Genomic DNA, 57,671 nt, shown 5'->3' with positions numbered 1-57,671 from the left:
GTTGCACCGTTAACACAGTCACGTGACTTATTTCGTTGGGACCAACCAAGTGAGCGGCGAACCTCGTTTCCTAACACACGCTGAAGACAGTCAGGTTTGGCAGAAACCACTAGGCCATACCAAGTTCATCACCGCCCTTTGGGGGATGTGCCTCTTTGAATTTGGTCTTCGGAATAGCGAGACCGTGTACTGGCATAGTGCGCCATTCCATATCAGGCACAAGGGCCACACGATACGACCACCGACCACCGCGCGATACGCGAATCGAGCGCCTCACAACATTGCACTGGCGCAGCAATCCGAGCGTATCTGGAGATCGCCTATGTTTCGGCGGCATTGCCTGCCCCTGATTGCTCCTGCCGATTATCGACTCTCAGCCCGAGCTGCCATCCCAGATATGCCCACGACAATGCACAGCATGCTCCGACAAGCGCGGACAGCCCGGCGCCCTGCGCTAGCATATCCAGCAGGCTTTTAGCCCAGCCGCTGACTGCATCACCGCCGCGATACACTACTGTGTCGATGAAGTTCTTGGCCTTGTACTTACTCTCAGCGTCCAGCGGTGCAAACAGCATTTCCCTTCCCGGCCGAACGAACGCGTACTCGCCGATGCGCCGCACGATCATCAACGTCGCGAGCAGAGCGAACCCGGGCGCCAGCGCAAGGCCGACAAAGCCAATGCACAGGAGTAAAGGCACCATCGCCAACAATCCTCGCACCCCTACCTTCGGCGCGATTCTTCCAGTAATGAACAGCTGCGATACCAGCGCACCCGCCTGCACGACGAAATCGATGGTGCCGAAAACGCGGACCTGCGCCTCGCGGTCAGGAAAGTGCTCAGCCACCAGACGAGCTTGTTCGAAGTAGAGAAAGGTGGTGACCGTTGCAAGTAGCACCACGAATCCGGCGATTCCTAATAGGTATGGAGATCTGAGTACCGCAGTCATGCCGCTGAAGGGATTCCCAGGCAGTGGGCGCCGGGGGCTTTCCGTCGGAGCCGAGCCGGGGCGGCCCGCCCCGCCCTCTTGGCGCCAGCGCATCAATGCTCGTTTCAATACCAGCGTGACACCTAGCAACAAGGCGGCCAGCAACATCAGCCCCGGCGCACCAATTGAGCCGATCAACACCGCACTCAGGGCCGGCCCGAGCAAGCCGCCAACGCTGGCGCCCGCCGCGATAAAGGCAAAAAGCCGTTTGGCTTGCTCGCTGTCAAACACGTCCGCCATCAGGCTCCATGCCACGGATACGACGAACAGGTTGTAGACCGATATCCAAACGTAGAAGACGCGGGCAAGCCACGTGCTATCTGGCATGAACTGGAACAGCTCAACAAATGCCAGCAGATTGATTCCGAAGAAGCCGTACACCCAGTCGATGAAGCGCAAGCGCGGTACCCGTGAACTCAGCCAGGCGAACAGCGGAACGGCCACCAGCATGGCCAGGAAGGTAAGAGTGAACAGCCATTGCAGATTCTCGACCCCCGCCGCGATGCCCATTGATTCGCGTATCGGCCGCAGCATGAAGTAGCCAGCAAAGAGACAGAGGAACAGCAGGAACCCGAATAGCGCCGGGCGCAGTTCATTATTACGGGCGTTGAGGATCTTGCCCCACCGGTGCGAATAAGAAAGGATGCTCATGGAAGCTCCAAGTAGACGGTAACCGCCCAAAAGCCAGGCGCGGACATGACTCCCGCGCCGCCAGGGGCATCAGGGATATCTCACACCGGTGAGCTGCTCAGAGAGGCCCCAAAGCCGTTCGGCATCTGCCTCGTTGGTTGCGGCGGGAGGCGTATCGGCAAAGCCCAACGGTCCGCGCTTCTGCTCCTCGCCAGTCGGGCCATAATAGGCGCCGCCCATAGCCTCTGGAGCAGTCGCAGCGTAGAGCGTGGACAAAGCCCCTTGCGCGGCAGAATGGTATTTGTCTCGATCCAGTGCCCATCGCTTTCCGAACTCGCTGTCAAGACCGGGACCGCGCGCGATCAGCTCGGTTACGGCTACGCCGGGATGTGCGGCGATGCTGCGAATCCCCCAGCCTGCTGCATCGCTGCGTTCTTGCAACGCAAACGCCCAATGCAGGATGGCAAGTTTTGATTGGGCGTACGCGCCGAACGGGTTGTACGCCTGCTCGCTCTGCAGGTCATCGAAATTCATAACCCCGCGCGCCGCGGCAATACTCGAGACGCTTACGACGCGGGCATCCTCACTCTCCCGCAACAAGGGCACCAGCAAGCCGGTCAACGCAAAATGCCCCAGGTAGTTGGTTGCCAACTGCAGCTCGAAGCCCTCGGACGATGTACCTCGCTCAGGAGGCGACATAATCGAAGCATTGTTGATCAGCACATCAAGGCGCGGCAGTCTCCGGTTAAGCCGCTCAGCCAGGCCGCGTACGGACGACAAATCGGCCAGATCAACCGGCTCGAATTGCACCTTGGCCGCGGGCACGGCTTTGTGTATACGCGCAACGGCCTCGGCACCACGCTCTGGGTTGCGTGCAGCGATGACCACCTCGGCACCGGCGCGCGCCAGCGCTAGTGCGTCCTCATAGCCCATGCCGCTGGTGCCGCCGGTTACCAGGGCGATGCGGCCGTGCTGCGAAGGCATGTCATCGGTCGACCAATCTGGTTTCGCTGCAACACGGTCGGCGGCGTGGATACTCGCTGCACTGAGCAACGCGATGCCAGCAGTTAAGGTCCGAGCCAGCTTCAAGATTCGGGTCATGCCACTGGCAACGTCAATTGCCGGTATTGCGGTGCTATGCCACATGGTTGTGCTCTCTATCGATGTGTACCGGCACGGCCGGCTATGGAACTGGTATCTGCAAAACAAGCTCGGAGGAGCACACGCAGTCATTGCCGCTAACAGGGCGCCATGCGCATACCCAGCCCACGGGGCCTCAGTCCCTGACGCCTCCGAATCCGGTGCGCCGAGACGAACGTCCGGTTCTCGGATAGGCATACCGGAGCTCCGTCTTGAAACACCGGTGGTAGCTGTCTTAGGTTCATTCGCGCGAGCACGCCTCGGCTTGCTTCAAAAAGCTGATCCGCTCGGTTACCCCCTGGGTGTTCACGAAGGTCATCTTTGCTCGCACGATCTCGCAGGTCAGCGGGGCCGGCTCTTCGATGCGGATGACCCTGGCGACATCCAGCTGCGTCCCATATCGGTAGGCAGGGACTTCAGCCTGCTCATCAGCGAGCAAGGGTGAAGCGCTCAGAGCGTTGATTGTCAACATGCTTACGATCGACAGGTTATGAACACGCATAGCATCTCCTCGATATTGATGCCGCTGCCTGGGCGGTCTGGTTGTAACTCCGAGTCGTAACCGCTCCGGAGCAGTGAATAGCGATCTCGACGCATGGGTCAGTTACCGCTCAAGGCAAGCGGCGTGGCAGGAAGGACGGGCGCGACGCCGATCGTCCGGTGCAGCTCGACCCAACGCAGCGATATGTCGGTACTCGCCTGCACCTGATTGCGCTGGATATCAAACAAGCTGCGTTCGGCATCCAGCACCTCCAGCAGCGACACAGTGCCGATCTGGTATTGATTACGCGCCAGCGCGACTGCACGTGTGGCGGAACTAGCAGCCAGATCGAGGCGCTGCTGGCGTTGCCAGCCCTGACCGTAGGCATGAATGGCGCTCTGGGTTTCCCGCATTGCATGGCGCAGCGACGCTTCGTAGGCCAGCAGCGCTTGGGCCTGGCGTGCATTGCTGGCCTCGATGCCAGCGCGAATGCGGCCGAAGTCGAACAGCGGCTGCAGCAGCCCTGCGGTCAGCGACCAGGCGGGGACGCTGGTGCCACGTTCGAATCCGCCCAAGGCACCCAGCGTCAATTGCGGATAGCGCGCGGCCCGGCTGGCAGCCAGCCCTGCTCCTGCCGCAGTGAGACGCTCACTGGCTGCGCGTACATCGGGGCGTTCACGCAGGATCTCCACCGGCACTTCGAGCAATGCCGCCAGCGCGTCCTCACTCGGCAGGCTCGTCGTTTCTGCCCCATCCGCAAGAATCGCGTCGACCTGTTGGTATTCGGTGGCCAGCAGATAGGCCAGCGCGTAGCGCGCATCGACTTGTTGCTGACGAGCAACGGGAATTTCCGCCTCGGTGATCTGCACCTGGGCTTCGATGCGCTCGAGATCCAGGCGGCTCACGGTCCCCTGGGAAAACCTTTCACGAGTCACTCGGGCGATTTCACGCTGCGTCTCGCCGGTGCGGGTGGCAATCGCCAGCTGCTGTTGCGCCAGGCGATAATTCAGGTAGGTGCTGGCGACCTCCGCCATCAATCCGATGCGCAAGCTCCGGTAATCCTCCCACGAGGCACGTAGCTCGGCGTCGCTGGCATTGCGCAGGGCACGCAAACGACCGGATACATCCAGCTCCCAGGTCAGATCCAATCCATGGAAATGGTCGCTCGTTCGGCCGTCCTGCGCGTTGCGAGCACGCCCGTATTGACCGCTTATGGCGATATCAGGACCAAAAGCAGCCGCAGCCAGACGTCGTTGCGCACGTTGTTCGCGTACCCGCTCATTTGCGCTCAACAGATCGAGGTTGTCGCGCAGCGCCAGGCGAATGAGACGCTCGAGCGCCAGATCCTCGAAGCTCTCCCACCAGCGCGGAGACAGAGCAGCCAGCGCTGACGGCAGAGAGGATGCTGGCTCCGCGAGCGGTTCGTCCCTGCCCGCCTGGCCCGCGCATCCAGCCAGGCCGAGCATGGCGACCAGCACCAGCAATGCTCGCGCGTTCATGCCATCTCTCCTGCCGGTTGAGCAGGGGCCGGTGTGCGACCGCGCCGGGACAAGCGATCCAGTGCCAGGTACACCACCGGGGTGGTGAGCAACGTCAGCACCTGACTGAGCATCAGCCCGCCGACGATCGCCACGCCCAGCGGCTCACGCAGCTCCGCCCCTGTCCCGAATGCCAGCATTAGCGGCACCGCCCCGAGCAGCGCGGCCAGGGTAGTCATCATGATCGGACGGAAGCGCGTCAGACAGGCCTGGTGGATCGCCTCGCGTGGTGACAACCCGCCTACCCGCTGGGCATGCAGAGCGAAGTCGATCAGCAGGATGCCGTTCTTCTTGACGATGCCGATCAGCAGAATCAGCCCGATCAGCGCCATGATCGAGAAATCCAGTTGCCAAGCCCACAGCAACAGAATGGCGCCAACGCCGGCCGACGGCAGCGTCGACAAGATGGTCAGGGGATGGACGAAGCTCTCGTAGAGCACGCCAAGGATGATGTAAACCGCCAGCAATGCAGTGAGGATCAGCAGCGGCTGACTTGCCAGCGAAGCCTGAAACGCTTCTGCGGCGCCCTGAAAGGTGCCGGTCACCGAAGCCGGCATGCCGATCTCCAGCTGCAGCGCATTGAGTTGCGCCACTGCGTCGCCCAAGGCGACACCGGCACGCAGGTTGAACGAGATATTAGCGGCCGGGAGCATGCCGTTGTGGGAGATTACCTGAGGGCCGCTTTCTTGATCTTCAAGGCGCGCGAAAGTACGCAGCGGCACCATCTCACCCGTGGTGGGAGAACGCAGGTGAAAGAAGGCCAGGCTCTCGGTGTTGCCCCGCTGCGCCGTGCTCAGCTCGAGCACAACCTGATACTGGTTGGTCTCGGTCTGGTACTCGTTGATCTGGCGCTGGCCGAAGGCATCATACAGGGCGTTATCGACGTCAACGGCGGCAAAACCGTAGCGGGCGGCCTCATCCCGGTCGATGGTAAGGCGGGTGACATTGGCGTCCAGTTGCAGGTCGTGGGACACGTCCAGGAACTCGGGCATCTGCCGCAGGCGCTCGGTCAACGTCCGAGTCCACTGCCCCAGCTCCGCAGTGCTCTGCGCGCGCAGGACATATTGGTACTGAGCACGGGGCACGCCGGCGCCTATGTTGATGTCCTGGGCCGCACGCAGAAAGACTTGAATCCCCGGCACTTGCGCCAGCTGTGGGCGGAGGCGATCGATGACTTCGCTGACGTTCTCGTCACGCTGCCCAGGGTCACTGAGCACCAGCCACATGCGGCCGTTACCTATCGAATCGCTGGCAACACCGCCGACCCCATGGTTGTAGCTGATGATGGCTGGATCCTGGCTGATGATCTCCTGCAGCTCCTGGTGCTTGGCGACCATCTCGTCGTAGGAGATGTCTGGTGCGGCTTGGGTGAAGCCGACGATGAAAGCTGTGTCCTGCAGCGGGAAGAAACCCTTGGGAATCATCATGAAACTCGCCACGCTCAGCATCACGCTCAACCCGAAGATGCCGAGCATGGTGCGCTGGTGGTCCAGTGCCCAACGCAATACCCGGTCATAGCCGCTGATCAGCCGCCCGGTCAAATCCGTCGCGCTGGACTGGCGGTGTTTCGGCGCCCGCATGAACAGCGCCGCCAGGGTCGGCACCAGGGTCAGACAGACCACCACCGAGATAAGGATCGCAGCCGTCGCGGTCAGGGCAAACTCACGGAACAGGCGGCCAATCACACCGCCCATGAACAACAGCGGGATGAACGCTGCGATCAGCGACACACTGATCGACATCACGGTGAAGCCGATTTCCTGGACGCCCTTGAGCGCCGCGTCATAGCGATTGTCGCCGGCCTCTAGATGCCGGTGGATGTTCTCGACCACCACAATGGCATCGTCAACGATGAACCCTACCGCTATCACGATAGCGACCAGGGTGAGATTGTTCAGGCTGAAGCCGGCCAGATACATCACCGCACAAGTCGCTACCAGCGAAACCCCCAGCACGATTGCGACGATCACAGTCGCCGACCACTGCCGCAGGAACAGCGCCATCACCCCTATGACCAGCACAATGGCAACGACTAGCGTCAGCATGACTTCATGCAGCGAGGAACGAATCGTGCGCGTACGATCGTTGAGCACTTCGACCTCCATTGCCGCCGGCAGCGCTTCGCGCAATGCCGGCAGGGCTGCCTGGATACGATCGGCAGTGGCGACGATATTGGCACCTGGTTGGCGCCGAATCACCAAAACCACGCCAGGCCGACCATTTGGCCAGTGCTGGGTATAGTCATTTTCCGCGCCGACCCGAACCGTCGCCAGGTCCTTGATCCGTACCGCAGCCCCATTGCGGTAGGTGACGATGACGTCCTCATATTCGTGCGCCTCGAATAGCTGGTCGTTGACCGCCAGCGTGGAGATGCGGTTGTTGCCAAACAGCGCCCCCTTCGGCAGGTTGACGCTGGAGCGCTGCACAGCTTCACGTATATCGCCCAGTGTCACCCCGGCGCCGGCAAGAACCTCCGGCTGGGCCTGAATACGGATGGCCGGCCGGTGCTGACCGACCACATCGATCAAGCCTACGCCTTGGATTTGGCTTAGCTGCCGCGCCAAGACGGTTTCAGCGTGGTCGCTAAGCTCGATCAAGGACAGGTGGTCGGAGTTGACACGCAAGATCAGGATCGGGCTGTCGGCCGGATTCACCTTGCGCCACGTCGGCAGGCTTGGCATGTCCTCAGGCAACCGCGCCGAGGCGGTATTGATCGCGGCCTGGACTTCTTGGGCGGCGCTGTCGATGTCTTTTTCCAGATTGAACTGCAGGTTGAGCGTGACCATGCCCAGGGAGCTGGACGAGGTCATCTCGGTGATGCCCGATATTGTGCTGAGTTGAACCTCCAGGGGTGTTGCCACCGACGAAGCCATGGTCTCGGCACTGGCTCCAGGCAGGCTGGCGGTTATCTGTAGAGTCGGAAAATCCGCCTCGGGTAACGGCGCGATTGATAAGCGCGGGAATGCCAGCGCGCCTAGCAGCACCAGGGCGACGGTCAGCAAAATCGTGCCGACCGGGTGATCCATGAACCAGGCGTAGAGGCTGAGGCTGCGCGCGGCCATCAGAATTCCCTCCGGGCGGCCATCGCGGGTTCCGGCTCCTGGGCGTCATCGAGAGTACGGACGACCGAACCCGGCCGCAGCCGCGAATGCCCGTCGACCACCACGATGTCTCCAGCGGCCAGGCCACTGACAACGGCAATCTCATTATCCCTATGAAGCACTTGTACCGCTTGCGGCGCGGCGCTGCCGTCCACGACACGCCAGACCAAAACCTGATTGACGCCCTGGCGCAGCGCCCGCTGCGGCACCACCAACGCGTCGGGTAAGGTCTGCACCGGAAGGCTCACCGTTACTGACTGATCCGGCCATAGGCGCCCGTCTGGGTTGGCGAAGTCGCCCTTGATTCTGATGGTTCCTGTCTGAGTCGACACTCGATTGTCGATCAGCCCTAGAAGCCCTTCGCCGAGCAGTAAACCGCCATCGCGCGAGTACGCCTGCAGCGTCACCGGATCGCTCTCGCTGCCTGGCTGCAGCGCCTGCAATTGCGGCAACAGCCCCTGAGGTAACGACACCTCGACACTGATCGGGTCCAGCTGCACCAAGGAGAACAGCCCCTGTGCATCGCTGGCCCTTAGAAAATTACCTTCATGGACGTTGTGAATCCCTACCCGACCATCGCTCGGCGCACGGATTTGGGTATGTGAGAGCTGTACCTGACTAGCCGCCACGCTGGCCTGATGTGTGCGCAGAGTAGCCTCCAGCTGGGCCACTAATGCACGTTGCTGGTCCAGCGTCTGGGTAGAAATGGCGTGGGTCTTGGCCAACGATTGATAACGGCGCAGATCCAGCCGGGCGGACACCAACTGGGCCTCTGTCACGGCTGCCTGTGCTTTGGCCTGCTCTACCGCAGCCACTATCGAGCGATCATCGATACGAGCGAGTAGGTCTCCACGCCTGACAAGCTGGCCTTCCTTGACCGACAACTCGACCAGCACACCGTCGACCTGCGTGCGGATCTCAACGCTGCGCTGGGAACGCACGTTGCCTAGGGCACGGAGGAGCACCGGTACCGGACGTTGCTCAACGGTGCCGACCCTGACAGGCACCGCCGGCGCTGTCGCAGCGACAGGGGCACTAGACGATGAACTTCCATAAAAGAAGGCAATGGCAACGGCCGCACAGCCTATGACCAAGACCGAATCCAGCGATTTCCTGAACGTAATGAGCGTCGCCACGACACTCTCCTTAACCCTAGAGGTGCTACGACTCTAGGGTGGGGAGACTGACGTCAAAGTGACTGGCGGCTAACAGGAAGATATCAATGGGTTACTTGGGCGAATGCGCGGGTAGGCTCTGGCGGATCGATCGCTCTCCGCGCCGCTTCGCTCGTTAGGGAAAAGCCGAATGTATTGACCCCATCCTCGCTCTTTGCGAACACCTCACCCCCATGCATGGACGCGACCGCCCGCACGATGGATAGCCCTAAGCCGTGATGCGCGTCACTGCGCGCCCTGGCCTCATCGGCGCGATAAAAGCGCTCGAAGAGGTGTTGCAAATGTTCGCTATCAATGGGCTCGCCAGCATTGGAAACACTCACCACGGCCTGTAACCCGGCATCAACCAGGCTCACTGTGATCGTGCTTGCCGGTGACGCGTACCGCACCGCGTTCTGCAGCAGGTTCGCCAGTGAGCGATGAAAGAGGCGCCGGTCGATTCTTACCCGCATGTCCCCCTTTATACTCACGCTTAAATGCTTGCCGATTAAGGACGGCTCGAGGTATTCCACTGTCTTCAACGCTTCCTCGTAGAGCGAGACATCACTAAGCTCAGTGGCGCGCTGCCCTCGCTCGGCACCGGCCAAGAACAGCATATCGTTGACGATCGCGCCCATGCGCTCCAGCTCTTCCAGATTTGATTGCAGCAGGTCCTGCAGCTCCCCGGTGTCACGCTCATGGGCCAACGCCACTTGGGTTTGTCCGATCAAATTCGTTAAAGGTGTTCGCAGCTCATGTGCAACATTCGCGTTGAATCCTTCGAGCTGACACCAAGCAGCCTCCTGGCGGGCCAAGGCTCCGTTGAACGACACCGCCAATTCTTGCAGTTCGCTCGGCAGCTCCCCGGTGTCGAGTCGCTGCTTTGAGTCACCCGGCGGCAGGCTGTTGGCCTGCCTGCTGAGCCGCCTCACTGGCCCTAGCCCAAAACGCGCAATCCAGTAACCGAGCAACGCGACCAGAACCATCCCAACAGCCGAAATCAAAATCAACGTTTCGGTAAAGTTGTCCAAGATTTCGGTGAATGGAGTCGAATCAAGCCCTACGATAAAGCGCAGCTCCGGACGACTGCCCAGAGCGGGAATAATCTTGAGCAGCACCACCATGGGTCGATCACGGCCCTGTATCTTTATATTGTCGAAGCCATCCGACCGCTCCGACCAATCCCGGCCATCCGGCATCGGTCCGCCATAGCTGTAGGCCGGGTTGTCCACAACGATCCAATAGCGCACCCGCTCATCCGAAGGTGTCAGACCATCCAGCTTCTGAAGCAAGACGCTCCAGAACTCAGGTGAATCGTACTTCGAAAGTACGGGATCAAGTACGGAATGGCGCAGGACCAATTCGTTATGCATCTGCCCAACGAGAGTCCGCTTCAAGGAACAGCGCAGCGTCACCGCGCTGATCGAGGTGATCAGAACGACAGCCAGTGCAAACATAACGCCTAGCCGCTTGGCTATCGATCCTTTCACCGGGTACCACCATGCTTGCCATGATCTGCACGACTTTCCAGCACATATCCCATGCCCCGGACGGTGTGTAGCAATTTGCGCGAATAGGGCGCATCGACCTTCGCACGGACACGCATGATCGCGACCTCAACCACATTGGCATCACTGTCGAAATTCATGTCCCACACCTGCTCGGCAATCATTAACTTGGAAAGAATCTCTCCTTGGTGCCGCGCCAAGAGGCTCAACAGGCAGAACTCCTTTGCGGTTAGATCCAGCCGTATCCCGGCTCTTGTGACCTTACGCGCTTGCAAATCTACTTCTAGGTCGTCGATACGCAAATGAGTCAGATCAGCTGCGTCATCGGAGCGGCGGCGTATCAACGCCTGGATACGCGCGACCAACTCGGCAAACGAGAAGGGTTTACCTAGGTAGTCATCCGCGCCCTCTCTAAGACCTCGCACACGATCATCTACCGTGCCTCTTGCAGACAGCATGATGACAGGTGTCTTCTTTTTGAGGCGCAATCCTTGCAAAACGCCGTAGCCATCTTTACCGGGCAACATCACGTCGAGGATCACCACGTCGTAATCCATCTCTAGCGCGTAATGCAAGCCATCAATGCCGTTGTTGGCGACATCAACGATGTAGCCAAGCTCGCTCAATCCACGATGCACATATGTAGAGGTTTTTTCTTCGTCCTCGACGATGAGCAAACGCATTCGGTACCCCCCAGGAAGGCAGACTTAGCGAGCATGGCATGGCCGAAGTATGCCAAGCAGGAACTAGCTCGCTCGCAATGCAAGCACGATCGTGCTGCTCTTAGCTGTAATAATTGTGCTGATTTGCCAGCGTCGCATCAGGAGCGGTAAACGGGTCTCCCACTCGCCAGTGTATAAAGTCAAAATGTCTGGAAGCTGACGCCTTGCTGACATTCTGTTAGATACACCTGCGTGAGCACCGACCTAAGGTGCATTTGCAACCGCGTATAAACTACGCCGGCTGCCGCAGCCCCAGCCGCCTCTCCGGCGTGTCTTCCTGTGCCCTGTCCGCCATTTCGATGCGGGTAGAACCGCTCGAGTACGACTCTAGCCCTTACCGCTGGCATCAGCCAGGCAGCGCGGTTAGCTGCCGTGTCAGCTTTTCTTAGGCTTGCATCACCGGCATCCGGCTCTCCAACCGCGGCCCCGCCCATTCCACGAATGCCCTCACCCGCGGCGAAAGCTGCAACGAATGCGGATAGACCAGCTGGATCGGCAGGTCCGCCGGCTCGAACTCCCTGAGTATCCTGACCAGGCGACCGTCGGCCAGCTCGCCCGCCACCTGGTAGTGCATCAAGCGCGTAATGCCCAGGCCTTGCACGCAGGCCAGGCTGGCAGCGCGGATCTGGTTGCATACGAGTCTCGGCGCGATGGGTTCGGCGACTTCCTTGCCGTCGTGGCGGTAGTACCAGTGCCGGCCTTGGGAGGCGAGCGTAATGCAGGCGTGGTCGCGCAGCGCCGCCGGGCTGTCGATGGCCGGGGCGGTGCGTAGGTAGTCGGGGCTTGCGCAGGTCACCAGCCGGGTGGCGCCGACCTGGCGCGCCACCATGGCCGAGTCGGGAAGGTGACCGATGCGCAGGGCGAGGTCCAGGCGTTCATCAAGGAGCGGCAGCAGCTGGTCGTTCAGGCTCAGCTCGATCCGCAGTTCGGGATGTTCCTTCAGGAAGGCGTTCACCAGCGGTGCGACGTAACGCTGGCCGAACTCGACGGGCGCGGTCACGCGGAGCAGGCCGCGAACGACGCCGTCGCGCGCGGCCAGGCGCTGCTCCATGTCGTCGAAGTCCGCGAGCATGCGGCGGCTCCAGGCCAGGTACTCCTGGCCCTCGTCGGTCAGAGCCATGCGCCGTGTACTGCGGTTCAGCAATCGAACCCCCAGATGACGCTCCAGCGCCGCCAGCGAGCGAACGAGCGACGCCACGGACTGCCCCGTCGCCTCGGCGGCCGAGCTCAGGCTGCCGTTTTCGACGATCCGGACGAAATTGGCCATTGCCTTGAGCCTGTCCATTGCCACCTTCGATCTGTGCGTTCAGTGCATAAGTATTGTCAGGTTCGAGCCATAGGTGAAACGGCCAGACCGGCAGACACTTCGGCTACCGACTTCTACCGGAGCGACTGCCATGACCGAACGACCCAGCCCTGCGCGCATTCTTTCCTACGACCATATCGGCATCCGTGTCAGCGACAAGCCACGGGCGATGGCCTTCTACCAGGCGCTCGGATTCGTGGAGACCGCGAGCTTTCCGCTATTCGAGGCCAACGAGATGGTGAGTGCCGATGGGGTGCGTATCAACCTGATCTTCAACGGTACCCGCGTACCCGGTGCCCATAACGTCCTGTTGGATGCGCCGGTCAAGCTGCCGGGCATGACCCACCCGGCCTTCATCGTTGATGACCTCGAGGTGCTTCAGGGCTGGCTGGGCGAACAGGGGATCGTCATCACCGAGGGGCCGCACCCCATCGGCCCCAGAAGGGTCGCGCTGTTCATCCGCGACCCCGACGGCAACGTCCTTGAATTCAATCAACTCGTCGAAGGAGATGCGCAATGAAACTCTACGATCTGGACGCGTCCGGCAACTGCTACAAGGTCAGGCTCTTCGTGTCTCTGGCCCATATCGAGCTTGAACTGATTCCGGTGGATATTCCGGGCGGCGAGCACAAGCGGCCCCCGCTTTCGGAGCTGAATCCGCTGGGGCAGCTGCCGATTCTGCAAGACGGCGCCCATGTCGTCCGGGATTCGCAGGCGATTCTGGTTTATCTCGCGGGCAAGTACGGCGGGCTAGCGTGGTGGCCGGCCCACCCGCTGGGGCAAGCGGACATCGTCCAGTGGCTGTCGTTTGCCGCCAACGAGGTTCAGCACAGCCTCTGCGCCGCGCGGCTGGTGGAGAAGTTCGGGTACGCACTGGACAAGGACGCGGCGCTGGCGAAGTCGCCCGCCGTACTCTCGATCCTCGACCAGCACCTTGAGCGCCATGACTGGCTGGCGATGGGTCGGCCCACAATCGCCGATTGCGCGGTCTATCCCTACGTCGCGCTGGCCCCGGAAGGTAGCGTGGATCTGGAACCCTACGGGCACGTCGCAGGCTGGATGAAGCGGATGGAAGAACTGCCCGGGTATCTGCCCAAGCCTTGAGCGAGGCTCTCGGCTGAACAGTCCAGGGTGTATTTCTCTGCATCCGCCACCGAGGCACCCTGGAAGCCCGATAGCGCCAGCCTACTGGAACTGGCCGAAAGACGCGGCCTTACGCCCGCGTTCAGCCGTGGTGGCCGTGCGGGACGTGCGACGCACCCGCGCGGCATCTTCGGCTCACCGTGGCAGACCTTTCAATTCCGCCCTGAGCCACAAAGGTGCGCCAGCGATTTCCGGCCCGCGGCCTGTCGTCCGACCGCTGCGCACGCCCCTGCTAGATGCATCGAACAACCCGATGACAACCTTTTGCTTAAGTTGAATAGTTCTCACTATCATGCGTAGACTCCTCTCAACTAACCACGACTCGTTCATTGCCCATGCCCCAGCATTGCCGCGATCTTCCCGAGTTGCTGCGTATTGCGACCCAGGCATTGCCTGGGCTGAACGGCGAAGTCGGTCCGGCCGAAAGGCACCAGCTGAAGTGTGGCCGGCCGGGCAACATTGCGCAGGTCGCCACGCTGCATGCGCATTGGCAGCAGGCCTATCCCGAGGCAGGACCGCATTACTGGTCGGCGCGCAGCTGGTCATTGCTGATCTGGCAGCCGATTTACCTCAGCATTCTCGCTGTCTATCTATGCCGCAACGCGCCCTGTCTGGCAGACATGGGCCAGTCGATGGACGAAGGCTCAGTGCATGGCTTCCGCCTACCCGCCCACTGCCCTTATCGGGGTGACCGCACGGCCTTGATATTCTGTGCCAGCGAGCAGTTGACGGCCTTCGTCGAGGGCCAGCTCGCAGAATTCAATGCGGTCGCCTCGATCTACCCAAAAATGGCGCGACTGTTGGTCGCCGACTGCGTGCGGGCAGCCCTGCTCCTGGCGCAACGCAACGAACCGATCGCCGATGAGGTCCTGCTCGAAGCCGAGCGCGACTGGCTCGCAGCATTGGCCCTGCCCGGTGGCGGCGCGCTGACCGTGCTGGACCTGGATGACGGTCGCACTTGCCTCGGCATGGGGCGCAAGGTGTGCTGCCAGCACTTTCGACGCGCCGATGGGGAGCTCTGCGACAGCTGCCCGAAACTCGACCGCGACGCACGGCTGCAACGCTTGCGAGCCCTGGCATGCTGAGCCTGCACGACATCGACGGGCGCAGCGTGCTGACGCTGAATGCACCGAGGCTGGAGGCCGGCGGCTTCACCGTGTTTCTCGGCCACAACGGCTCCGGCAATATCGCCGTGGTGAACTAGTGCAGGCGATGCCCCTGTCCAGCCGGCTTTCGCGGCCCGCGCCCGTGCCGTTGCGCTATCTGCTCGCCCTTGCGGCCATCGCTCTGCTCACACCGCTGCACCTGAACCTTGGCATGACGCACTGGACGCCCGCGCAATGGTCGCTGAGTCCGCCGGCGGATGGCAGCTTCGATGCCCTGGAGTTCGGCCTGTCGGCGCTACCGCGGCTGGTCATGGCGCTGCTCGTCGGCGCAGCGCTGGGCTTGTCCGGCAGCGTGCTGCAACAGCTGACGCAAAACCGCCTGGCCTCGCCGATGACGCTGGGTGCTGCCGCCGGCGCCTGGCTCGGGCTGACGACCATTGCCCTGTTCGCCCCGGCTCTGGCAGCTACGCACGGGCATTGGGCCGCACTCGGCGGTGCGTTGGGTGCGGTCGGGCTGGCCCTCTTGATCGCTGGCCGCAATGGCGCGTCGGGATTGCCGGTCATTCTTGCCGGGATGGCGCTGAACCTGCTGCTCGGCGCCATCGCCACGGCCATCCTGTTGGTGCATACCCAGCAGAGCCGCGGGCTGTTCCTCTGGGGCGCGGGCGACCTGGCGCAAATCGACTGGCACTGGGTGCAATGGCTGTGGCCGAAGCTGCTGGTCGGCCTGGCACTGATCGTCCTGGCGCCGCGCCCACTGACGCTGTTGCAGCTCGGTGGTGCCGGTGCGCGGGCCCGAGGGCTGTCGCTGTTCCCGGTGATCCTGATGCTGTTGCTCGCCTGCCTGTGGCTGACCTCGGTGGCGATCACCGCGGTCGGGCTGATCGGTTTCATCGGCCTGATCACCCAGAACCTGGCACGGCTCGGCGGCGCCCGTACCGCGCGGGACGAACTGCTGTTCAGCGCCCTGCTCGGCGCGCTGCTGCTGCTCGGCGCCGATGCCATCGCCCTGGCGCTGAACCGCTGGTTTTCCGAGCTGATCCCGAGTGGCGCGGCGGCCGCCTTGATCGGCGCACCGGCGCTGCTGTGGCTTTTACACCGCCAGCTTGGTGCGCAGGACCGCCAGGGCCTGACGCTGCCGCCGGGCGCGCCATCGCTGAACGTCCGGCGCCTGGCATGGCTGCTCCTCGCCGGTGGCGCGATGGTGGCGCTCACCCTGTTGCTGCAGCGCGGCCCGGGCGGCTGGCAGCTGGGCTGGCCCTCGGCCGTGCTCTGGTCGCTGCGCTGGCCGCGCCTGGTGGCCGCCGTTGCGGCGGGCTGCGGATTGGCGGTCGCCGGAATGATGCTTCAACGGCTGTTGCGCAATCCGCTGGCGAGCCCGGACATCCTCGGACTGACCGCCGGCGCAACCCTGGCCGTGGTGGTCGCGGTGATGCTGTTCGGTGCAGGCGCGATGCAACTGGTCGCGCCCATCGCCGCCTTCGCCGGCAGCCTGCTGGTGCTCGGCCTGCTCTTGCTGTTCGGCCGCCGCCATCACTATTCGCCGGGGATCATGGTGCTGGTTGGCGTGTCGCTGGCGGCCCTGCTGAACACCGCGCTGCAAATCGGCCTGACTCGAGGCGAAGCGGACGCCCTGGCGCTGCTCGGCTGGCTGGCCGGCTCGACCTACCGGATCGAAGCGGGCGAGGCGGTGATGCTGAGCCTGGCGGTTGCCGCCCTGATAGCGCTCAGCCTGATCTTCCACCGCGCGCTGACCCTGGTCTCCATCGGTGACGGCGTGGCACTGAGCCGCGGGCTGGACGTACCCCGCGCTCGGCTGGCGCTGCTGCTCCTGGTGTCGCTGCTCTGCGCGGTGGTCACCAGCGTGCTCGGGCCGGTGGCCTTTCTCGGCCTGCTCGCGCCACACATGGCGGCACTGCTAGGCGCCCGGCGAGTGCTGCCGCAACTTTGGCTCGCCGCCCTGCTTGGCGGCTGGCTGATGCTGATCTCCGACTGGCTCGGCCGCTCGGCGCTCTACCCACTGGAGGTGCCGGTCGGGCTGGTCGCCTCGATCCTTTGCGGGCTGTATTTCCTCTATCTGCTCATTCGGCAGCGCGTCGCATGAAAGTGTGGCTCTTTCTTTTCGCCCTATTACTGATCGGTGTCGGCACACCGGCACGGGCCGACGAGGCGCCGCGCATTGCCGCGCTGAGCTGGGAGCCGATCGAACACCTGTTGATGCTTGGCGTCACGCCCGTGGCGGTCGCCGACAGCGCCGACTACCGCGCCTGGGTGGTACGCCCGACACTTCCCGACTCGGTAATCGATGTCAGCACCCGTACCGAGCCGAACCTGGAGCTGCTCGCCCAACTCGACCTCGACCTGATCGTCATCACCCCGCTGCTGGAAGACTTGCGCGACAAGCTCGAACGCATCGCACCGGTGGTCGCTTACGGTGACTTCACCCAGGCACGCGACAACTATCAGATGCAGCGGGAAAATTACCTTGCGCTGGCCGAACGCATCGGCCGGCTCGACCGGGCCCGGCAGACGCTGGCGGCGATGGACGCACACCTGGACGACCTGCGTGACCAGTTGCTCGTGCATTTCGGCGAGCGTTTGCCGGACGTGACGGTAGTGCGCTTCTCGACGCCGACCGCCGTGCTGGTCTACGGGCCGAACTCCATGCCCTGGCATGCGCTGGACCTGCTGGGACTGGGTAGCGCCTACGACACGCCGGTCAGCCGCTGGGGCAATTTGCAGTTGCCGGTGACGGTGCTTAGCGAGATCGACGAGGGCGTGGTGCTGCACATCGAACCCTTCCCCGCCGGTGAGCGATTGTTCAGCAGCCGCCTCTGGGAGGGTATGCCGGTGGTGCGCGGCGGGCGCTTTGCCGGCATGCGCCCGGCCTGGACCCACGGCGGCGTGTTCTGCGTGCAATTCCTGGCCGAAGCCATCACCGAAGCGCTGCTGAAGATTGCGCCCACCGCGATAGAGCCAAAGCCATAAGCTTGAAGCTAGGGCAAAAACTAAGAGCCGGGAGCAAGGGCACCCGGCTTTTGAGTTCCAGCTTCCAGCTTCTAACTTCCAGCTGCCTTCAGTACGCCCACGTCAGCGTAACCGTCGCGTTGCGCGGCGCCGCGTAGTAGGTCTGCTCCCAGTACAGGCTGCTGTAGTACTTCTCGTCGAACAGGTTGTTGACGTTCAGCGCCACGTTGAAGTGCTCGTCGATGTCGTAGCTGGCCATGGCGTTGACCACCGCATAGTCGTCCTGGCGGGTGACGATGGTGTCGCCGCCGGCCGTGGTGCCCTGCTCGCGGGAAATGTCGTCCTGCCAGGTGACGCTGCCGCCGACCTTCAGCCCCTGCACCACCGGAACCTTATAGGTGGTCGCCAGGTGCAGGTAGTTGCGTGGCACGTAGGTGCGCACCGTGCGACCTTCCTCGTCCTCGAGCGAGAACAGATGGGTGAACCCTGCGCTGGCTTCCCAATTGTCGGTCAGTTGTCCGGCCAGGGTCAGCTCGTACCCCTTCGAGATGGCATCGACGGTGTTGTAGTAGGACACCCCGGCATCGGCGTCGAAGCCGCCGTATTCGGGCGTGTTCTGCTGCTTGGTGCGGAAGACCCCGGCGCTGGCATTCAGCCGGCCGCCAAACCATTCTCCCTTGACCCCGCCCTCGACGCTGTGGCCCTCGATCGGGTCGAGCAGCGTCAAGTTCGCGCCCAGCAGGTGCTGCGGGCTGAAGATCTTGGTGTAGCTGGCGTAGCCCGAATAATGCTCGCCGAAGTCGTAGGTGGCGCCGGCGTAGGGCGTCGTTTTCGACCCGGCATACTCGTGCGTGTCGCCGACCTGGTAGCCGTTGCTGTCGAGCCGGGTGTGGTTGGCGCCGAGGATCAGCTTGAGGCGGTCGGTCACGCTGAAGTGCCCGGCGCTATAGAGGCTGCGGCGATAGGTGGTGTAGTCCGCGCCGCTGGTCAGGCCGTTGTCGAAGTCGGGACGCGGATAGTCGCCATCAAAACCGGGCGGCAGCGGGATACTGAAGGCGTCGTCATAAGAGGACCAGCGCGCAGTCGAGCGCGACCAGTTGGCCCCGATCACCGCTTCGTGCGTGCGGCCGAACAGCGCGAACGGGCCCTTCAGATAGGCGTCGCCCAGCAGTTGCCGCTCGATGCGGTCGTACTTGGAGGCGTAGGTGAACAGGCCCTCCCCGGTATCCGCATCCGGTACGCCGCTGGCAAGGAATTGCTCGGCATCGGCGCTGATCTCGCGGTAGTTCAGCGACAGGCGCGAATGCCAGCCGCCGCCCCATTGCGTGGTCAGCTCGGCGAAGGCTTGCTTGTCCTTCGTGTCCCAATAGGTCCAGTCCGGCGAATAGCTCTTCGAGCGGCTGTAATCGATCGGGTTGCCTTCGCTGTCGTACACCGACAGCGCGCCCCACATGATGCCGTTGGGCCGGTTGCGCTGTTCGGAATAGCCGAACAGCGCCGTGTTGCGGTCGTTTAGGTCCGCCTCGATCATGGCGGAGAACACGGTTTTTTCGAGCGAATAACGGTCCAGGTAGGAGTCGCCGTCCTGTTGCATGGCGAGCACGCGGCCACGTATTCGGCCGGCCTCGTCCAGGGGGCCGGAGACGTCCAGCTCGCCGCGCGCGGTGTCCCAAGAACCATAGCTCATCGACGCCTCGGCCTGAAAATCGCGTGTCGGGCGCTTGCGTACGAAGTTGACGGTAGCCGCCGGGTTTCCCGGGTTGGCGGTCAGGCCGTTGGCGCCCTTGAGCACCTCTATATGGTCATAGAGGAAGGTGTCGATGTCGCCCATCTGCTCTTCGGAGGCGAAGGGCAGCCCGAGGCCGTCGACCTGGAAGTTCGACACGTCGAAGCCGCGCACCGAGTAGTAGGTGCGGTCGGTCTCGACCCGCTGCACGTTGACGCCAGCCGCCTGCAGCGCACCGGTGGCGTTGGTCAGGTCGAAATCGTCGAGCTGCTCACGGGTCAGGGTGATGGCGGTCTGCGGCGTTTCACGCGGCGTCATGTCCAGGCGCGTCGCGGTGCTGGTCGCGCCGATGGTGTAGGAGTCGCTGCGTTCGGTCACGCTCGGTGCCGCCTCGCGTTCGGCGGTGACGTTCACCGGCTCGAGCTGCAGCGGGTCTTCGCTTTGCTGGGCGAGCGCCAGCGGCGAGGCGAGCAGGAGCGTTATCGGCGCCAGCCGGCAGGCCAACGTTAGGGCGGACGGACGCGAGACGGGGATGGCGGCATGTGCCGACAGGTTGGGGATCACTTCGGTCATGGTTTCTTTATTTCATGTCGATTGACGTTCGGGTGCTTGCGGAGAAAGGCGTCGGGTCAGCTCATGGAATCCGTTCCTGTATGGATAAAAGGGTGGCGTCATGCCGGGGTCGTCTGGGTTTGCATGACCGCGCGATACCAGCCGTGGAAGTGCTGCATGCCTTCCTCCAACGGCACCTGGTAGGGGCCGCGGTCATCCTCGCCACGGCGGTAGAGCGCTCGTCGGCCGGCGTCGGTGCGCTCGGCGATCTCGTCATCCTCCAGGGCGGTCTCCAGGTAGGCGGCGCGATGCGCCTCGCACAGCTCGCGGTTGGTCTGGCGCAGTTCGGCGGGGTAATAGAACTCGATGACGTTGAGCGTCTCGTGCACGCCCTGCGGGTACAGCGTCGAAAGCACCAGCGCGTGCGGGAAGACCTCGATCATGTGGGTCGGGTAGTAGCTGGCCCAGATCGCGCCGAAGTCCGGCGAGCGGCCACTGAAATGCGCCATCAGCCCCTCATGCCAGGCGCGGTAGGCCTCGGTGCCGGCGCGCGCGAGGTTGGGCGCCACCGCGATGCGCTGCAGGCTGTACCAGTCGCCGTATTCCCAGCTCAACCCACCGCTGTGCACGTAGCGGCGCAGGCCTGGGTGGAAGGAGGCGATGTGGTAGTCGTCGTTGTAGATCTCGATGAAAGTCTTCCAGTTGCACTGGCAGGGGTGCGCCTCGACGTGATCAAGCTCGTAGCCGGCGAAGTCCATTTCCGGGCGGTCGAACAGCGGGCCGATGTCGGCAGCGGGGTCGCGCTCACCCTCGAAGAGAAAGCCGCCGACGTTGAACAGCGGGTAGCGCGGCAAGTTGCGGCAGGGCCGCTCGGGGAATTTCGGGGCGCCGACGATCAGGCCGTGGCTGTCGTAGGTCCAGGCGTGCAACGGGCAGAGGATGCGCCCGCCAGTGGCCCGCAGGTTGCCGTGGCGGATGGCGCAGGGGTCGCTGTCGAGGCTGTGGTCGCCGAGCATCAGCGCCTGGCGGTGCCGGCAGACGTTGGAGAGCAGCTCCACGCCGTTCTCGTTGCGCACGAGGATACGGCTGTGCGCGTCCTGCGGCAGGGCGTACCAGTCGCCGGGATTCGGGACCATTTTCTCGTGCCCGACATAGCGCGCGCTGCGGCGGAAGATCAGTGCCTGTTCACGCTCGTAGATGGCCGGATCGCAGTAATCGCGCACGGTGAGTTGCGGCAGGTCGTCGGCCGGGCGCAGGGCCGGCTCGGGCAGTCTGTTGGGGTTGAACATGCAAGGCTCCTTGATACCGGCGCCCGACGCACCGCGTTCGGTCGAACGCGGCGGCGAGGCCCGGCATGGGCTTCTCGAGTTCACCGGCCAGCGGGGCCGGTCGCAGGGCTACACCGTCAGCGCGGATTCACTGCTGGGTTCGCGGCGCTGCTGGGCCAGCCCGTACGGCGCCACCGGGTTATCCAGCGGATCGGCCATGATCAGGCTGCCGGCCGGGTTGGCCAGGTCCACCATCTGCAGGTTGTTCTTCAGTTGCAGCCGGTTGAGGCACGAGTGCAGGAAGGTCGGCGCAAAGAAGTCGTAGCGCGCAAAACGCTCGGCCAGCTCCGGATGCGCACGCTGGTAGTCGAGCACCGACTCGGCGACGGTGCGCCAGAAGCGCGGCTCCTCCAGCGCGCCGCTGTCGTCCAGCAGCTGGCCCATGTGGCGGAACACGCCGTCGAAGATGTCGATGAAGATGCCGAGGATCTTGAAGTCCTCCGGCACGTCGACCGCCAGGCGCTCGAGCCCTTCGGGCATCTGCGCGTCCTTGTCGAGGATGGCCGACTCCTCGGCGATGTCTTTCATGAACACCCGCGTCGGCACGTGGCCTTCGAGGACCAGGATGAGGTTTTCGCCGTGCGGCATGAAGACCAGGTGATGGGCATAGAAGCAGTGCACCACCGGAATCAGGAAGGCCTCCAGGTAGCACCGTAACCAGGCCGTCGCGGTAAGCCCGGAGCGGCGGATCAGTTCCGGTAGCAAGGGCGCGCCCTGCGGGTCTACGTGCAGCAGCGCGGCCATGGTCATCAGCCGCTCGCCCGATTGCAGCCGCGGGATGGGGCTTTCCCGCCAGAGCGCCGAAAGCATCTTCTTGTAGGGACTGTCGGTCTCCAGCGCCGCCTCGTAATAGCGGTTGCGATAGCCGACCGAGGCCACCTCGCGCAGGATGCCGAAGCCGTGCGTCTGTAGCACCGGGTCGGCGCTGATCAGTCCGTCGAGGTAGGCGTTGATCGCCGGCGTGCCGGCCATGTAGTACGGCGACAGCCCGCGCATGAAGCCCATGTTGAGCACCGAGAGCGAGGTCTTCACGTAGCAGCGTTCGGGCGCGGAGACGTTGAAGTAGGTACGCACCGACTGCTGCGCGCAATAGCGATCCTCACTGAGCCCGAGCGGCACGATGTGGCGCTCGGCGACATCGGCGGCGAACATGATCGACAGCTTGTTGAACCACTGCCAGGGATGAGCCGGCATGAACAGGTAGTCGGCCGGGTCCAGCCCCTCGTCGGCCAGCTGCTGGCGGAACGCGATGAGCTGCCGCTCGCCCAGCTCCTGGCGCAACAGCGTCTCGTGGTCTAGACCGGGCACGGCGGCGAAATGTGCGTTGTCCCGATGCACTGCCAACCAGGCGATGGCGAAACGGCCCCCGGTCTCCGGCGCGTAGGCGTGGTAGTCGAGCGCATCGAAGCCCAGCCGCCCGTTGTTGGCGACGAACCCCGGGTGGCCTTCGATCATCGCTGCCTCGAGCGTCTGGTAGTCGGCATCGGCCAGCTCGGCGCTGCTCAAGGCGGGGCGCGAATGCTTGTAGGCGGCGCCGAACAGCGTGCTGCTGATCTCGTCGAGGTACACCGGCAGCTTGTCAGCAGGGATGCCCAGGGTGCGCTTGAAGTCGATGACAAAGGTCAGCGCATCGAGCGGCTGCAGCTGGCCGTCCAGTTCCCGTTCGATACTGGCGGCGTCCACATGCCAGTGCCGCAGCGCCATGCGCCGGGCCTTGAAGCGGTAGCGGCAACCGGGCGTGTCACCGACCAGCTCGTACCGACTCCAGGCCCCGGCCGCCTCATCCAGGCACGACGGCGTGAAGACCTGCTCGTGGGCGAACTCGGCGATGGCCTTGCGGACCAGCAGCCGGTTGACCTTGCGCCAGACGTCGGGGTGCAGATGCGCGACCGCCGAGGCGGGGCGATCGAGGCTCGGGGACATCGTCATGGGGCCTGTTCCTCCAGTGAGTGAGCGAAATCATGGGGCGAGCAGAACGCCAGCCGGGCGGTCTTGCCCGGCAGCTGGACGGTACCGACGTCGACGAAGCCGACCAGCCGGTTGAGGCGGTGTACCCGTTCGTTGCGCGCATCCGGCTCGACCACTACCCGCTCGGCGCCGAGCGCATCGAAGAGGAAGCCCATGACGGTGCGCAGCACGTCGCGGGTGTAATGGCGGATCGGCCGCTCGGACGGGCCGACGAAGAAGTGCATGCCGATGTCGCCGGGCTGGACCGGGTAGCAGTCGCCGAGCGGGTCGCGGTGCGGGTCGTAGCACTCCATGACGAACGCCGGGCGGCCCTCATGAAAGCCCAGGTAGGCCTGCAGGCCGTGGGCCGCGGCGTCGCGGTAGAACTCGGCGGTCGCCTCGACGCTCATGTTCTGCATGTTCCAGAAGTGCGCGTAGTCCATCTGGTACCAGGGCTGGATGATCGCGACGTCCTCCTCCAGGCGCAGCGGACGCAGGCCGAAGGCCGGGTTCAGCGCGGCACGGTTGTCCGCCGGCGTGATCAGTTCAGGCATGGCAGGCCTCCGCGGATGCGCGGTGGCGGCTGTCGACGCCGAACCAGCCGCGGTCGATGGCGGCGGTCAGCAGCATGCCGGCCGCGGCGATGGCGAAGCTGGCGGGCACGCCGACCCAGTCGACCAGGTAGCCGGCACTGAACGACGAGAGCAGCACACCGAGGTTCTGGAAGAAGTTGGTCACGCCGAAATCGCGCGCATACATCGGCGGCGTGCTGACCTTGAACAGCGTGACCTCGAGCTTGACGATCACCTGGTACAGCGCCCAGCCGTACAGGCAGCGCCCCAGCACGATCAGCCACAGCGAATCGCTCGCCTGCAGCGCCAGCCCCGCCGCGCCGAGCAGCAGGTTGAGCAGGGTGTGATCCACCCAGCGCGGCTGGCTCGCCATGCGATGGCGTAGCGCCAGGGCGACCAGCGCGACGATGCCGGGAATGGCGAACACCAGGCCGGTGAGCATCTGCTCGGCGATCCCGGTGCGCGCCTCCCAGTACACCGTGAAGAACGGCCGCACCAGGTAGGCGCTGAAGTCGAACAGGAACATCAGCAGGCTCAGCTTGAGCAGGGCCGACAGCGCCTCGGGGGTACGCCGCGGGGCTGGTGCGGCGCGCTCGCCCGCATCCTCGGACAGCACGCGCACCACCCGCCCGCTGCGGATCAGGTAGGTGCACAGGCCAAACTGCACGAGATCGCCCGCCGCCATCAGGGCCACGCAGAAGCGCGGGCCGAATTCCTGCAGCGCCATCCCGCCGACCGCCGCGCCGAAGATGGCGCCGATGTGCACCACCACCGAGAGCAGCCCGATGGTCACGCTGTGCCGGTCGGCCGGCTCCAGGCGCATCAGGTAGGGGAACATCAGCAGGTAGCTGGCCTTGGTCATGAACATCAGCATGGTCAGCACCCAGTACGCCTCGACCGTCGGCGCCCAGATCGCCAACAGGCAGAACGCGGTCGCGGCCAATTGCGTATAGGCCAGCAAATGCATGGTCTCGACACGCCGCGCCACGCGGGCCCAGACCGGTAGCATGCACATCACGGCGATGGAGATGGCGGCGATGTAGCCGCCCACATGCACCGAGCTGGTCAGGCCGTAGCGCAGCTCGAAGAATTGCGGATAGAAAGCGATGAGGATCGAGTCGCTGATCACACCGAAGGCCGACATGATCAGAATGGTGGTACGCAGCGTCACGAGCCGACGGCCTCCCGCTCCAGCGCGACGAAGCCGCTGTCCTCGCCGGGCACGAAATCCTGGAACGCAGTGCGCGGCTCGCTCGGGTAGTGGTCGTGGCCGGTCAGTTCGGCCAACAGCCGGCTGTTGCGAAAGCACGCCAGGCCCAGGTCGGGGTTGGTCAGGCCATGACTCTGCAGACCGACGTTCTGCACGTAGATCTCCCGGTTGTGGTGATCCACCGCCCAGCGTTTGGACGGTGAGTAGCCGCCCTCCCCGTTCCAGCGGATGCGAGCGCGGATGCCCTCGACGAACGCCGGCACCTGGTGGCGATAGCCGGTGGCGAAGACCACGGCATCGGTGCGATGGCGGTAGCGCCGGTTGAGCTGGGTATGGCGGAAATCCAACTCCCAGCCACGGCCGTCGGGGGCGCGACGGCAGGCGTCCAGCGCCATGGAGGTCAGCAGGCGCGTTGGCGGCGAGTCGCGGTGGCGGCGCTCGTCGAGCAGTGCGTAGATGCGCTCGATCAACGATTGGTTGATGCCGTTGTAGATGCTGCGCTGGTCCTCTAGCACCTCAGCCTTGATGGCCGGATCGAGACCATAGAAGTAGTCGCCGTATTCAGGGGTGATGAGTTCGAGCGTGAGCTTGGCGTCTTCCATCTGGAAGAAGCGCGGCGCGCGGGTGACCCAGTTGAGCCGGTAGCCGTGGCGCTCCGAGTCCTGCAACAGATCGTGGTAGACCTCCGCCCCGCTCTGCCCGCTGCCGATCACCGTGATGCTGCGACCGGCCTGCAGACGTGCGCGCTCGGCGAGGTAGCCGCTGCTGTGCACCAGGTGCGCGTGGTCCGCGGCGGCGCAGCAATCCGGCAGGCGCGGCACGCCCCCAATGCCGATGACCAGTTTGCGGGCCTGATAGGTGAACGGTGTGCCGTCCTCGGTTTGCCCTGATATCTGATAGAGGCCGTTCGCCGCATCGTGACTGATGGTATGTACGTCACGTCCGCAGCGCAGGTTGTCCAGCCGCGACGCAGCCCAGCGGCAATAGCGATCGAACTCCTGACGGTCGAGGTACCAGTTCTCGCGTATGTAGTAGGTGTACAGCCGCCCCTGCTGCTTGCAGTAGCTGAGGTAGCTGAACGGGCTGGTCGGGTCGGCCATCGAGACCAGATCGGCGAGGAAGGGATTCTGCAGCGTGGTGCCGTCGAGCAGCATACCCGGATGCCAGCTGAACGCCGGCTTACGTTCGAGAAACAAACTGCGCACGCCGGGCAATGGCGCCGTCAGGCAGGCGAGCCCAAGGTTGCAAGGGCCAACGCCAATGGCGATGAAATCGTAGGGGGATTCGTTCATCCGCTAGCCTTCTCCGCTGCACCATCAAGGTCAGTGGAAGCTAGTTCGAATGATAATCATTGTCAAACAACAACCATTACTGTCTCAGTGTTCGCGAAAGCTGTGCTCGCCAGAGGCGGACGGCGCTACTAGCCCGTGCTGACGGCCGAAAAGTCGAGCCCCGTACGCGCGGGCTTGCTCGCGGCAGGGGCCGTGCATATTCACCATTTGTAGCAGTACGGACGCTGACGCCTGCGGCTTGGGCGGCTCTTCGACACGCAATCCAGCCAAGATGCGACGAACCAGAGGGGGCTCGACCGTCAGGCGAGGGGCATGTTTATGCAGGTTCATCCGGGGCTCCTGGAAGGCTTGGTTGGTCGCACTTTCAGAATGCCGGGAATGCCCCGGATGACCAACCTACCGAGAGATCACAGCCCAGCCCCTCTGTCACGGCCACCTCCCGGCAGCCGTGACTGCTGTCGGTTTATGCCTCTCTAGGCTCCGCCTTCCTGAGCGCTACCTATTCAGCTCGTAAACGCACATGTTCACCGTCGCGGCCAGGTTCAGCGATTCGATGGCGCCAGCACCCGGAATCGTGAAGGGCTGGGCGTCGAGTGCGATCAGCTGCTCGCGGGGCACGCCGCGCGCCTCGTTGCCGAAGAGGTAGCAATCGAAGGTCTTGAAACTGTCCGATTGCACGGGCTCGCCGTTCATGTCCAGGCAGGCGATGCGCTCGAACCGCGTGCGCAGCGAATCCAGTTCCACATCCAGCTCCAAGGGCGCATGGAAGATGGCGCCCATGCTGGCGCGCACGACCTTGGGGTTGTACGGGTCGACGCTGCCGGGGCTGAGCAGGCAGCGAAAACGACCGAACCACGCCAGGGTGCGCAGGATGGTGCCCAGATTGCCCGGGTCCTGGATCTCGTGCAGGTAGATGGCGCGTTCATGATCGGCGGATGCGGCCGGCGCTGCTATCGTCGGCATCGGCACCAGGGCGATGATCCCTTGCGGCGTCTTGGTGTCGGCGATCTGCGCCATCTGGCGGTCGGTGATCACCTGGGTTTCGAACGGGCTTTGCCAGTGTTCGTAGGCGCCGGTCACGTACAGCCGGCTGCTCTGTAGCTGCGGGTTCTTCTCTGCCGCCTTTTGCAGCTCCAGCAGCAAGTGTTCACCCTCGACCAGAAAATGGCCGAACTCGGTTCGGTATTTTTTCTGGTGAAGTTTCTTGATGTCGTCGAGTTTCATCGGTCCGGCTCAGTTGGCCTGTACGTCGGTCGTTTGTGTTTCGGACAAAATCGACTTGGCCAAGGCTTCGGCGACCTTGATGCCGTCCACCCCAGCCGACAGGATGCCGCCAGCGTAGCCTGCGCCCTCCCCGGCCGGGTACAGCCCGCGCAGGTTGAGGCTTTGCAGGGTCTCGGGGTCGCGGGTGATACGGACCGGCGAGGACGTGCGGGTCTCGATGCCGGTGAGCACCGCGTCGTCGCGATCGAATCCGCGAATCTGCTTGCCGAAGGCCGGCAGCGCCTCGCGGATGGCCTCGATCGCGTAATCGGGCAGCGAGGGCGCCAGATCGCCCAGGCGCACGCCGGGCTTGTAGGAGGGCTCCACCTCGCCGAATTCGGAGGAAGGCACGCCACGAATGAAGTCGCCCACCAGTTGCGCGGGCGCGCAGTAATCGCGGCCGCCCAGTTCATAGGCGCGCGACTCCAGGCGCTCCTGCAACTCCACGCCGGCCAGCGGGCCGCCGGGGAAATCCTGCTCCGGGTTGATGCCGACGACGATGCCGGCGTTGGCATTGCGCTCGTTACGCGAGTACTGGCTCATGCCGTTGGTCACGACGCGCTCCGGCTCGGAGGTGGCCGCCACCACGGTGCCGCCCGGGCACATGCAGAAGCTGTAGACGGCGCGGCCGTTCTTGGCGTGATAGACCAGCTTGTAGTCGGCGGCGCCGAGCTCCGGGTGCCCTGCGTATTTGCCCAGGCGGGCCTGATCGATCATGCCTTGCGGGTGTTCGATACGAAATCCCACGGCGAAGGGCTTGGCCTCGATGAACACGCCCTGGCGGTGCAGCATGCGGAAGGTGTCGCGGGAGCTGTGACCCAGCGCCAGCACGACATGGCGACTGCGCAGGATTTCGCCATCCGCGAGCACCACGCCCTCGAGCTGGCCATCGTCGATCAGCAGATCGGTCACCTTGCTTTCGAAGCGCACCTCGCCGCCCAGGGCGATGATCTCCTCGCGCATGGCGGCGACCACGCCGGTGAGGCGGAAGGTGCCGATGTGCGGCTTGCTGACGTACATGATCTCTTCCGGCGCGCCGGCGCGGACGAACTCGTGCATCACCTTCCGAGCGTAGAACTTCGGGTCCTTGATCTGGCTGTAGAGCTTGCCGTCGGAGAACAGGCCGGCCCCGCCCTCGCCGAACTGCACGTTGGACTCGGGAGTCAGGGTCTTCTTGCGCCACAGCGCCCAGGTGTCCTTGGTACGGCGGCGCACATCCTTGCCGCGCTCGAGCACGATGGGTTTGAAGCCCATCTGCGCCAGCGACAGCGCCGCGAACAGCCCACAGGGGCCGAACCCCACCACCAGCGGACGCTCACCGAGGTCGGCCGGCGCCTGGCCGACCGGATAGTAGCGGGTGTCCGGCGACGGGTTTACATGGCGGTCATCGGCGAAGCGCGCCAGGACGGCAGCCTCGTCACGGACCTCCAGATCGATGATGTAGATGAACAGAATGACGCTGTTCTTCTTGCGGGCATCGTAGCTGCGCTTGAACACGGTGAAGTTCAGCAGATCGGAGTCGCGGATGCCGAGGCGTTCGACGATGGCGCTACGCAGCGCCTCGGCGGAATGGTCGAGGGGCAGGGACAGTTCGTTGATGCGAATCATGGCGATGGTCCTGGCCGGTGACTCCGGCAAAGGAAGCTACAAGGGGGCGGGTAAGCCGTGAATTGTACCCGCCGGCCGCCGCCCCTGTCAGGCCTGGCCTTGGGTTCCGCGCAAGGCGCGGTGCGGGCCGCCGCTGGGCGCCCTGCCCCGCGCCCGGCGTTATCGGCTTATAATTGCCGCACTCTGCGCCCAGCACGTTGCCCTTGTGTCCCGTGCGCGGGTCCGCGTCTCCCATCGATTTTCCGTGCCTGGCCCCCTCATGAAACGATCCAAAAGCAGCCGCCGCTGGCTGGATGAACACGTCAACGATCCTTACGTCAAACGAGCTCAGAAGGACGGCCTGCGTTCCCGTGCCAGCTACAAGCTGATCGAGCTGAACGAAAAGGACAAGCTGATCCGCCCCGGCATGCTGGTCATGGACCTCGGCTCCGCCCCCGGCGGCTGGTCGCAGGTGGCGGGCGGCCTGGTGGGCGAGAAGGGACGGGTCCTGGCCAGCGACATCCTGCCGATGGACCCGCTCGACAACGTCGACTTCATCCAGGGCGACTTCACCGAGGACGCGGTGTTCCAGCAGATCCTCGACAAGCTCGACGGCAACCAGCCCGACCTGATCATCTCCGACATCGCCCCCAACATCAGCGGCGTCGCGGCCGCCGACCAGGCTTCCTCGATGTACCTGGTGGAACTGGTCCTCGACATGGTCCGGCAGGTGCTCAAGCCCAACGGCAACTTCGTGGCCAAGGTTTTCCAGGGCGAAGGCTCCGACGAGTTCCTGAAGGACGTTCGCACCTCGTTCGAGAAGGTGGTGATCCGCAAACCGGAGGCCTCGCGGCCGCGGTCGCGGGAGGTCTACCTGGTGGCGAAGGGATTCAAGGGATAAGAGGCCCGCGACCGAAGCCATTCGGGATGGGGCGGCGCAATCCTCAGCCCCGCCAAACTACTCGGGAACCCTGGCGAGCCCGTGACTGCTCGAATGGCCCGTGACGTGGCGCAGCCATTGCTCGGCGTCATCCAGATAGGTGAACAACACGGGGATGACGAGCAGGCTAAGCACGGTCGAGGTGATCAGCCCGCCAATCACCACGATGGCCATGGGCATGTGAAAGCTCGGGTCTGCGCCCCACCCGAGGGCGATCGGCATCATCCCGGTGCCCATGGCGAGCGTGGTCATGATGATGGGGCGAACACGCTTGCTGCAGGCGTCGATGACCGCGTCCAGGCGTGAAAGTCCGTAGTCACGGCGCGCCAGGATGATGTAGTCGATCAGCAGGATGGAGTTCTTCGTGGCGATGCCCATCAGCATGATGAGGTACTAGTGGCCGTCCCGTTGGCCGGCCGACAGAGGCTGCTTTTGTGGGAGAGGTCTTGACCGCGAATGGCGCCGCCAGGCGCCCCCGGACTCCCCTATGCGCCGCATCAAAAGCTCGCGGTCAAGACCGCTCCACGGTCCGCTGTCGGGTTCCAGCACAGGTTGGTGCGTCGCGTTTTTCATCCCAGGCCCCACGCAGGCTGCGGATCGCGAACAGCACTAGCGCTTCTTGCCCTCTTTCCCACCACCCAGGCTCGGCACCTTGCGGATCGGTTTGGCGTTGGGCTTTTCGCTTTCGTCGAACCAGTTGCCGAGGTGGATCTTGCCTTTGCCGGGTGCGGCGTCCTTCTTCTTGGGTTTCTTCGGCTTCTTGATGATCTGCCCACCGAGCACCGTGGTGGGAACACGGTGCTCGGGGATGAAGCCGGGTTCGTCCCGGCGGCGCAGAACCTGGCCGATCAGCGTTTCGATGGCGGCCAGATGCTCGACTTCATCGGCTGCGACCAGCGACAGGGCCTTGCCACTGGAGCCGGCGCGCCCGGTGCGGCCGATGCGGTGTACGTAGTCCTCGGCGACGATGGGCAAATCGAAGTTCACCACCAGCGGCAGGTCGTGAATGTCCAACCCGCGCGCGGCGACGTCGGTGGCGACGAGGATCTGCACCTCGCCGGCCTTGAAGCGCTCCAGTGCCCGCAGGCGCGACGGCTGGGGCTTGTCGCCGTGGATCGAGTCGCTGGAAATACCCTGCGCCTGCAGCTCCTCGACGAGCTGGTCGACACCCTTGCGGGTCTTGACGAAGACCAGCACCTGGCCCCAGCGATTTTCGGTGAGCAGGTGCAGGAACAGCTCGGCCTTGCGCTTCTTGTCCACCGGCACCAACCACTGCTCGACGGTCTTGGCCGCGGCGTTGCGCGGGCTGACCGAAATCGACAGCGGATTGCGCAACAGCTCGCCCGCCAGCTGGCGGATGGCATCGGAAAAGGTCGCGGAGAACAGCAGCGTCTGGCGCTTCTTCGGCAACGCGGCGAACAGCTCGTCCAGCTCGCGGGCGAAGCCCAGATCTAGCATGCGGTCGGCTTCGTCCAGTACCAGCGCCTGCAACTGCTCGAAGCGCACCGCGTTCTGCCGATAGAGGTCGAGCAGGCGCCCGGGGGTCGCGACCAGCACGTCGACGCCCTTGCGCAGCGCCATCATCTGCGGGTTCAGGCTGACGCCGCCGTACACCGCATAGGTGCGCAGCGGCAGGGCCTCGCCGTAACGGCGGAAGCTTTCATGGACCTGCTCGGCCAGCTCGCGGGTCGGCACCAGTACCAGGGCGCGGACGCAGTTGCTGGCGACGCTCGGCCCGGCGGTGGCCAGCCGTTGCATCAGCGGCAGGGCAAAGCCGGCGGTCTTGCCGGTGCCGGTCTGCGCGGCGGCCATCAGGTCGCGCCCCTTGAGCACCGCCGGAATCGCCTCGGTCTGGATCGGTGTCGGGGTGTCGTAGCCGAGGGAATCGAGGGTGCGCAGCAGGGGATCGAAGAGGCCGAGGGCGGCGAAAGTCATGGCAGCAGAACCGGTAGGACGCGAAGGCCTGCCAGTTTACCTGCTCACGACCGCGCCGCGAGCTTCAGGCCGCCGGTGCGGCCACCTTGGGTCGACGCCACTGCGGCAGGCCGATCAGCAACACGGCGCTGACGATCACCATCATCGCCAGCCATTCTTCGGGACCGATGCGTTCGCCGGCGAAGGCGATACCCAACAGTACCGCCACCACCGGGTTGACGTAGGCATAGCTGGTGGCCGCGGCCGGGCGTACGTGCTTGAGCAGGTAGAGGTAGGCGCTGAAAGCCACGATCGAACCGAGGAAGATCAGGTATGCCAGCGCGCCCCACCCCGCCGCGCTTGGCATTTGCTCCAACCGCTCACCACTGGCGGCGCTGCCGAGCAGCAGCACGCTACCGCCGACCAGCATCTGCGCGGCGCTCGCCATCGGCCCGCTGGGCAGCGTCAGGTGGCGGCTCCACATCGAGCCGAACGCCCAACTTGCCGCGGCGAACAGCACTAGCACCGCGCCGAGCGGGCTCGCCTGCATGTTGTGGCCGAGGTTGAGCAGCCCGATGCCGATCAGCCCGAGCAGGATGCCGCCCCACTCCAGCGCGGTGGTGCGCTGTCCCCAGAACAGGCCGAACAGCAGCGCGAACAGCGGCACCGTGGCGATCGCGAGCGCCGCGACACCGGAGGCGACGCCCAGATGTTCGGCCACCGTCACACCGCCGTTGCCGAAGCTGAGCAGGAGTATCCCGACGATCCCGGAGCAGACCCACTCCCGCCGGCTCGGTATCGGCACGCCGCGCCAGCGCAGCCAGCCGAACATCAGGCTGCCGGCGATGACGAAGCGCAACCCGGCGAGCAGCATCGGTGGCCAGGATTCAACCCCGATGCGAATGACCAGGTAGGTCGAACCCCAGATCAGATACAGCGCCAGGAAGGCGCCTACCAGCAGCAACGGAAAACGGGACGAACGCATGGCAGCAGCTCGAAAAGAGGGACAGGGGTGCTCATTCTAGGTAAGGCGCGAGCGCAAAAATAAGCACAGATCAGGCTTTAAAGGCCGGCACAGCCGTTCAAACGATGGAAAAACAGGCATCATCCCTTTGAAAGCACAGCACTACGGATTTCCTCATGGATCGCTTCGATCGGCAGCTACTGGCTGCACTTCTGGAAAATGCCCGCCTGTCGTTTGCCGACCTGGCGCGGCGCATCAACCTGTCCGCTCCGGCCGTGGCCGATCGGGTCGCCAAGCTCGAAGCGAATGGGGTAATCACCGGCTACCACGCGGCCATCGACCCGTCGCGCATCGGCCTGCCAATCGAATGCCTGATCGAGCTACGCATCGCCGACCACGACTCGCGCCGCACACTCGAAGCGCTGGCGCAGATCCCGCAGATCGATCACTGCTACCGCGTCACTGGCGACGCCTGTGTCCTGATGAAGGCATCGCTCGAATCAATGGAGGCGCTCGAAGCACTGATCGACCAGCTGAGCCAGTATGGCGCGAGCAAGACCTCGATCATTCTCTCCACGCCCTTCGAGCGGCGCGTGCCAGCGCCTCTGCACAATGGCAACGGCGCCGGGCGACGCTAGAGCAGCAGCGCGCCCTCGACCGGCTGATATCGGTCGGCCGCGCGGATCAGCGATTGCGCCGTCAACCCCGGCACGCCATAGACGCAGGTCTGTACGCCGTGGGCCTGGCGCACCTTGTCGAGCAGCATGTCGAAGTCGCCGTCGCCCGAGGCCAACACCACCTCGTCGACCCGCGCGGCGGCGTCGAGCACGTCGATGGTGATGCCCACGTCCCAGTCGCCCTTGGCCGAGCCGTCGCTGCGCTGGATGTAGGGCTTGAGCTTCACCTCGAAGCCGAGGTTGCGCAGGATCTGCTGGAACTGCTGCTGCTTGGCGTCGCCCCGGTCGATCGCATAGGCGTAGGCCTCGACGATGCCGCCGCGGGCGCTGAGCTCGGCCCAGAGCGCGGCATAGTTGAAGTGCCGGCCATGGGCCTGGCGCACGGTGTAATAGAGGTTCTGCACGTCGGCGAACAGAGCAATGCGGTTCAAGCAGGCGACCTCGCAGCTGAAGGCGGGCCAGTATGCGCGCAAACGCGTCCAGGTGGTCAGCCCCCGCCGTGGATGAGCGAGACGGCCCTCACGATCGGCAGTTTGGCCCTGCCTCAGGCTTGGGCTAAAGTGGCGCCCCGCCCGATCACGACCTCTGCCGGATGAATCCTTTCGCCATACTCCGCGACGCCTGCTACTTCTACAGCCGTCACCTGACCACCATCGCCGTGCTGTGCCTGCCGCTGATCCTGGCCGAGAGCCTGGCCCAGCAGTTGGTGGCGAGCTGGACGGCCGACAGCCCCTCGACCGCCTATGAGCTTCTGGTGGGCCTGATCTTCTACCCGCTCTACCTCGGTGCGCTGATCCTGTTTCTCGATGCGCGCAGCCACGGCCACTCCCCCGCGCCCCGGGATCTGCTGGTCCGCGCCGCGCAGATGTGGCCGGCCTTCGCGGTGGTCGCCGCGCTCGGCACCCTGCTGATCATGCTCGGCGCCTCGCTGTTCGTGCTGCCGGGCATCTGGATCATGGTGCGCATCTGCTTCGCCGAGTACCTGCTGGTGCTGCGCGGCCTTTCGCCGCTAGACGCGATCAAGCAGAGCTTCGCCATGACCCGCGGGCACTTCCTGCCGCTCTTCGGTTGCCTGGTCACGGTGATGTTACCGCTGTGGCTGGTCGGTTTCTGGATATCCGCCCAGCGCAGCTCGGACGCGCCGCTCGGCCTGCTGCCGGCGGTGCTGCTCGACAGCGCGCTCGGCATGCTTCAGCTGTTCGCCAGCATCGTCGTGTATCGCCTGTACATGCTGCTCGAGGCCCGCCGGCAATCGCCGGAAACCGACTAGGCTTAGCGAACCCTTTCCGATCGGGCGACTGTCATGGCCGACTCCAACCCCAGCATCCTGTCCCACGTGTCTCTGGGCACCAACCGTTTCGACGAAGCCACGGCTTTCTATGACCGGGTCCTGCAGACCCTGGGCTGCCGCCGAGTTCTCGAGCATCCCGGCGCGGTCGCCTGGGGTCGCGAATATCCCGAATTCTGGCTGCAACGCCCACTGGACGGGCGCCCGTCCAGCTGCGGCAACGGTACCCATGTCGGCTTCATCGCCAGCGACAAGGCCGCGGTCGATGCCTTCCATGCCGCGGCGCTGGCAGCCGGCGCCACCGACGAAGGCGCGCCGGGGCCGAGGCCGCATTATGGCGAGCCCTACTACGGTTGCTTCGTCCGCGACCTGGACGGACACAAGATCGAAGCGGCGTACTGGGCCGAGGGTTGAGTCCAGCCGGGCGCCCATCGGGCGCTCCAGGCTGCTAGGCTTACAGTCCCGTTGCCCCTGCCGCACTGCCCATGATCCGCTCCCGCCTCATCGTCCTGTCGCTACTCGGCCTCGCTGCCGGGCTTCTGGCAGCGGGCACCCTGCCCTATCTGCTGGCCTGGAAACCCGCCGAGCGCGAGCCTGCGACGGTCAGTTGCACGGCTCAGGCGCCCCAGCTGCTCGCCGGGCAGGCGCTGAAGGTGATGACCTGGAACGTGCAAGGCTTCACCGGCAGCCGCGAACAGCGCTCCGATGCCAGCCGTGGCGAGCGCCGCGCGGAGCGGGTGGACGCGGCCGAGGTAGCCGCCAACCTCGCAGAAGTCGCGCGAATCGTGCACGAGGAAAGCCCTGACCTGCTGTTGCTGCAAGAAGTACATGACGGCGATGGCGCCACTGCCCGGCAGAACCAGCTGGCACAGCTGCAGCAGGCGCTCGGGGATTTCTATCCGTGCAGCAGCGAAGCCTTCCATCGCAAGGCGCGCTGGTTGCCCGACCCACGCGAATCCGGCCCGATAGGGGTCAAGCTGGCATTGCTCAGCCGCTTCCACATCGATGCCGCCGAGCGCGTTCAGCTGCCGACGGAGCCCGGCAACTGGCTATCCGCGCCCTTCGCCGCCAAACCGGCGCTGCTGATCACCGAGCTACCGATGCGCGGCGGCGCCATCCTGACCGTCGCCACCACCCGGCTCGACAGCGCCCTGGAGGGCAATGCGCTCGGCCAAGCCACCGAGATCGGTCGCCTCATGGCCGACTGGCAGAACGCACACAGGCACTGGCTGGTCGCCGGAGACTGGAACCTGCCCTATTCGGCCGAAGGCCAGACCCTTGCCCTGCCGGAGAACCTCTCACCCTTTCGCCAGGTGCCGCGCCTGGGGGAAATCGCCGGACCGGGGCAACGCCAGTGGGCCACCTTTCAGCGGGGCGAGGAGTTGCAGGTGTTCGACCACCTGTTCCACGGCGACAGTCTCAAGCGCCTCGAGGCATCGGTGCGCCAGCAGGGCACCGCCGGGCTGTCGAACCACCGACCGCTGATGGTGCGCCTGCTGCTGCCCGCCGGCGACTGACGTTCACTGGCCTCGCGGCTTGGCCCGCGCGGTGGGTTCGGCAACCAGGGGATCGTCCGGCCAGTAGTGCTTCGGGTAGCGTCCCTTGAGGTCCTTCTTGACCTCCAGATAGGTGTTGCGCCAGAAGCTCGCCAAGTCCTGGGTGACCTGCACCGGCCGGCGTGCCGGTGACAGCAGGTGCAGCTTCACCCCGAGCCGCCCGCCGGCGATGCGCGGCGTGTCGGCCAGGCCGAACAACTCCTGCAGCCGGACGGCGAGCACCGGCGGCTGCTCACTGTAATCGAGACGGATGCGCGACCCGGACGGCACCGCGATGTGGGTCGGTGCGAGTTCATCGAGGCGCTGCGGCAGCGGCCACGGCAACAGCCCCGTCAGCATGCCGGGCAGGTCCAGCGCGGAAAAATGCGCGAGGCGGGTGACCTTGCCCAGGTAGGGCTGCAGCCATTGCTCGAGGGTCGCCAGCAGCCCCGCGTCGCTGACGTCGGGCCACTCGCCGGTGCCATCGCAGGCGTGCAGCTCACGCAACAGCATCACCCGGGCCTGCCATTGGCGCAGCTCCGGCGTCCAGGGCAGCAGCTCCAGCCCCCTGCGCCGCACCAGCCCGAGCAACGCCGCGCTGCGGGCCTCCTCGTCCAGACCCGGCAGCGGCTCGCGTGACAGCACCAATTCTCCAATCCGGCGCTGGCGCTCGGCGCGCAGCGCACCCTCGCGATCGTCCCACTCCAGCTCGTCCTGCACCCGTACCTGCTCGGCCAGCACCGTCTCGAACAGCGCCGGATCCAGCACCGCGGCGCGGTAGATGCGTTCCTCGCGCTGTCCCTGATGGCTGCCCAACTCGGCGACCACCAGCCAAGGCTCCTTCATCAGGCCATCCGGCTCGGCGAACTGTGCCGCACGGCCATTGGCCAGGCGATAAGCGCCGCCGCCCTCCTGGCGCTGCCGAGCAATCCGGTCGGGATAGGCGAACGCCAGCAGCGCGCCCAGCCAGCGCGGGTGTTGCGGATCGGCCACCGGGTCGGTGACGCGCCCCCGCAGCAGGCCGCGAAACTGCCGAGCCAGCTGGCGCACGCGCTGGATGCCGCCGCGTCCGGCTTCGAGCTGCGCCAGTCGGCTCGCCAGATCGGCACCGCCGCCACGCTGGAAATCCCGCTCGCTGAGCACCGCAGCCAGATCGGCGCTGAGCCCGGCAAGCCCGAGCGTCTGGCCACGCAACAGCAGGTGGGCCAGACGCGGATGTGTCGGCAGTTCGGCCATCGCCTGGCCGTGGGCGGTAAGCCGCAGCCCGCCCGCCTGTGGCGCGAGCGCGCCGAGACCTTGCAGCAGCGCGCGCGCCTGGGCGTAGGCGGCGGCCGGCGGCGGATCGAGCCAGACCAGCTCGTCGGGCACCACACCCCAGCGCTCGAGCTGCAGTGCCAGCCCGGCGAGGTCCGCCTGGAGCATCTCAGGTTCGGTGTACGCGGCCAGCTGGGCGTGCTGCGCCTCGGACCACAAGCGATAGCAAGCGCCGGGCTGCAGGCGACCGGCACGCCCGGCACGCTGGGTTGCCGAGGCGCGCGAGATCCGCCGGGTCTCCAGGCGGGTCATGCCGCTGCCCGGATCGAAGCGCGGCACCCGCGCCAGGCCCGCATCGACCACGACCCGCACCCCGTCGATGGTCAGGCTCGTCTCGGCGATGTTGGTCGCCAGCACCACCTTGCGCCACCCCGGCGGCGGGGCCTCGATCGCCGCCCGCTGGACGCCGAGCTCTAGTTCGCCATGCAGCGGGCACAGCAGCACGTCGGGCCGATCGGCAAGGGGTTCGGCCAGCGCCTCGGCGACCCGGCGGATCTCGGCCTGTCCAGGCAGGAATACCAGCAGGCTGCCGTCTTCGTCATCCAGCGCGCGCAACACGGTCTGCACGGTGCGCGACTCGATGCGCTCGGCCGCCTGGTACGGCTGACCCCAGCGCATTTCGACGGGGAACATCCGGCCCTCGCTGCTGACCACCGGCGCGTCGTCGAGCAGGGTCGCCAGCCGCTCACCTTCGAGGGTGGCCGACATCAGCAACACTTTAAGCGGCTCGTCGCGCAGCAGCTCGCGCGCGTTGAGGGTCAGCGCCAGGGCCAGATCGGCGTCCAGGCTGCGCTCACGCATTTTGCCATTCGCATGGATTTATCATTAGATACCTAAACCCAGCAAATACGGGATCTTCCACCCCAAAGCAAGGACAAGAATTCGTTGACAATCATCAGCAGCACCCTGTTCTTACCCAACTATCCATTCCGAAAAATTTCGGAGCCCCTAGCCAAGGCCTTTCAAACCCACGCGTCGTCGGAGTTGATTAACGTTCCGCTGAAGCTGCTCGAGTGCTACCTCCAACTCATCGAGGCAGAACTCTCCTACGTCCATCTGTCGAGTCGAAGCTGCGAGCCGATCATCATCGGTTTTGTCGGTGCATTGCGATCAAGAACTTTGGCCGATAGCAAAGAGCCTGTTCGGATTCGCTGGGCTCGACGTTTCGTAGAAACACTTACAAGTCTGCGCGACGAAATTCCAGGCATGCCCAATTTCGACTATTTGATGGCCGACCTCGAAGAAGGGAAAGAACTCTGGGATTCCCAGCAGAAAAAATTGAACCCATTGGCCTTGCGCTATTGGAACGGATGGCAAGTCGACTCCCTAAAAGGAGTACCAAGTTTTCTCGCGCTGGGAGAACTATGGCACTCCCATGGCCCTGAGTTTACAGAAGAGTACTACCGGACATGGAAGACTTTTTCGGCCAAGCAAGCAAGATGCAACACCACATTGTGCAACAAGCTGGCCAGCTATTTATCGAAGAACTCTTTGGAGTGGCCAACTACAACCTTCCAAAACCCAGAAAATATAAAATCATTCTTTTTGCACTTCATGAAGGAGCACTTCTTAACCGCATATAGAGAAAATCTAAATATACCAACCCAGATAAAAACGTGGAACAGGTTCATATCGAACTGCGAAGAGGCCTTTATACAATCAGGAGTTTGGGCAACCCCTTTTGGGGATGGACTACCACGGCCCATCCGCCCCAAACAACACAGAGCGCAAACAAGAGTGTCCGTGTCTGATGAGGGGGTGGAAATCCATGAAAAACTTATCACTAGAGTCCCTCTCGAAATAACTGATAACGAGGCAATAGAAATATTATTCAAAAGTATCCACAAAGACATCGAAACCGTAAAATCCTGGGCAACAGAACAAGCCAATGAACTTTACTCGAGAGTCCAACTTCGTATACTCGCAACCACACGGATAAACTCCTCGGAAATCAAACCTCGAAAAGGCTGGCAGCGTCGGAGTTACGATCACGAATCAATTTGCGCGATTTTTCAAAGCAACGGCTTTCCATCCTCGCGCATGGACTTCGAACACCAATACGGATACACCATATTATCTGCTGATGTCGCAAATATACTTGGACTTCCGGCTGCTGGCACTCTTTATCCCTACCAATGCTTACTGGTAGCAGAGCACAATGAGATCACAGAATCTTTCCTTAAGAATTTTCGTTTGTATGACGACAAAGGTAGAAGATCCGGCTTTGTGAAAACCGACACCGGGTATCAGTTGGTCGGCTTCAAGGATAGAAGAGGTGGAAAGCTAAGCGAGCAGAAAATACAACTAAACGCGAACTCAACAAAGCGAATCTTCGAAGTAATAAAGATCACAGCACCGTTAAGAAAATATCTCAAGGGAATTGGCGACAGCCGATGGAAGGAGTTATTCCTGACCTGCGGGAAGGGTTTCGGTCACCCGCGGAGCGCTGTAATTCCGACTTGGAACAAAGCGCTATTCGATAAACACACACGGATTTTTGAACGACTTGCACAACAATTTTCAAATCATACTTCCTTGAGGGGTACTGAACTAAAAAATTTCTTATCTCGAGTCACCCTTTCTAGTCTTCGAGCCTCATGTGGGGTAGAGGTATATTTAAAAACCCAAAGCGTCGAAGCCATGTCCAAAGCGCTCGGCCACGCAAACCACGACTGCCTGCAACTTTCTCACTACCTGCCGGAGTCAATACTAGCCTTCTTCCAAGCCCGCTGGATAAGAATTTTTCAGCGCGGCTTAATCTGTGACGCGATGAAAGATAGCAGCTTCCTCATAGAGGCCGCAGACTTCGAGACAATGGAAGAGTTAAATCTATTTCTTAAGAACCATGCACTAAAAGACATCCCTGACCACCTGGTCAACCCGGAGAACACTCAAACAACTGAACCCTATTCAGCGAATCAGTACTCAGAGGTCTACATCTCAGTGGATCCAGGGATAATGACCGCCCTCGTATCATTAGAGAAAGCAGTGGCTACAGCGGAACGACCCGAAGAAGTGACAGGAGTAGCACGATACTGGGCAGATCTAACGAAGGCCGTTGTTGCCGAGATCAGAAGGGATAATGACGCACTACTGAAAGACCACCTTTATGTCGCCGAGCAGAGGTGTAACCCCCGCAGAATGGAGAAGTTGATATATGAATGTTGAATTACCAGCAGAGCTAGACTTCCTAAAAGCGTTCTACACCGACCCTAGGACAGAATACAAAAAATCAAGTTGGTTGCTGAGTGATTTCGACTTGCACATATGGAAATATGATTTCAATTTTGCGACCCCCAACACGATCAACTGGGACATTACATTAGACGACGAAACTTCTCTGCTTGCCCAAAAAAACAAGCCATTACTAGACGGGCTAAAGTATTTTTTAACAACATCTACACGTTCTGTTCGAGGATCGGCGATCGAATTAGGTTCACTAGCCGCACAGATGACGATGTTTAACAGGGCCATTCACGTTGCCGATTACATTCTTCTGAATGCAAAAGAATATCAGCTATCCAGATTCGGATTGGCTGGAATCAACAGCCATCACATGAAGAGAATGCTAGACGTCTTCTCAAGCGTCAACGGTTCGGAAGAGTCGGTTTACGAGTGGACCAAGACTATCAGCAAATTTTGTTTAAGCTTAATAAACACTTCCAGTTCTATCGAACTCGATAGCATTCTAGATCAATATCCACGAATGCGCATTGTGACTGACGAACAACTAGATGAGCATCACCTGGAAATACCTTTTGATTTAATACCTTATGCAAGAGCTGCCTTGCATTTGCATGGATATTATAAAAAAAGATCAACTGCTGGAGTCCGCACCCCTAACACCTTGCAGCTAGCGAAATCGCTTTATGCCAACACACTGAAAGGCGGGCATCTAAAACTAAAAACATTAAGCTCATTAGAATTCTATACTGATAATGAGAGAGAAATAATATCGAGAGAGTATCCCGGTTCATCGGTCAGGACAGGTGACCATGAAGCAATGACATCCGGTCCATTTCGCGCCTACAGATTTTTAACATACAACCTTGGAATTCTTCATGAAATTGGGCTTCCAGCTCCCGAAGTATCAGAGCTGAAGCAGATACTTGATTATGAACCATCACTCTCTGAAGCTGCTCGGTTTCGGACGCTGCCGTACCCAATAGTGAGAGACGCCTTCAGAAAATCAATCGAGTACCATTTCAAGTATGGAGAACTTCTAATAGAAGGTTTCTGCCGCATGGCAGAGCATTGCAACCTCAATGGAATTGCCCCTACGCAACTTACCAATGGAGAGTTACAAGACATTATGCCCCCTGAGCTTATCGACATGGGAATTAGGAAGCTTGGGCTTGTATGTCAAACGGTGTCTATTAGGCACGGCGCACTGAGAAAGCAGTCAAATTACTTCATAGAACTCAGAAATAATGTGGGACTGATTGAGTGCTTACGCATCTATATTGGATGTGTCCAGATGGTAGTTGGAACAATCATGGCTCGCCGAATAGGAGAAATGCTCGATTTGCACTCGACTGACTGCCTAGATAAAAGCGAAAGATGGTTGATCTTCTTAAATAGAAAAAGCACATCCAACCTGTTCGGCATAAGACAACGCCAAGCACGCCCAATCGAACCCATTGCCGTAAAAATGATTAAAAACTTAATTTCCATGCAGCAGAGACTTTTAAAAAGCGGATTCATAACTGAAATGACTAGCCTCTTTGCCCCCCCCGGACTCCTCGGAAATGCCGGGCTTAGTCAGCAAACAATGTATGCCTACAATAGAAACCTAGACTTGTTGTGCGATTATTTCGAACTACCACTAAATTCAAAAGGAGAAAGGTACTATATCCGACAACATCAACTTCGACGCTTTTTCTCCATGGTATTCTTCCACTCGAGCAGTTTTGGAGGACTGGAGACACTGCAGTGGATGCTCGGGCACACCGACATGCAGCATGTTTGGAATTACATTACTGAGTCCACTGATGGTGCAGTTTTGCGTAGCGCTAAGGCTCAGTTCATAGCAGAAAGCTTGCATAATGGCGATATCACTGCTTACGAAGATCTAGCCGAAATACTAAAAATTCGTTACAACACAGATAATTTTGCTCTAGTAGACACTGCTGAACTTGAAGACGCAATCACCGACATGATAAAGACAGGGAAAGTCCAGATTGAGCCAGAGTTTTTCACAGACGAAACCGGCCAACATATGCGCGTGGTAGTAAAAATTCAGAGCACAGACTAAATGAAAAAAATCTCCGACCTAGAGCCACATGCTAGCGCCACATTAATAACCAGTGAACTTTTAAAGCTAATCTACCGTAATCCTGACTATTTTTCCAAAAACGAGAACATTCTAAAGGCTCTCAGAAGCCAAGGAGCGCTAGCCAAGCTCGAATTCAATTTCGAGGACTCAGGGGCTATAAAGTCAAAATCCCCAATGAGCATCAACACTTTAAAATCTCACGCCAACTTACAGTTCAAGGGAGGATTTAAGGAACTTGATACCCTCCGCCTAGCGGCATTGAGGGCCATTGAGAAGGTCAATGGCAGCAAAGAGGCCACTTCAACAAAACGCACTAAGTCCGGACTTTCGCGACTAGTAACTGAACTAGAGGAGAGACTTGATAAGCAGCGCTGCGCCAACATGGTCCTCCTCCAGGGATTAAGCCTGGCAATTAACGAGTTAAGAAATATACGTAGCAATCTAGATCCCGCTCTACTTGAAAAGCGGGCAAGCGATGCCGTTCAGGCACTTACTGCTCTACTGAGCCTCCCTCCAGAACAGCCACCCCCCCCCTCCCCTTCTTCCGGAGACGGGCGAGTTACGCGACTGGAGGAGTATCGCAAGTGACAAACCACCTTCGCCAACAACTATTTAAACCACTTAAAGAGCTAACACTCTTTAGCTACCATGCGCATGGAAGTACTATAACAAAAGATGGTTCTGGCCTGCCGTTTTGCTGTTGGCCTGATGGCACGCCCAATAACGTCGCAAATCTCTACATGCTCGCACTACGTGACCGCCCTGGCCGAGGTGGAAAAGGCCTATCAAGGCACGGCGGTAAAGGCGGAAGCATTGGGGAGTATGCATCCAAAATAAGCCCACTAGTTCGCTACTGCTTCAGATACCGAACTGACTTTATAGGACTGTCTGACCAACAGTTCTCAGACTTCATTGACGAATTAAGAAAGGAGCGATCTGTCAACGATCCCACTGTAAATAGGCGCACCGAAACTACACTCCTAGCAATTGGTAGGATCTGTCTAGATTTTTTGCAATTCGTAGGACGTCTTTATGGCGACGATGCATTTGTATCAGAGAATGGAACCATCCGCGCCGTAATGAAAACATTTACTATCACAACGCGCTCAGGAAGAACGATAAAGCGGAGTTATCTGCATCACCACTCTCTTCATGTATCTGGAACGCGCTACCACACGCGCGATCCGATCCCGAGCGAACATATAAAGCTTTTGCGAGATTCAGCAAACAAAATCCACCCATCGAGACACCTTCAACTTCGACGGAATCTGGTGATTTCCTTGCTTGAGCATACGGGCGCTCGACGCAGCGAGATAATTGAAATTACCGTTTCGGACATACGTAATGCCATGAACATGTCGTTCCCATTGCTACGTCTGCGAACCTTGAAACGTGGAACCTATTCCGAGCGTTTTATCCCGATTTCAAGAGTGGTACTAAGCGAAGCTAAGAAATATATTCAGTTTGCCCGCAGAATATCTCTTCGCAACTTCAAGGACACGGATCACGACAGACTCTTTGTTCAAGAAAAGACTGGTAAGCCGCTCGGTGCCTGCAGTATTACGAATGAAATGATTCAACTTAGAAGTCACGCCGGCATCGAAGAAAAAGTCTGTGCACACATGTTCCGCCATGCTTTCATCACCAATCTTTTCGTACTCCTAATCAAAAGACACAAGTTCAAGCAAAAGGACGACTTCAGAAGCGCCCTGCTTAATAGCAAAAAGTTTCTTTACGACGTCATGCTGTGGACTGGCCACAAAGATCCCCTCTCGGTAGAACGGTATATTCATCTTGCATTCGCCAAACTTGATGGATACGAAGACATCGTTTCATCTGCCCATATAATCAGGACTAACCGTATATATGACCAGGCCGAGGAGCTACTTCTGAACGCATTAAAAAATGGTATGCCAGTTGACGAGTACGTGCGTGAACTGGAGAAGCTAAAGCAACTTCGGCAAGAAGATCTCAAGAAAGAGACAAAGGAAGAGGAAGAGGAAGAGAATACGGAGTCAGTCAAAAGCTGGGAGCATTGGCATAACCACCTTTGAATGTTGCGATACAACTCGCTTCACTGCCGAAGCGTCCATAAAGCGCGTGTCTAATGACGACGACGTTTACCGGTCGTTCACTGGGGCGAAAGAGACAATCCGCTCCTGCCCGTGCAAGGTGGCATCCTGAATGCCCGACTCAATCCGTAGGGCTCTGTCCGGATAGATGTCCTTGAGGTTCGTCATCACCTGACCCTTGTCAAGGCTGAAGATCACTTGGCCGTTGTGATCAACCAGGAATGCATGGTCGATGCCGCCAAAGTCCACGACATCTATGATCCTCCACTAGGGTGTCAAGGGTGAACCGTCGCTTAAGTTCCGGAGCACACATTTACAAAGGGCCGAAATCTGCAAAAAACGGGCACGTCGACTCTACGAATGGCAATACGGTAAAACTCGCACGGCCCTAGTACGCCGGTTGACTGGCACACTCAACAGAGAGCCAACCTGCGTTGCTCTCGAGGCAACACTGGGTTCCGGTTCACACGCCCGCATTGAGCAACAGCCTACGATTTTCGCGGCTTAGCTCTAGCTGTAGCCTGGGCCACAAGCGGGTCCTCAGGCCAGTAATGCTTAGGGTACCTACCTCGTAAATCTTTCTTCACTTCCGCGTAGGTATTGCGCCAGAAACTCGCCAGGTCCTGGGTGACCTGCACCGGGCGCTGGGCCGGGGACAGCAGGTGCAGCTTGACGCCCTGACGGCCACCGGCGATGCGCGGAGTGTCGGCGAGGCCGAACAGCTCTTGGAGGCGCACCGCGAGAACCGGCATCTCGTCGCTGTAGTCGAGGCGGATGCGCGAGCCGGAGGGCACTTCCAGCGTACGCGGCGCCAGCTCGTCGAGGCGTTGCGGCAGCGGCCAGGGCAGCAGGCCATGGAGGATGCCGGCGAGGTCGAGGTTGGCGAAATGGCTGAGGCGGCTGACCTTGCCCAGCCAGGGCTGCAGCCACTCCTCCAGGCTGGCCAGAAGCGCCGCGTCGGAGAGGTCTGGCCATTCGCTGCTGCCCGTGTCGGCCAGGTCCAGTCGGCGCAGCAGCGCCACCCGCGCCTGCCACTGGCGCAGCTCCGCACTCCACGGCAGCAGCTCCAGCCCCTTGCGTCGCACCAGACCGAGCAGCGCACGCGAGCGGGCCTCGTCATCCAGTTCGGCAAGGGCTTCGCGGGCCAGCACCAACTCACCCACTTTCACCTGACGTTCGGCGCGCAGCACACCTTCGCGCTCTTCCCAGTCGAGCAGGTCCTGGCACCTTACCTGTTCGGCCAGAGGGCCGTCGAACAGTGCGGGATCAAGGTCGGCCGCGAGATAGATGCGCTCTTCACGCTGGCCCTGGCGGCTACCGAGATCGGCGATCACCAACCAGGGCTCCTTCATCAGCGCATCCGGCTCGCCAAAGGTGGCTGCACGGCCATTGGCCAGCCGATAATCGGCCCCTCCGGCACGACGTTGCTGGGCAATGCGGTCCGGGTAGGCGAACGCCAGCAGGCAGCCGAGCCAGCGCGGGTGATCCGGATCGGCCACCGGCTCGCTGGCCGGGCCACGCAGGTAGGAACGGAACTGCCGCGCCAGCTGGCGAGCACGCTGCACGCCGCCACGAGCGCCACGCGCTGCCTTGTCGTTACCGGCCAGCAAGGCGAGGCGGCTGTGCAGGTCGGCACCGCCACCACGCAGGATGTCGCGCTCGCCCAGTAGGGCGGCGAGGTCACAGGCCAGGCCGCCGAGTCCCAGGGCGTGGCCACGTAACAGCAGGTGGGCAATGCGCGGATGGGCGGGCAGTTCGGCCATGGCCTGGCCATGGCGGGTCAAGTTGCCATCGTCGGCCAGTGCGCCGAGGCGTTGCAGCAGGTCACGGCCCTGGGCGTAGGCAGCCGTGGGCGGCGGATCGAGCCAGGCCAGTTCATTGGGATCACCAATCCCCCAGCGCGCCAGTTGCAACGCCAGTCCGGCAAGGTCGGCCTGGAGGATTTCCGCGCTCCCGTGGGCGGCCAGTTGCTCATGCTGGGCCTCAGACCAGAGCCGGTAGCAGGCACCCGGCTGCAGACGGCCGGCACGGCCGGCACGCTGGGTCGCGGAGGAGCGGGAAATACGCTGGGTGTCCAGGCGAGTCATGCCACTGGCCGGGTCGAAGCGCGGTACACGCTCCAGGCCCGCGTCCACCACCACGCGCACGCCATCGATGGTCAGGCTGGTCTCGGCGATGTTGGTGGCCAGCACCACCTTGCGCTTGCCCGCCGGTGCCGGCTCGATGGCCGCGCGCTGGGCAGCGAGGTCCAGTTCACCGTGGAGCGGGCAGAGCAGGATCTCTGACCGGCCAGCGAGGCGCTCGGCCAACTGCTCGGCGACGCGGCGAATCTCCGCCTGGCCGGGGAGGAACACCAGCAGGCTGCCAGGTTCATCGGCCAGGGCCTGGAGCATGGTCTGTACCACCCGGGGTTCGAGCGCCTCGCCGATCTGACTCGGCCGCCCCCAACGCTGCTCCACCGGATACATGCGACCTTCGCTGCGTACCACAGGCGCCTCGTCCAGCAGGCGCGACAGGCGCTCGCCTTCCAGCGTGGCGGACATCAGCAGCACCTTCAGCGGCGGTTCGTCGCGCAACAACTCACGGCCGTTGAGACACAAGGCCAACGCCAGATCGGCATCGAGACTACGCAGATGATACTCATCAAATATGAGCAGCCCAACGCCATCTAGGGCAGGATCGTCTTGAAGCCGACGAGTAAGAATGCCTTCAGTCACTACTTCAATTCGAGTCTGTGGTCCGACCTTACTCTCCAAGCGAATTCGATAGCCGACTGTTTGCCCAACGCTTTCTCCCAGCTCGCTCGCCAGTCGCTCAGCTGCGGCTCTGGCAGCTAGTCGACGTGGTTCGAGCATGACAATAGTCTGGTCGGCCAGCCAAGGCTCTTCCAGCAGCGCTATTGGTACTCGCGTTGTTTTGCCTGCCCCCGGCGCTGCCTCAAGTACAACTTCATTACGTGCAGACAAGGCATCTCTTAAAGCGGGCAAAACAGATTCAATCGGCAACAAACTCATGATGGCTCCTAGCTGAGCCACCAATTATAGATACGAGGGAAGCTGTTACGGCACGGCGGTATGTCAATCACGCCCAGTGCACGGCTCCCTTCGGGCCGCTCAGAGATAAACGGGGCCTATTTAAACGGCATGATGGACATCAAGGCCACAGCCAGCATCTGCCCCTTGAACACCTGACGAGGGGGATCCTCTTGCCAGTGTTGCGCCCCGGCTCAGCTGGCTCCGTGATCCGAAAACATCGGATCATTTAACAGCCAGCTGACTAACACCGGATGTAGAGGTCCATGCTTGTCGGCCAATAGGGAAAGCTCTTGCTTGGATCGCTCTTCCACTCGACCAGCCAACCAGACGGCTTCTGCTGTCGGGTAATGCCGAAGTAGATTATTTGCTTGGTACCGTACGTTTTCAGGAAGGCTCGTGTCCCTAGCCAGCTCCTGTAGGAAGTCCCGTGTTTGAACAACGCTACGGGTGCGCTCATGGGCCATCGTCATGGTATTGCTCCTGAAATGTCCGCGGGGAGAGGCGGCTTCTCGTCACTCAACATGAGTCGTCAGCCTCTCCGCCTCACTTTTCGATCACTGCATTGAGCGCGCCAGAGCCATCCCATATGGGGTAAGGGAGCCCTTTCACCTTCTTATCCTCGACGAGGAAGGCCAGGCTATAGCGCGCGCGGGTAATCGCGACGTATAGCTTGTTTCGCGACTCCTCCGTCTTATCCTTGTCGAACACTTTGGCATTTCCGCCAATGAACTTCAGATGTTTATCTGACGGGATCACAAGCACTCGATCAAAGCCTAAGCCTTTGCAGGAACCGAACGTATAACAGATAAGGTTACCCGGTAGGTATCCAGTGCCGGTGGTGGACGACCAGCGCAGTACTTGAGGCTGAAACGCTGCCAAGTAATCGCTCACCTGAGATTGTTTCACTATGAAGGTGCCATGGTGATGCGATATTTCGTCTGGCACTTTCTCGACACCTGTTACCGTCTTGTCATACAGCCCCAGGTGGATCGTGTCGGAGAGGTCGCAGATTTCTTGTATGCACCTGCGATTCTTCGGCATCGAATGCTTTTCGAACTTCATTTTCCCGACGAAGTAATCGACCTTCTGTTGAGGCGTCTGCGGAGCCTTATGGCCGAACGTCGTTGTGTAGATTGTCTGTCGAAAGTCGCCCACACAACAGATCGAGTCGACCATGACCTTGTTGAGTGATTTGATCACGTCGTAGTCCCAACCGACCAAATCCTGCACTTCATCAAAATAGACCCTTTGATAAATCTCCTTCAACCGCTTGGCAGGGGCATTTTTGGATAGTTTCGCAATGAGGGTCGCAAGCTTTGCCAAAAACCCGGAGTACGCCTTTGTTTTGCAGGGCGTCAGGTAATGCAGTGGATTGATCGTGCCATCTTCCGATTTTTCAGCTCTGCCTTCAATGTAGTAGGTTGTACCTGATATTAAGTGAGGGTTGTTCTCAGTGAACGAGATAGTCGTGATCCGATCTGGAAATACCTCGCTCTGATAGGGACGCACCATATCTTCCAGGTAAAAAGAGAACAGCCCCTTGACGACGAAGTGCTCACTGCTAGCACCGTACAACTCAACAAAACGAGAGCGCAACTCTGCCTGATTATTGGTTGTATAGGTGACTACAAGCACACGTCCACCAGCCTTGATGGTCTCAATGGCTTCAGTAATGATCTTGTGCGTTTTCCCTGATCCGGCGCCTGCGACCCAGAGTTCGTTAGGCAAAATCGAGCACCTCGTCTAGAAAGGCTGGGTACTTGAAGTCCAGTGCGCCATCGAACAGTTTGACCGCAGAGTCGACCTTGCGAGCGCCTTTACCGTTGCCCTTTACGCTCTTGAACCAACGGATCAAATTTTCCCTTCGATCCTCCAGAGAGACCTCTGCGTTGTAGATATTGAAGGTTTCCGTCGACAAGACTTCCTTTGCGAAAGCGTCAAGGGTTTTAATGTCAACTGCGTTGGCATAAATCATCGCTGGCTCAAGCGAAAATTCGGCGTCGTTCATCGACGAGTACAGCTTGATGTTAGGAAACGCAGCGTATTCCAGACGTCCTTGTACAACGTTACCGTTATAGTCGCCGTCATTATCCCTGAGCACATGGATCTTGGTGCCGATCTCTTTACCGACTTCGATGAACGTCTTGAAACCTACACCGCGTACCACGATGATATCTATCCCGTCCTGCTCAGGCAGTCGGTTGTGTTTTCGTTGGTAGATTTTCTTGAGCACCAGTTCGTCCGACGGCCCCTCGACCAGGATGACCTTGCCCGACAGTGCCACCCGCAAGGTGTCGTAGCCAGGAAGACGCTTGAGGGTCTTCACCACTTTAGCGTCTAGCGTGTGCAGCCTTTTGTACCCTGACTGCACAAGGCAAATTTTGTCGATACTCAGCTTGTTCAACACATACGAGCTGTGGGTGGTCAGGAACAGCTGCTTGTCTCCTCGCTGGGTTTCGATGTAGTGCACAAGCTTGTTCAGATTGGTGTGAGATAGATGATTTTCGGGCTCTTCCATCATCACCAGATCGATGTCGTGGGATTTGTTCTGAATGGCCAGTTTAATCTGCACATTGCTCTGTTCACCCTTGCCGATGAGGTGAAAAGGCACATCATCGACCTCAAGCTGTAGGCCGGTCTGGATGGAGCCCGCAGGTAACGTACTTGCTGCAATGGTGAGCTTGCTATCGGTGATAAGGTGACCCGCATCAAGGCTGGCATTGACCGTCCTGACCTCCCCGGAGTTGTTAAACACCTGCAGGTTTTCACGATAATTGAGGGTCAGCTTGACGAGCTCTTCCTTCGCCAATGCGGTGTTGAGAATGCTCGAAATGTACTGGTTCTTCCCCATGGTTGGGTGGATACGTGTGGGGTCGATGTACAGCGCCTTAAACTTCTTAGCGATCGGTTTTATCGGATTCCAACCGAAATCGAGCCATTCCACCTTATAGAATTCGATCGGAATGCTGGTGATGTTCGGCTTGGTCAGCAGGTGGCTCTCGTATACGGCCTCCAGCGACGGGTCGAAACAGGCTTGTACCAAGACGCCCTGGGCGTCAGCCTTGAGGCTGTTGTTCGAGCCTCGGTACTCAGGCACACCGTCAATGTAGGCTTCGATGATAAGGCTGGGCAGGTGCTTGGAGCTCAAGTCAGAGGCGAGAAACCGCGTGACGGCATCCTGATTGAAAAGATCAGGGGAGAACTCGCCGTTGAAGGGCCGTCCACGATGATTGTAATTGAGCACAATTTCTAACGCTTCCAAGATTGTGCTTTTACCAGCATTGTTGTCGCCGACGAAAATATTGACGTCGTCGTTGAATTCTAGAAGTTCGTCGCGAAATTTTTTGAAGTTGATCAGCTTGATGGCTTTAACGTGCACTCTAAATCCCTCTAGGCATCGCTTGATAATGGCGTATTACCATGGCAAATGAACCGTACCTTGGGTGGTGTGTGCTGTCCATATGGCTATCAGCTGAAGACGAACGTCTAGAGCAGTTTTGAATCACCTCGAGTGCCGTGGTCACATCTAATGCCTGCTTTTGGCCCAGAGTGTGTAAAAACGCTTCGTCAAAATTGAAGTGCGCGCGTCTACGTGAAATCTGAAATTTTTCGGCACCTCAGCAGATGTGGATTTCGCCCAGATGCGCGATTTCCAGTCCGGTTTTGAGTACCTGTCGCGCTCGAAAACGTTTTTACACAGCCTCGGCCGATTGCAGCCGGTGACGACAGGCACCTGTCGGCCAAAAGCTGCCTGTCGTTGAGTGCAATTTTTGACTCATGGCTGCCAGCAACGGCAGCAGTTAAAATGCTCAGAGACGATCACTCAACGAGCAATAGACCTAGTTTGTTCGACCGAGCTAGATTAGTAAAAGCTCTTTCACTTTTTGCTTGATTTCAGCAGGGCTTTCTTCAAATCCGTATTTACCGGCATTATCTTTAGAAGAGTTATATCCCAAGAAATAACCATTGTATTGAAAGTAGTTAGTGTCAATTTTTCGCCTGCTTGGCTTGCCTTTTTCCAGCATATCCAGAAGCGTTTTTAAGTGTGAGCGTGTTAGCCAGAATTTTAGAAGTAATCCGCTCCCTAGCACTTCAGTGCCGATCATTGGAGCTGCTTGAAAGCCCAAGGCCTAGCTCAGGGCTAGTCGTCTACACCAGTTCCGCTATGTATGCTGAAGGGGGCCCAACCACTCTACCTGACCAGCAACCTCAAGCGCTTCGGCGAATTCAACCTCAAGCTAAACCGGCCACCGGAGCCCTGGATCAAGGACTCGGTGTTCCAACAAGCTGCCGGCTCGCTGCGGGTGATCAGACCTAGCCAGCTAGATACCGAGAAAACGCCATGATCAACATTCCTCCCGCATCCTTCCGCCTTACACCGTACGGCGAAGTGGACGCCGTGGCGTTGGAAAACCTGCGCGACAGCTTCGACACCTCTCAACTGCTCCGGCTGGTTGATCGCTTGGACGTCTGCTTGGTGGAACTGGGTGGAATCACCTCCATTCGCGACGAGCTACTGAGATTGCATGCGATGGCTCTGACGATAGTTGAGGGCATCGCTCTTACGGTGCCTGCCGAGAGTGCTTGTATCTGGACAGAAGCCCAATCTCTACAGATGGATCTTGAGGCACTGGTTTCTTGGGCGCGCTCCGCTCAGCTCATCATTGCGCCGCTGATCAATCTTGCTCCACAGCACGAGGCATGAGCGCTCTCGCCGATTTCGACGAGGCTCAACTGTTTCTGACCATGGCTGGAATCGCCCGTAAGTAGATCAATTCACCAATCAGTTCTACGAGTGTCTGAGTAATCACAGCCGCCGCGGCCAGCGCGCGAATGGACTCCGGGAGCGCTAGGGCCAGGGGAAGCACTACAAGCGAGTTGCGAGTGCCTGAGCTAAAGGCCACTGCCCGTGCGGCAGAAGCCTCCAAGCCAAATAGCCGGGAGCTGAGTACGCCGAGGGCCGGAGCGAGTAGTAGAAACGCTCCGTATACCGGAAGCAACGGCGCCAGGATGTCGAGTTGGTACACGACAGCCGCGATCTGCGAACCCACCACCACGATTAGAACCAGGGCCATTGCAGGCACTGGCAGCCAGGCCCAACCTGCGCTCCATGCGCGAAGCAGCAGAGATCGGCGTCCGCCAAATTCGGTGAGCACAGCCGCTACCAAGGGTAGGACGATCAGTAACAGGAAGGCTTCTGCGAAGGGCCACAGCTCGATCACTGTGCCGGCTTCGGGGCCAAGGATTAGCCGCAAGTAGAGGGGCAGCAGCAGAAGCTGGAGCAACAGCAGCAATGGCGTCGCCGCGAGCACCAGACGAGAGTCCCCTTTGCCCAGGTGGGTGAAGACCACCACGTAATCGATACAAGGCGTCAGCAGGACAAGCAGCGCGCCGACCAACAAGGCCTTGTTCGATGAGAGCGGCCACGTCACCAGCCACACCATCAATGGCACCAATAGGAAGTTGGCCAGCAACAAGGCACCGACGAAGCGGCGGTTGGCAAAAGCTTCTCGCAGCTCCAAAAAAGGAATCTGCAGAAACATGGCATACATCAGCACGGCAATCGCCGGTGTGATGGCCATGGCCGTCAGTCCGGTGAATTGCGCAGAGCTCAGGCCTGCAATGGCAGCGGCCACCACCGCCGCGAAATAAAATGCTATCTGGTGTTCTTCCAGCCAGTCCCGCGACATCTGATATCTTCCCTTGTTGCGCAAGGGCGACATTCTCCCACTGGCATCGGATTTAACCCAGCGTTGAGGCTGGTTGCTTTTCGCTTTGCCGTTGGGCGAAGTCCGCAACGGTCCTAACAAGTCCTGCCGATAAGAGGATGCATGATGTTTCGAAATAACTGGATGGCGGGTCTGAGGCAAGTGCTCGCCATCGCCAGGAGTTAACCGCAATGAATCCTCAACCTTCAGGCATGCCCTGGAACCTGCTGCTGCTAACCTGGCTGGTCGCACTGGTATCGACCCTGTCCGCGCTGTTCATTGGTGAGGTGATGGGCCAGGCACCCTGCGTGTTGTGCTGGTTCCAGCGTGCCTTCATGTTTCCGCTGGCGGTGATCCTGGCCATCGCCTGCTACCGCTCGGATTTCACCGTCTGGCACTATGCCCTGCCGCTGACCGCTATCGGTGCGGCACTGGCATTTGTTCACACGCTGCTCTATGCAGGGCTGATTCCACAGCCGATCCAGCCCTGCACGGCCACTGGTCCATCCTGCTCAGGCGCCGGAATGACCCTCTTCGGCGTGGTGCCCCTGCCGGCACTCGCCTTGTTCGCTTTTATCCTTATCGCCATCCTGCTCATAATCATCCGTCGGAGAACCACCCCATGAATCGCCGTTCCGTGGTCCTGATCGTCAGTGTCGTGATCCTGGCCGTCTTTGCTGCCGCCGCATTCTTCTATTCCCCCTCGCAATCGCCTCAACAGGCCCAGGCTCCCGGTTCGACAGCCCAAGAGACCGCGACACAACCCAAACAGAACGGCGGCCAGTTGGTTCGCTTCCACTCACCAGTGTTCGGCCCGGCGCAAGCGCCAGTGACCATCGTCGAATTCTTTGACCCTTCCTGCGAGGCATGCCGCGCCTTCCACCCCTATGTGAAGCAGATCCTCGCCGAGAACCCGGAAGACGTGCGTTTGGTGCTGCGCTATGTACTGTTCCATCAAGGCTCCGAAGAGGTGGCGCGAATGCTGGAGGCGGCGCGTAAGCAAAATCTCCATGAACAAGTGTTGGGGGCTGTGCTGGAAGCCCAACCCGGTTGGCACGACGACCCCAAGGTAACGCAGGCATGGGCTGCTGCAGAGCGCGTCGGTTTGAACTTGGAACAGGCCCGCCAGGACATGCATACGCCTGGCGTCAACGCCGTGCTGGAAACGGACATGCAGGACGTTAAAGCCGTTGGGGTTCGTGGCACGCCGACTTTTTTTGTCAATGGTCGTGCGCTCAGCGAGTTTGGCCCGGAGCCGCTGCGCCAGTTGGTGAACAGCGAAGTGGCCAAGGCACGAGAATGACACTATGAGCGCGCTGGAAAACCGCGTGCCACCGCTGCTCGTGGCCGGCCTGATCGCTGTGCTGATGGGTTTGTCGGGAACCAAATTGCCGGGTTTCGAACTGGCATGGACCGCGCGCCTGACCTTCGCTTTGCCAATACTGCTCCTGGGGCTCGGCGTGTGCCTCGCCGGCGTCCTGTCGTTTCGCCGCGCGCGTACTACGGTTAATCCATTGCAGCCGCAGCAGGCTTCTGCATTAGTGGAGGCTGGCATCTACCGGTACAGCCGCAACCCCATGTACTTAGGCTTTGCCATTATCCTGGCGGCTTGGGCGCTGGTCTTGGCCTCGCCTCTAACCCTGCTTGGCGTAGTTGCTTTCGTGCTGTACATGAACCGTTTCCAGATCCCAGCCGAAGAGTGGGCGCTGGAAACATTGTTCGGCGAATCATTTGCCCGCTACCGTGCACGAGTCCGCCGCTGGCTCTGAGCGTCCGCGGCGGTAGCGACTGGCGGGGCTTGCTCGTCGCGGCAGCCTGCCGAAGGTGCCACGACCTAGCCTGATCTCCTCGTGACGAGCTGCTTTGGCCACATGCCGCTAGCATGTCTCTGGTCGAAGACATAGCGCCAACGAGTGATGTCGCAAGTTCACTCCGTTGATATCGAGATAACTGTCTAGCAACAGCGGTGAGCGCAAAGCAGGCTTATGCTTCGCTGCGATGACTGTCGGCCTGCCTGGTGTCGATACAAACACTGCCGTCTAGCTCCATTTCAAGTGTCGAGTGGCTGACTTTGAATCGCTCATGAAGTACACGTTTTAAATCAGTCTTCACTCGTTCAATTTCGGGCAGGCTAGCCTTCTTGATGACAACGTGAGCTTCCAATGCAGTTGAATGTTCGGCAATTTCCCAGACATGTACGTGGTGAACACTCACAACGTCGTCCACTTGCTCCATGACATTGATTATATCAGTGATGGAAACTCCTTCTGGTGCGCCCTCCATTAACAAGTGAATGGTTTTAGGTAGCATGCTAAAGCCCTGCCATAGCACGTAACCAGCAATCATCAGCGTCAGTACAGTATCTGTCCAATACCAGTCATACAGAAGGATTAATGTTCCGGCAATAATAACACCGACGGAGGCCAGCGCATCCGACACATTGTGCAAGAATGCCGCCTTTATATTCATGCTATTCTTAGACATTGTGTAGGTGAGCAAGGCCGTGACGACATCTACAATCAAGGCTATTCCCGCCACCACGACCACTGTCCATCCTTCAATGGGCTGTGGGGCAAAAAACCGACCTATAGCTTCGTAGATGAGGTAGAGACCAACGATAATCAGCGTGACCAAGTTAATCAAAGCCGCTATGGTTTCACTGCGTCGGTAGCCGAAGGTTTTAAAAGCATCTGGCGGTTTGCGACCGATTTTACGTGCGATGAGCGCAATAACCAGTGATGCGGCATCGCTCAAGTTATGTAGCGCGTCAGCTATGAGCGATAAACTGCCAGAAAGTATTCCTCCAACAACTTGTGCCAGAGTTAGCACAGTATTAACGCCAATGGCAGCGATTAAACGCTTATCGCCTATGGCTTCGGTGTTATGGTTATGTTCGTGAGCCATTGGTTTTTAACCGTCCTTAAATAACATAAGACAAGGATAGGGAGCCCAAAAAAGTAATAGATAATACTAGCACCAATACCATCTGGCCTTCCAAACCACACTGACAGAAATGCGACCACTCTCAAGCGAGTTCGTGCATTATCGTCTGAAACTTGCCGATAACTGGCCGATCCCTCTCAAACGTTAAACGACGTTGCTCGCTAATGATAGATGATGCGGCGTCAATCCGAAGATGACAAAATTGTAATCTTCCAATCATTCTTTTCGTAGGATAGGCCCTTGCAGATTGGTGCGCCTCGGTGCTGACATGACGAAGCAAGGCGCTCATGTCACCGCGCAATGGAAGCATTACATTTCAATAATGTAATGCTTGGCTCATGCTGCTGTTAACTTCAATCACGCAAAATTCATTCGAACCTGCAGGGCTCAGCGAGAAAGCTCAGCAAGCCACCTTTGAATTTAGCGAGGACTGCCCTATGAATCTGTTGAAAGCTATTGTTGTTGGTTTGGTAATCTGCGGCTCCGCATTGTCTTATGCAGAAGATGGTTACGACCGCTCAATTAAATTTAATGAAAAATTCCGAGCAGATCAAAAACGAATTCACGGAACCGAATCCGCCAAACGAAAAATAGACGAATTACAGATTAAGGATACCCGCCGACGTCTCCCCTGATTTGAGTAGCGCTCAGCTTTAGAGTCCAATCCCAGTAACCAGGAGATTGGACATGAAGAAGCGTTTCACTGAAGAGCAAATCATTGGCTTTCTACGCGAAGCCGAGGCTGGG

The 57,671-nt window shown here is 60.6% G+C and carries 48 protein-coding genes and 3 pseudogenes; 21 read left to right on the top strand and 30 right to left on the bottom strand.

The annotated features are described in order from the left end of the window. Positions 1-320 precede the first annotated feature (320 nt). The 9 genes from G7026_RS00250 to G7026_RS00210 all read right to left on the bottom strand — a co-directional run bounded on the left by G7026_RS00250 (position 321) and on the right by G7026_RS00210 (position 12,545). Entirely contained in the window at positions 321-1,637 is a 1,317-nt protein-coding gene (locus tag G7026_RS00250) for an NTP/NDP exchange transporter (RefSeq protein WP_181068583.1), read from the bottom strand. A gap of 69 nt (positions 1,638-1,706) precedes the next feature. Next, positions 1,707-2,762: an SDR family oxidoreductase gene (locus tag G7026_RS00245; RefSeq protein ID WP_181068581.1), complete on the bottom strand. Its 1,056-nt coding sequence runs from the start codon at positions 2,760-2,762 to the stop codon at positions 1,707-1,709. Positions 2,763-2,997: 235 nt separating this feature from the next. Next, on the bottom strand, positions 2,998-3,258 hold the full coding sequence (locus G7026_RS00240; protein WP_181068579.1) for a DUF2790 domain-containing protein: 261 nt from the start codon (positions 3,256-3,258) through the stop codon (positions 2,998-3,000). A gap of 98 nt (positions 3,259-3,356) precedes the next feature. Beyond that, entirely contained in the window at positions 3,357-4,736 is a 1,380-nt protein-coding gene (locus G7026_RS00235) for an efflux transporter outer membrane subunit (protein ID WP_181068577.1), read from the bottom strand. Further along, positions 4,733-7,837: an efflux RND transporter permease subunit gene (locus tag G7026_RS00230; protein WP_181068576.1), complete on the bottom strand. Its 3,105-nt coding sequence runs from the start codon at positions 7,835-7,837 to the stop codon at positions 4,733-4,735. The genes G7026_RS00235 and G7026_RS00230 overlap by 4 nt, the downstream gene beginning before the upstream one ends. Continuing rightward, complete coding sequence (locus G7026_RS00225) at positions 7,837-9,012, bottom strand: efflux RND transporter periplasmic adaptor subunit (RefSeq protein ID WP_308811731.1); 1,176 nt, start codon at positions 9,010-9,012, stop codon at positions 7,837-7,839. The genes G7026_RS00230 and G7026_RS00225 overlap by 1 nt, the downstream gene beginning before the upstream one ends. Positions 9,013-9,095: 83 nt before the next feature. Further along, the gene (locus tag G7026_RS00220; RefSeq protein WP_181068574.1) at positions 9,096-10,520 is read right to left on the bottom strand and encodes a heavy metal sensor histidine kinase; all 1,425 of its coding nucleotides are present in this window, start codon (positions 10,518-10,520) and stop codon (positions 9,096-9,098) included. Beyond that, positions 10,517-11,221, bottom strand: a complete 705-nt coding sequence (locus G7026_RS00215) for a heavy metal response regulator transcription factor (RefSeq protein ID WP_181068572.1) — start codon at positions 11,219-11,221, stop codon at positions 10,517-10,519. The genes G7026_RS00220 and G7026_RS00215 overlap by 4 nt, the downstream gene beginning before the upstream one ends. Before the next feature lie 424 nt (positions 11,222-11,645). After that, a complete protein-coding gene (locus G7026_RS00210; RefSeq protein WP_181068570.1) occupies positions 11,646-12,545 on the bottom strand; it encodes a LysR family transcriptional regulator in 900 nt (299 codons plus the stop codon). A gap of 112 nt (positions 12,546-12,657) precedes the next feature. On the opposite strand from G7026_RS00210, the gene G7026_RS00205 reads away from it, so the two are divergent. The 6 genes from G7026_RS00205 (at position 12,658) to G7026_RS00185 (ending at position 17,803) form a co-directional block, all read left to right on the top strand. Beyond that, positions 12,658-13,086, top strand: coding sequence for a VOC family protein (locus tag G7026_RS00205; protein ID WP_181068568.1), 429 nt, complete (start codon positions 12,658-12,660; stop codon positions 13,084-13,086). Further along, on the top strand, positions 13,083-13,670 hold the full coding sequence (locus G7026_RS00200; protein WP_181068567.1) for a glutathione S-transferase family protein: 588 nt from the start codon (positions 13,083-13,085) through the stop codon (positions 13,668-13,670). The genes G7026_RS00205 and G7026_RS00200 overlap by 4 nt, the downstream gene beginning before the upstream one ends. 374 nt (positions 13,671-14,044) lie before the next feature. Continuing rightward, a complete protein-coding gene (locus G7026_RS00195) occupies positions 14,045-14,794 on the top strand; it encodes a siderophore ferric iron reductase (protein WP_181068565.1) in 750 nt (249 codons plus the stop codon). Further along, positions 14,788-14,913, top strand: coding sequence for a hypothetical protein (locus tag G7026_RS22575; protein WP_258190128.1), 126 nt, complete (start codon positions 14,788-14,790; stop codon positions 14,911-14,913). The genes G7026_RS00195 and G7026_RS22575 overlap by 7 nt, the downstream gene beginning before the upstream one ends. An 8-nt stretch (positions 14,914-14,921) precedes the next feature. Further along, positions 14,922-16,919, top strand: a complete 1,998-nt coding sequence (gene fhuB, locus G7026_RS00190; protein WP_181068563.1) for a Fe(3+)-hydroxamate ABC transporter permease FhuB — start codon at positions 14,922-14,924, stop codon at positions 16,917-16,919. Beyond that, entirely contained in the window at positions 16,916-17,803 is an 888-nt protein-coding gene (locus tag G7026_RS00185; protein WP_181068562.1) for an ABC transporter substrate-binding protein, read from the top strand. Before fhuB ends, G7026_RS00185 begins: the two co-directional genes overlap by 4 nt. 88 nt (positions 17,804-17,891) lie before the next feature. Here G7026_RS00185 and G7026_RS00180 read toward each other — a convergent pair whose 3' ends face one another. From G7026_RS00180 to G7026_RS00145, 8 genes are all read right to left on the bottom strand, one after another. After that, positions 17,892-20,081: a TonB-dependent siderophore receptor gene (locus tag G7026_RS00180; RefSeq protein WP_181068560.1), complete on the bottom strand. Its 2,190-nt coding sequence runs from the start codon at positions 20,079-20,081 to the stop codon at positions 17,892-17,894. Between the two features lie 98 nt (positions 20,082-20,179). Continuing rightward, positions 20,180-21,349: an aromatic ring-hydroxylating oxygenase subunit alpha gene (locus G7026_RS00175; protein ID WP_181068559.1), complete on the bottom strand. Its 1,170-nt coding sequence runs from the start codon at positions 21,347-21,349 to the stop codon at positions 20,180-20,182. Positions 21,350-21,457: 108 nt separating this feature from the next. Further along, positions 21,458-23,317, bottom strand: a complete 1,860-nt coding sequence (locus G7026_RS00170) for an IucA/IucC family protein (protein ID WP_308811729.1) — start codon at positions 23,315-23,317, stop codon at positions 21,458-21,460. After that, positions 23,314-23,889, bottom strand: a complete 576-nt coding sequence (locus tag G7026_RS00165) for a GNAT family N-acetyltransferase (RefSeq protein WP_181068558.1) — start codon at positions 23,887-23,889, stop codon at positions 23,314-23,316. Before G7026_RS00165 ends, G7026_RS00170 begins: the two co-directional genes overlap by 4 nt. After that, positions 23,882-25,078 carry an MFS transporter gene (locus G7026_RS00160; RefSeq protein WP_181068557.1) on the bottom strand — a complete coding sequence of 399 codons (1,197 nt, stop codon included), beginning with the start codon at positions 25,076-25,078 and terminating at the stop codon, positions 23,882-23,884. Before G7026_RS00160 ends, G7026_RS00165 begins: the two co-directional genes overlap by 8 nt. Continuing rightward, positions 25,075-26,409 (bottom strand): lysine N(6)-hydroxylase/L-ornithine N(5)-oxygenase family protein, encoded by a 1,335-nt coding sequence (locus G7026_RS00155; protein WP_181068556.1) that lies wholly within the window; start codon positions 26,407-26,409, stop codon positions 25,075-25,077. Before G7026_RS00155 ends, G7026_RS00160 begins: the two co-directional genes overlap by 4 nt. 495 nt (positions 26,410-26,904) lie before the next feature. After that, on the bottom strand, positions 26,905-27,633 hold the full coding sequence (locus G7026_RS00150) for a TrmH family RNA methyltransferase (RefSeq protein WP_181068555.1): 729 nt from the start codon (positions 27,631-27,633) through the stop codon (positions 26,905-26,907). 9 nt (positions 27,634-27,642) lie between these two features. Continuing rightward, positions 27,643-29,280 (bottom strand): NAD(P)/FAD-dependent oxidoreductase, encoded by a 1,638-nt coding sequence (locus G7026_RS00145; RefSeq protein ID WP_181068554.1) that lies wholly within the window; start codon positions 29,278-29,280, stop codon positions 27,643-27,645. Positions 29,281-29,539: 259 nt separating this feature from the next. On the opposite strand from G7026_RS00145, the gene rlmE reads away from it, so the two are divergent. Beyond that, positions 29,540-30,160 (top strand): 23S rRNA (uridine(2552)-2'-O)-methyltransferase RlmE, encoded by a 621-nt coding sequence (rlmE, locus tag G7026_RS00140; protein WP_138406992.1) that lies wholly within the window; start codon positions 29,540-29,542, stop codon positions 30,158-30,160. 57 nt (positions 30,161-30,217) lie between these two features. On the opposite strand, the pseudogene G7026_RS00135 reads toward rlmE, so the two are convergent. The 3 genes and pseudogenes from G7026_RS00135 to yedA form a co-directional block, all read right to left on the bottom strand. Then, positions 30,218-30,589, bottom strand: a pseudogene (locus G7026_RS00135) (efflux RND transporter permease subunit); the annotation flags it as partial. Positions 30,590-30,808: 219 nt separating this feature from the next. Then, positions 30,809-32,134 (bottom strand): DEAD/DEAH box helicase, encoded by a 1,326-nt coding sequence (locus G7026_RS00130; RefSeq protein ID WP_181068552.1) that lies wholly within the window; start codon positions 32,132-32,134, stop codon positions 30,809-30,811. Between the two features lie 64 nt (positions 32,135-32,198). Further along, on the bottom strand, positions 32,199-33,098 hold the full coding sequence (gene yedA, locus G7026_RS00125; RefSeq protein WP_181068551.1) for a drug/metabolite exporter YedA: 900 nt from the start codon (positions 33,096-33,098) through the stop codon (positions 32,199-32,201). Between the two features lie 155 nt (positions 33,099-33,253). Here yedA and G7026_RS00120 point away from each other — a divergent pair, with 155 nt between their 5' ends. After that, on the top strand, positions 33,254-33,715 hold the full coding sequence (locus G7026_RS00120) for an Lrp/AsnC family transcriptional regulator (protein ID WP_181068550.1): 462 nt from the start codon (positions 33,254-33,256) through the stop codon (positions 33,713-33,715). Here G7026_RS00120 and G7026_RS00115 read toward each other — a convergent pair. Continuing rightward, positions 33,712-34,185, bottom strand: coding sequence for a LabA-like NYN domain-containing protein (locus G7026_RS00115; protein WP_181068548.1), 474 nt, complete (start codon positions 34,183-34,185; stop codon positions 33,712-33,714). The two genes, G7026_RS00120 and G7026_RS00115, sit on opposite strands and share 4 nt — an antisense overlap. Before the next feature lie 161 nt (positions 34,186-34,346). On the opposite strand from G7026_RS00115, the gene G7026_RS00110 reads away from it, so the two are divergent. The 3 genes from G7026_RS00110 to G7026_RS00100 all read left to right on the top strand — a co-directional run bounded on the left by G7026_RS00110 (position 34,347) and on the right by G7026_RS00100 (position 36,559). Beyond that, on the top strand, positions 34,347-35,024 hold the full coding sequence (locus tag G7026_RS00110; RefSeq protein ID WP_181068547.1) for a hypothetical protein: 678 nt from the start codon (positions 34,347-34,349) through the stop codon (positions 35,022-35,024). Positions 35,025-35,057: 33 nt separating this feature from the next. Continuing rightward, positions 35,058-35,456, top strand: a complete 399-nt coding sequence (locus G7026_RS00105) for a VOC family protein (protein ID WP_181068546.1) — start codon at positions 35,058-35,060, stop codon at positions 35,454-35,456. Positions 35,457-35,527: 71 nt separating this feature from the next. After that, complete coding sequence (locus G7026_RS00100; RefSeq protein WP_181068544.1) at positions 35,528-36,559, top strand: endonuclease/exonuclease/phosphatase family protein; 1,032 nt, start codon at positions 35,528-35,530, stop codon at positions 36,557-36,559. A gap of 3 nt (positions 36,560-36,562) precedes the next feature. On the opposite strand, the pseudogene hrpB (G7026_RS00095) reads toward G7026_RS00100, so the two are convergent. Then, a pseudogene (hrpB, locus tag G7026_RS00095) lies at positions 36,563-38,695 on the bottom strand (ATP-dependent helicase HrpB); the annotation flags it as partial. A 402-nt stretch (positions 38,696-39,097) separates the two neighbouring features. On the opposite strand from hrpB (G7026_RS00095), the gene G7026_RS00090 reads away from it, so the two are divergent. Genes G7026_RS00090 through G7026_RS22525 form a run of 4 tightly spaced genes read left to right on the top strand, consistent with a single transcriptional unit; the run spans position 39,098 to position 45,220 of the window. After that, on the top strand, positions 39,098-41,059 hold the full coding sequence (locus G7026_RS00090; protein WP_138407004.1) for a hypothetical protein: 1,962 nt from the start codon (positions 39,098-39,100) through the stop codon (positions 41,057-41,059). Next, the gene (locus G7026_RS00085; protein ID WP_015275583.1) at positions 41,049-43,145 is read left to right on the top strand and encodes a phage integrase; all 2,097 of its coding nucleotides are present in this window, start codon (positions 41,049-41,051) and stop codon (positions 43,143-43,145) included. The genes G7026_RS00090 and G7026_RS00085 overlap by 11 nt, the downstream gene beginning before the upstream one ends. Continuing rightward, positions 43,146-43,754 (top strand): hypothetical protein, encoded by a 609-nt coding sequence (locus G7026_RS00080; protein WP_015275582.1) that lies wholly within the window; start codon positions 43,146-43,148, stop codon positions 43,752-43,754. Further along, a complete protein-coding gene (locus G7026_RS22525; RefSeq protein ID WP_063613243.1) occupies positions 43,751-45,220 on the top strand; it encodes a tyrosine-type recombinase/integrase in 1,470 nt (489 codons plus the stop codon). Before G7026_RS00080 ends, G7026_RS22525 begins: the two co-directional genes overlap by 4 nt. 78 nt (positions 45,221-45,298) lie before the next feature. On the opposite strand, the pseudogene G7026_RS00070 reads toward G7026_RS22525, so the two are convergent. From G7026_RS00070 to G7026_RS00045, 6 genes and pseudogenes are all read right to left on the bottom strand, one after another. Then, positions 45,299-45,502 (bottom strand): annotated as a pseudogene (locus G7026_RS00070) (chemotaxis protein); the annotation flags it as partial. Between the two features lie 224 nt (positions 45,503-45,726). Then, on the bottom strand, positions 45,727-48,252 hold the full coding sequence (hrpB, locus tag G7026_RS00065) for an ATP-dependent helicase HrpB (RefSeq protein WP_003292681.1): 2,526 nt from the start codon (positions 48,250-48,252) through the stop codon (positions 45,727-45,729). Positions 48,253-48,464: 212 nt separating this feature from the next. Further along, on the bottom strand, positions 48,465-48,743 hold the full coding sequence (locus G7026_RS00060; protein ID WP_015275580.1) for a BPSL0761 family protein: 279 nt from the start codon (positions 48,741-48,743) through the stop codon (positions 48,465-48,467). A gap of 73 nt (positions 48,744-48,816) precedes the next feature. After that, positions 48,817-50,001: a UvrD-helicase domain-containing protein gene (locus tag G7026_RS00055; protein WP_003292679.1), complete on the bottom strand. Its 1,185-nt coding sequence runs from the start codon at positions 49,999-50,001 to the stop codon at positions 48,817-48,819. Continuing rightward, positions 49,994-51,652 carry an ATP-dependent nuclease gene (locus G7026_RS00050; protein WP_015275579.1) on the bottom strand — a complete coding sequence of 553 codons (1,659 nt, stop codon included), beginning with the start codon at positions 51,650-51,652 and terminating at the stop codon, positions 49,994-49,996. The genes G7026_RS00055 and G7026_RS00050 overlap by 8 nt, the downstream gene beginning before the upstream one ends. Positions 51,653-52,130: 478 nt before the next feature. Next, positions 52,131-52,379 (bottom strand): hypothetical protein, encoded by a 249-nt coding sequence (locus G7026_RS00045; RefSeq protein ID WP_101153433.1) that lies wholly within the window; start codon positions 52,377-52,379, stop codon positions 52,131-52,133. A 63-nt stretch (positions 52,380-52,442) separates the two neighbouring features. On the opposite strand from G7026_RS00045, the gene G7026_RS00040 reads away from it, so the two are divergent. Continuing rightward, positions 52,443-52,619 (top strand): hypothetical protein, encoded by a 177-nt coding sequence (locus G7026_RS00040; protein WP_003292677.1) that lies wholly within the window; start codon positions 52,443-52,445, stop codon positions 52,617-52,619. Continuing rightward, positions 52,616-52,978 (top strand): Tn3 family transposase post-transcriptional regulator TnpC, encoded by a 363-nt coding sequence (tnpC, locus tag G7026_RS00035; RefSeq protein ID WP_003292676.1) that lies wholly within the window; start codon positions 52,616-52,618, stop codon positions 52,976-52,978. The genes G7026_RS00040 and tnpC overlap by 4 nt, the downstream gene beginning before the upstream one ends. Positions 52,979-53,003: 25 nt before the next feature. On the opposite strand, the gene G7026_RS00030 is transcribed toward tnpC, so the two are convergent. Continuing rightward, on the bottom strand, positions 53,004-53,963 hold the full coding sequence (locus tag G7026_RS00030) for an arsenic resistance protein (protein ID WP_003292675.1): 960 nt from the start codon (positions 53,961-53,963) through the stop codon (positions 53,004-53,006). A 209-nt stretch (positions 53,964-54,172) separates the two neighbouring features. Between G7026_RS00030 and G7026_RS00025 the strand changes: the two genes are divergently transcribed. From G7026_RS00025 to G7026_RS00015, 3 genes are read left to right on the top strand one after another with little or no spacing between them, the layout of a single operon-like run. Further along, positions 54,173-54,607, top strand: a complete 435-nt coding sequence (locus tag G7026_RS00025) for a disulfide bond formation protein B (protein WP_003292674.1) — start codon at positions 54,173-54,175, stop codon at positions 54,605-54,607. After that, positions 54,604-55,284, top strand: coding sequence for a DsbA family protein (locus tag G7026_RS00020; protein WP_008569955.1), 681 nt, complete (start codon positions 54,604-54,606; stop codon positions 55,282-55,284). The genes G7026_RS00025 and G7026_RS00020 overlap by 4 nt, the downstream gene beginning before the upstream one ends. Positions 55,285-55,288: 4 nt before the next feature. Continuing rightward, positions 55,289-55,750, top strand: a complete 462-nt coding sequence (locus G7026_RS00015) for a methyltransferase family protein (RefSeq protein ID WP_003292672.1) — start codon at positions 55,289-55,291, stop codon at positions 55,748-55,750. Between the two features lie 214 nt (positions 55,751-55,964). Here the strand turns inward: G7026_RS00015 and G7026_RS00010 are convergent, their stop codons facing one another. Next, a complete protein-coding gene (locus tag G7026_RS00010; RefSeq protein WP_008569956.1) occupies positions 55,965-56,885 on the bottom strand; it encodes a cation diffusion facilitator family transporter in 921 nt (306 codons plus the stop codon). Between the two features lie 377 nt (positions 56,886-57,262). Between G7026_RS00010 and G7026_RS00005 the strand changes: the two genes are divergently transcribed. Beyond that, on the top strand, positions 57,263-57,559 hold the full coding sequence (locus G7026_RS00005; protein WP_258190126.1) for a hypothetical protein: 297 nt from the start codon (positions 57,263-57,265) through the stop codon (positions 57,557-57,559). Positions 57,560-57,671 lie beyond the last annotated feature (112 nt).

The organism is Stutzerimonas azotifigens (assembly GCF_013522725.1).
GTDB lineage: Bacteria > Pseudomonadota > Gammaproteobacteria > Pseudomonadales > Pseudomonadaceae > Stutzerimonas > Stutzerimonas azotifigens_A.
The sequence above is the reverse complement of the archived record's forward strand: the minus strand, read 5'-3'. Positions and strand labels throughout refer to the sequence as shown.

Bases quoted from the DNA above. Each gene is read 5' to 3' on its own strand.
- G7026_RS00250 (WP_181068583.1), bottom strand. From the start codon at position 1,637: ATGAGCATCCTTTCTTATTCGCACCGGTGGGGCAAGATCCTCAACGCC.
- G7026_RS00245 (WP_181068581.1), bottom strand. From the start codon at position 2,762: ATGTGGCATAGCACCGCAATACCGGCAATTGACGTTGCCAGTGGCATG.
- G7026_RS00240 (WP_181068579.1), bottom strand. From the start codon at position 3,258: ATGCGTGTTCATAACCTGTCGATCGTAAGCATGTTGACAATCAACGCT.
- G7026_RS00235 (WP_181068577.1), bottom strand. From the start codon at position 4,736: ATGAACGCGCGAGCATTGCTGGTGCTGGTCGCCATGCTCGGCCTGGCT.
- G7026_RS00230 (WP_181068576.1), bottom strand. From the start codon at position 7,837: ATGGCCGCGCGCAGCCTCAGCCTCTACGCCTGGTTCATGGATCACCCG.
- G7026_RS00215 (WP_181068572.1), bottom strand. From the start codon at position 11,221: ATGCGTTTGCTCATCGTCGAGGACGAAGAAAAAACCTCTACATATGTG.
- G7026_RS00210 (WP_181068570.1), bottom strand. From the start codon at position 12,545: ATGGACAGGCTCAAGGCAATGGCCAATTTCGTCCGGATCGTCGAAAAC.
- G7026_RS00205 (WP_181068568.1), top strand. From the start codon at position 12,658: ATGACCGAACGACCCAGCCCTGCGCGCATTCTTTCCTACGACCATATC.
- G7026_RS00200 (WP_181068567.1), top strand. From the start codon at position 13,083: ATGAAACTCTACGATCTGGACGCGTCCGGCAACTGCTACAAGGTCAGG.
- G7026_RS00195 (WP_181068565.1), top strand. From the start codon at position 14,045: ATGCCCCAGCATTGCCGCGATCTTCCCGAGTTGCTGCGTATTGCGACC.
- G7026_RS22575 (WP_258190128.1), top strand. From the start codon at position 14,788: ATGCTGAGCCTGCACGACATCGACGGGCGCAGCGTGCTGACGCTGAAT.
- fhuB (WP_181068563.1), top strand. From the start codon at position 14,922: ATGCCCCTGTCCAGCCGGCTTTCGCGGCCCGCGCCCGTGCCGTTGCGC.
- G7026_RS00185 (WP_181068562.1), top strand. From the start codon at position 16,916: ATGAAAGTGTGGCTCTTTCTTTTCGCCCTATTACTGATCGGTGTCGGC.
- G7026_RS00180 (WP_181068560.1), bottom strand. From the start codon at position 20,081: ATGACCGAAGTGATCCCCAACCTGTCGGCACATGCCGCCATCCCCGTC.
- G7026_RS00175 (WP_181068559.1), bottom strand. From the start codon at position 21,349: ATGTTCAACCCCAACAGACTGCCCGAGCCGGCCCTGCGCCCGGCCGAC.
- G7026_RS00170 (WP_308811729.1), bottom strand. From the start codon at position 23,317: ATGACGATGTCCCCGAGCCTCGATCGCCCCGCCTCGGCGGTCGCGCAT.
- G7026_RS00165 (WP_181068558.1), bottom strand. From the start codon at position 23,889: ATGCCTGAACTGATCACGCCGGCGGACAACCGTGCCGCGCTGAACCCG.
- G7026_RS00155 (WP_181068556.1), bottom strand. From the start codon at position 26,409: ATGAACGAATCCCCCTACGATTTCATCGCCATTGGCGTTGGCCCTTGC.
- G7026_RS00150 (WP_181068555.1), bottom strand. From the start codon at position 27,633: ATGAAACTCGACGACATCAAGAAACTTCACCAGAAAAAATACCGAACC.
- G7026_RS00145 (WP_181068554.1), bottom strand. From the start codon at position 29,280: ATGATTCGCATCAACGAACTGTCCCTGCCCCTCGACCATTCCGCCGAG.
- rlmE (WP_138406992.1), top strand. From the start codon at position 29,540: ATGAAACGATCCAAAAGCAGCCGCCGCTGGCTGGATGAACACGTCAAC.
- G7026_RS00130 (WP_181068552.1), bottom strand. From the start codon at position 32,134: ATGACTTTCGCCGCCCTCGGCCTCTTCGATCCCCTGCTGCGCACCCTC.
- yedA (WP_181068551.1), bottom strand. From the start codon at position 33,098: ATGCGTTCGTCCCGTTTTCCGTTGCTGCTGGTAGGCGCCTTCCTGGCG.
- G7026_RS00120 (WP_181068550.1), top strand. From the start codon at position 33,254: ATGGATCGCTTCGATCGGCAGCTACTGGCTGCACTTCTGGAAAATGCC.
- G7026_RS00110 (WP_181068547.1), top strand. From the start codon at position 34,347: ATGAATCCTTTCGCCATACTCCGCGACGCCTGCTACTTCTACAGCCGT.
- G7026_RS00105 (WP_181068546.1), top strand. From the start codon at position 35,058: ATGGCCGACTCCAACCCCAGCATCCTGTCCCACGTGTCTCTGGGCACC.
- G7026_RS00100 (WP_181068544.1), top strand. From the start codon at position 35,528: ATGATCCGCTCCCGCCTCATCGTCCTGTCGCTACTCGGCCTCGCTGCC.
- G7026_RS00090 (WP_138407004.1), top strand. From the start codon at position 39,098: ATGCCCAATTTCGACTATTTGATGGCCGACCTCGAAGAAGGGAAAGAA.
- G7026_RS00085 (WP_015275583.1), top strand. From the start codon at position 41,049: ATGAATGTTGAATTACCAGCAGAGCTAGACTTCCTAAAAGCGTTCTAC.
- G7026_RS00080 (WP_015275582.1), top strand. From the start codon at position 43,146: ATGAAAAAAATCTCCGACCTAGAGCCACATGCTAGCGCCACATTAATA.
- hrpB (WP_003292681.1), bottom strand. From the start codon at position 48,252: ATGAGTTTGTTGCCGATTGAATCTGTTTTGCCCGCTTTAAGAGATGCC.
- G7026_RS00060 (WP_015275580.1), bottom strand. From the start codon at position 48,743: ATGACGATGGCCCATGAGCGCACCCGTAGCGTTGTTCAAACACGGGAC.
- G7026_RS00045 (WP_101153433.1), bottom strand. From the start codon at position 52,379: ATGATCGGCACTGAAGTGCTAGGGAGCGGATTACTTCTAAAATTCTGG.
- G7026_RS00040 (WP_003292677.1), top strand. From the start codon at position 52,443: ATGCTGAAGGGGGCCCAACCACTCTACCTGACCAGCAACCTCAAGCGC.
- tnpC (WP_003292676.1), top strand. From the start codon at position 52,616: ATGATCAACATTCCTCCCGCATCCTTCCGCCTTACACCGTACGGCGAA.
- G7026_RS00030 (WP_003292675.1), bottom strand. From the start codon at position 53,963: ATGTCGCGGGACTGGCTGGAAGAACACCAGATAGCATTTTATTTCGCG.
- G7026_RS00025 (WP_003292674.1), top strand. From the start codon at position 54,173: ATGAATCCTCAACCTTCAGGCATGCCCTGGAACCTGCTGCTGCTAACC.
- G7026_RS00020 (WP_008569955.1), top strand. From the start codon at position 54,604: ATGAATCGCCGTTCCGTGGTCCTGATCGTCAGTGTCGTGATCCTGGCC.
- G7026_RS00015 (WP_003292672.1), top strand. From the start codon at position 55,289: ATGAGCGCGCTGGAAAACCGCGTGCCACCGCTGCTCGTGGCCGGCCTG.
- G7026_RS00010 (WP_008569956.1), bottom strand. From the start codon at position 56,885: ATGGCTCACGAACATAACCATAACACCGAAGCCATAGGCGATAAGCGT.
- G7026_RS00005 (WP_258190126.1), top strand. From the start codon at position 57,263: ATGCTGCTGTTAACTTCAATCACGCAAAATTCATTCGAACCTGCAGGG.